At 40.9% G+C, this 57671-nt stretch carries 53 protein-coding genes (1 of these 53 running past the window's edge); 27 read left to right on the forward strand and 26 right to left on the reverse strand.

All coding sequences use genetic code 11. The features are described from left to right. Positions 1–594 precede the first annotated feature (594 nt). Entirely contained in the window at positions 595–2544 is a 1950-nt protein-coding gene (locus PSE83_RS09465) for a bifunctional 2',3'-cyclic-nucleotide 2'-phosphodiesterase/3'-nucleotidase (RefSeq protein ID WP_004905590.1), read from the forward strand. Between the two features lie 166 nt (positions 2545–2710). Here the strand turns inward: PSE83_RS09465 and PSE83_RS09470 are convergent, their stop codons facing one another. From PSE83_RS09470 to PSE83_RS09480, 3 genes are all read right to left on the reverse strand, one after another. Continuing rightward, the gene (locus tag PSE83_RS09470) at positions 2711–3010 is read right to left on the reverse strand and encodes a hypothetical protein (protein WP_004905588.1); all 300 of its coding nucleotides are present in this window, start codon (positions 3008–3010) and stop codon (positions 2711–2713) included. A gap of 431 nt (positions 3011–3441) precedes the next feature. Next, positions 3442–4041, reverse strand: a complete 600-nt coding sequence (locus PSE83_RS09475; RefSeq protein ID WP_004905586.1) for a nitroreductase family protein — start codon at positions 4039–4041, stop codon at positions 3442–3444. 353 nt (positions 4042–4394) lie between these two features. Then, entirely contained in the window at positions 4395–5255 is an 861-nt protein-coding gene (locus tag PSE83_RS09480; protein ID WP_004905584.1) for a MetQ/NlpA family ABC transporter substrate-binding protein, read from the reverse strand. 240 nt (positions 5256–5495) lie between these two features. Here PSE83_RS09480 and PSE83_RS09485 point away from each other — a divergent pair, with 240 nt between their 5' ends. Both PSE83_RS09485 and PSE83_RS09490 read left to right on the forward strand, forming a co-directional pair. Then, positions 5496–6530, forward strand: a complete 1035-nt coding sequence (locus tag PSE83_RS09485; protein WP_153673722.1) for an isopenicillin N synthase family dioxygenase — start codon at positions 5496–5498, stop codon at positions 6528–6530. Positions 6531–6578: 48 nt separating this feature from the next. Further along, positions 6579–7862 carry a cystathionine gamma-synthase family protein gene (locus PSE83_RS09490; protein WP_272660827.1) on the forward strand — a complete coding sequence of 428 codons (1284 nt, stop codon included), beginning with the start codon at positions 6579–6581 and terminating at the stop codon, positions 7860–7862. A gap of 45 nt (positions 7863–7907) precedes the next feature. On the opposite strand, the gene PSE83_RS09495 is transcribed toward PSE83_RS09490, so the two are convergent. Both PSE83_RS09495 and sbcD read right to left on the reverse strand, forming a co-directional pair. Further along, entirely contained in the window at positions 7908–11591 is a 3684-nt protein-coding gene (locus tag PSE83_RS09495) for an AAA family ATPase (RefSeq protein ID WP_272660828.1), read from the reverse strand. A 1-nt stretch (position 11592) separates the two neighbouring features. Next, a complete protein-coding gene (gene sbcD, locus PSE83_RS09500) occupies positions 11593–12807 on the reverse strand; it encodes an exonuclease subunit SbcD (RefSeq protein WP_272660829.1) in 1215 nt (404 codons plus the stop codon). Positions 12808–13057: 250 nt separating this feature from the next. On the opposite strand from sbcD, the gene phoB reads away from it, so the two are divergent. The 5 genes from phoB (at position 13058) to nadS (ending at position 17853) form a co-directional block, all read left to right on the forward strand. Then, positions 13058–13747, forward strand: a complete 690-nt coding sequence (gene phoB, locus PSE83_RS09505; protein WP_036958559.1) for a phosphate regulon transcriptional regulator PhoB — start codon at positions 13058–13060, stop codon at positions 13745–13747. 23 nt (positions 13748–13770) lie between these two features. Continuing rightward, positions 13771–15081, forward strand: coding sequence for a phosphate regulon sensor histidine kinase PhoR (gene phoR / locus PSE83_RS09510; protein WP_004905567.1), 1311 nt, complete (start codon positions 13771–13773; stop codon positions 15079–15081). A gap of 489 nt (positions 15082–15570) precedes the next feature. Further along, positions 15571–16896: a branched-chain amino acid transport system II carrier protein gene (gene brnQ / locus PSE83_RS09515; protein ID WP_004905565.1), complete on the forward strand. Its 1326-nt coding sequence runs from the start codon at positions 15571–15573 to the stop codon at positions 16894–16896. A 162-nt stretch (positions 16897–17058) separates the two neighbouring features. Beyond that, positions 17059–17382 carry a hypothetical protein gene (locus tag PSE83_RS09520; protein WP_050763780.1) on the forward strand — a complete coding sequence of 108 codons (324 nt, stop codon included), beginning with the start codon at positions 17059–17061 and terminating at the stop codon, positions 17380–17382. A 168-nt stretch (positions 17383–17550) separates the two neighbouring features. Continuing rightward, complete coding sequence (gene nadS / locus PSE83_RS09525; protein WP_004905562.1) at positions 17551–17853, forward strand: NadS family protein; 303 nt, start codon at positions 17551–17553, stop codon at positions 17851–17853. Positions 17854–17894: 41 nt separating this feature from the next. Here the strand turns inward: nadS and ggt are convergent, their stop codons facing one another. The 3 genes from ggt to PSE83_RS09540 form a co-directional block, all read right to left on the reverse strand. Then, positions 17895–19661, reverse strand: a complete 1767-nt coding sequence (ggt, locus tag PSE83_RS09530) for a gamma-glutamyltransferase (protein WP_272660830.1) — start codon at positions 19659–19661, stop codon at positions 17895–17897. 239 nt (positions 19662–19900) lie between these two features. Beyond that, on the reverse strand, positions 19901–20503 hold the full coding sequence (locus tag PSE83_RS09535; RefSeq protein ID WP_004905550.1) for a peroxiredoxin C: 603 nt from the start codon (positions 20501–20503) through the stop codon (positions 19901–19903). Positions 20504–20720: 217 nt separating this feature from the next. Continuing rightward, positions 20721–21332, reverse strand: coding sequence for an acyl carrier protein phosphodiesterase (locus PSE83_RS09540; RefSeq protein WP_036958558.1), 612 nt, complete (start codon positions 21330–21332; stop codon positions 20721–20723). Positions 21333–21707: 375 nt separating this feature from the next. On the opposite strand from PSE83_RS09540, the gene queA reads away from it, so the two are divergent. The 11 genes from queA (at position 21708) to pgpA (ending at position 31892) form a co-directional block, all read left to right on the forward strand. After that, entirely contained in the window at positions 21708–22778 is a 1071-nt protein-coding gene (gene queA, locus PSE83_RS09545; protein WP_004905546.1) for a tRNA preQ1(34) S-adenosylmethionine ribosyltransferase-isomerase QueA, read from the forward strand. A gap of 91 nt (positions 22779–22869) precedes the next feature. After that, positions 22870–23997: a tRNA guanosine(34) transglycosylase Tgt gene (gene tgt, locus PSE83_RS09550; RefSeq protein WP_004905543.1), complete on the forward strand. Its 1128-nt coding sequence runs from the start codon at positions 22870–22872 to the stop codon at positions 23995–23997. 94 nt (positions 23998–24091) lie between these two features. Then, positions 24092–24424: a preprotein translocase subunit YajC gene (gene yajC, locus PSE83_RS09555; RefSeq protein WP_004905542.1), complete on the forward strand. Its 333-nt coding sequence runs from the start codon at positions 24092–24094 to the stop codon at positions 24422–24424. 26 nt (positions 24425–24450) lie between these two features. Next, complete coding sequence (gene secD, locus PSE83_RS09560) at positions 24451–26298, forward strand: protein translocase subunit SecD (protein ID WP_071585895.1); 1848 nt, start codon at positions 24451–24453, stop codon at positions 26296–26298. A 10-nt stretch (positions 26299–26308) separates the two neighbouring features. Beyond that, positions 26309–27277, forward strand: a complete 969-nt coding sequence (gene secF / locus PSE83_RS09565) for a protein translocase subunit SecF (RefSeq protein WP_004905538.1) — start codon at positions 26309–26311, stop codon at positions 27275–27277. A 213-nt stretch (positions 27278–27490) separates the two neighbouring features. Then, the gene (gene nrdR / locus PSE83_RS09570) at positions 27491–27940 is read left to right on the forward strand and encodes a transcriptional regulator NrdR (RefSeq protein WP_004914623.1); all 450 of its coding nucleotides are present in this window, start codon (positions 27491–27493) and stop codon (positions 27938–27940) included. A gap of 5 nt (positions 27941–27945) precedes the next feature. Then, positions 27946–29061, forward strand: a complete 1116-nt coding sequence (gene ribD, locus PSE83_RS09575; RefSeq protein WP_004905533.1) for a bifunctional diaminohydroxyphosphoribosylaminopyrimidine deaminase/5-amino-6-(5-phosphoribosylamino)uracil reductase RibD — start codon at positions 27946–27948, stop codon at positions 29059–29061. 90 nt (positions 29062–29151) lie between these two features. Continuing rightward, positions 29152–29625, forward strand: coding sequence for a 6,7-dimethyl-8-ribityllumazine synthase (gene ribH / locus PSE83_RS09580; protein WP_004905531.1), 474 nt, complete (start codon positions 29152–29154; stop codon positions 29623–29625). 103 nt (positions 29626–29728) lie between these two features. Then, entirely contained in the window at positions 29729–30145 is a 417-nt protein-coding gene (nusB, locus tag PSE83_RS09585; RefSeq protein ID WP_036958557.1) for a transcription antitermination factor NusB, read from the forward strand. A 243-nt stretch (positions 30146–30388) separates the two neighbouring features. Further along, positions 30389–31372 carry a thiamine-phosphate kinase gene (gene thiL / locus PSE83_RS09590; RefSeq protein WP_004905525.1) on the forward strand — a complete coding sequence of 328 codons (984 nt, stop codon included), beginning with the start codon at positions 30389–30391 and terminating at the stop codon, positions 31370–31372. 1 nt (position 31373) lies between these two features. Then, a complete protein-coding gene (gene pgpA / locus PSE83_RS09595; protein ID WP_004905523.1) occupies positions 31374–31892 on the forward strand; it encodes a phosphatidylglycerophosphatase A in 519 nt (172 codons plus the stop codon). A 329-nt stretch (positions 31893–32221) separates the two neighbouring features. Here pgpA and PSE83_RS09600 read toward each other — a convergent pair whose 3' ends face one another. The 5 genes from PSE83_RS09600 to fixA all read right to left on the reverse strand — a co-directional run bounded on the left by PSE83_RS09600 (position 32222) and on the right by fixA (position 36973). Next, positions 32222–33547 (reverse strand): MFS transporter, encoded by a 1326-nt coding sequence (locus PSE83_RS09600; RefSeq protein ID WP_004905520.1) that lies wholly within the window; start codon positions 33545–33547, stop codon positions 32222–32224. A gap of 77 nt (positions 33548–33624) precedes the next feature. Continuing rightward, positions 33625–33912, reverse strand: coding sequence for a ferredoxin-like protein FixX (fixX, locus tag PSE83_RS09605; RefSeq protein ID WP_004905518.1), 288 nt, complete (start codon positions 33910–33912; stop codon positions 33625–33627). After that, positions 33909–35195 (reverse strand): FAD-dependent oxidoreductase FixC, encoded by a 1287-nt coding sequence (fixC, locus tag PSE83_RS09610; protein ID WP_004905513.1) that lies wholly within the window; start codon positions 35193–35195, stop codon positions 33909–33911. Before fixC ends, fixX begins: the two co-directional genes overlap by 4 nt. 54 nt (positions 35196–35249) lie before the next feature. Further along, complete coding sequence (locus PSE83_RS09615; RefSeq protein ID WP_004905511.1) at positions 35250–36191, reverse strand: FAD-binding protein; 942 nt, start codon at positions 36189–36191, stop codon at positions 35250–35252. Between the two features lie 11 nt (positions 36192–36202). After that, positions 36203–36973 (reverse strand): putative electron transfer flavoprotein FixA, encoded by a 771-nt coding sequence (gene fixA, locus PSE83_RS09620; RefSeq protein WP_004905507.1) that lies wholly within the window; start codon positions 36971–36973, stop codon positions 36203–36205. A 533-nt stretch (positions 36974–37506) separates the two neighbouring features. Here fixA and caiT point away from each other — a divergent pair. The 6 genes from caiT (at position 37507) to caiE (ending at position 44606) form a co-directional block, all read left to right on the forward strand. Further along, positions 37507–39024 (forward strand): L-carnitine/gamma-butyrobetaine antiporter, encoded by a 1518-nt coding sequence (caiT, locus tag PSE83_RS09625; protein ID WP_004905502.1) that lies wholly within the window; start codon positions 37507–37509, stop codon positions 39022–39024. Between the two features lie 34 nt (positions 39025–39058). Beyond that, positions 39059–40201 (forward strand): crotonobetainyl-CoA dehydrogenase, encoded by a 1143-nt coding sequence (gene caiA, locus PSE83_RS09630; RefSeq protein WP_004905499.1) that lies wholly within the window; start codon positions 39059–39061, stop codon positions 40199–40201. A gap of 63 nt (positions 40202–40264) precedes the next feature. Further along, entirely contained in the window at positions 40265–41485 is a 1221-nt protein-coding gene (caiB, locus tag PSE83_RS09635) for an L-carnitine CoA-transferase (RefSeq protein ID WP_036958556.1), read from the forward strand. Between the two features lie 71 nt (positions 41486–41556). Then, positions 41557–43116 carry a crotonobetaine/carnitine-CoA ligase gene (caiC, locus tag PSE83_RS09640; RefSeq protein WP_172766816.1) on the forward strand — a complete coding sequence of 520 codons (1560 nt, stop codon included), beginning with the start codon at positions 41557–41559 and terminating at the stop codon, positions 43114–43116. Positions 43117–43204: 88 nt separating this feature from the next. Further along, positions 43205–43990, forward strand: a complete 786-nt coding sequence (caiD, locus tag PSE83_RS09645; protein WP_004905487.1) for a crotonobetainyl-CoA hydratase — start codon at positions 43205–43207, stop codon at positions 43988–43990. A 22-nt stretch (positions 43991–44012) separates the two neighbouring features. After that, the gene (caiE, locus tag PSE83_RS09650) at positions 44013–44606 is read left to right on the forward strand and encodes a carnitine operon protein CaiE (RefSeq protein ID WP_004905486.1); all 594 of its coding nucleotides are present in this window, start codon (positions 44013–44015) and stop codon (positions 44604–44606) included. A gap of 78 nt (positions 44607–44684) precedes the next feature. Here caiE and caiF read toward each other — a convergent pair whose 3' ends face one another. The 4 genes from caiF to xseB all read right to left on the reverse strand — a co-directional run bounded on the left by caiF (position 44685) and on the right by xseB (position 48957). Further along, on the reverse strand, positions 44685–45077 hold the full coding sequence (caiF, locus tag PSE83_RS09655; RefSeq protein WP_004905481.1) for a carnitine metabolism transcriptional regulator CaiF: 393 nt from the start codon (positions 45075–45077) through the stop codon (positions 44685–44687). Positions 45078–45670: 593 nt separating this feature from the next. Continuing rightward, positions 45671–47536: a 1-deoxy-D-xylulose-5-phosphate synthase gene (gene dxs, locus PSE83_RS09660; RefSeq protein ID WP_110592397.1), complete on the reverse strand. Its 1866-nt coding sequence runs from the start codon at positions 47534–47536 to the stop codon at positions 45671–45673. A gap of 248 nt (positions 47537–47784) precedes the next feature. After that, a complete protein-coding gene (gene ispA, locus PSE83_RS09665) occupies positions 47785–48702 on the reverse strand; it encodes a (2E,6E)-farnesyl diphosphate synthase (protein WP_004905476.1) in 918 nt (305 codons plus the stop codon). Between the two features lie 3 nt (positions 48703–48705). Beyond that, positions 48706–48957 (reverse strand): exodeoxyribonuclease VII small subunit, encoded by a 252-nt coding sequence (gene xseB / locus PSE83_RS09670; RefSeq protein ID WP_004914571.1) that lies wholly within the window; start codon positions 48955–48957, stop codon positions 48706–48708. A 220-nt stretch (positions 48958–49177) separates the two neighbouring features. On the opposite strand from xseB, the gene thiI reads away from it, so the two are divergent. Further along, positions 49178–50629: a tRNA uracil 4-sulfurtransferase ThiI gene (gene thiI / locus PSE83_RS09675; protein WP_004905472.1), complete on the forward strand. Its 1452-nt coding sequence runs from the start codon at positions 49178–49180 to the stop codon at positions 50627–50629. A 70-nt stretch (positions 50630–50699) separates the two neighbouring features. Here thiI and PSE83_RS09680 read toward each other — a convergent pair whose 3' ends face one another. The 4 genes from PSE83_RS09680 to panE all read right to left on the reverse strand — a co-directional run bounded on the left by PSE83_RS09680 (position 50700) and on the right by panE (position 53095). Further along, positions 50700–50843, reverse strand: a complete 144-nt coding sequence (locus tag PSE83_RS09680; protein WP_004905468.1) for a Hok/Gef family protein — start codon at positions 50841–50843, stop codon at positions 50700–50702. Positions 50844–51227: 384 nt separating this feature from the next. Next, positions 51228–51371: a Hok/Gef family protein gene (locus PSE83_RS09685; protein ID WP_004905468.1), complete on the reverse strand. Its 144-nt coding sequence runs from the start codon at positions 51369–51371 to the stop codon at positions 51228–51230. Positions 51372–51627: 256 nt separating this feature from the next. Continuing rightward, positions 51628–52221, reverse strand: a complete 594-nt coding sequence (gene yajL / locus PSE83_RS09690; RefSeq protein ID WP_110592394.1) for a protein deglycase YajL — start codon at positions 52219–52221, stop codon at positions 51628–51630. After that, complete coding sequence (panE, locus tag PSE83_RS09695; RefSeq protein WP_004905466.1) at positions 52181–53095, reverse strand: 2-dehydropantoate 2-reductase; 915 nt, start codon at positions 53093–53095, stop codon at positions 52181–52183. Before panE ends, yajL begins: the two co-directional genes overlap by 41 nt. A gap of 187 nt (positions 53096–53282) precedes the next feature. Between panE and PSE83_RS09700 the strand changes: the two genes are divergently transcribed. Then, complete coding sequence (locus tag PSE83_RS09700; RefSeq protein WP_004905465.1) at positions 53283–53774, forward strand: YajQ family cyclic di-GMP-binding protein; 492 nt, start codon at positions 53283–53285, stop codon at positions 53772–53774. A 205-nt stretch (positions 53775–53979) separates the two neighbouring features. On the opposite strand, the gene PSE83_RS09705 is transcribed toward PSE83_RS09700, so the two are convergent. The 5 genes from PSE83_RS09705 to cyoB form a co-directional block, all read right to left on the reverse strand. After that, complete coding sequence (locus PSE83_RS09705) at positions 53980–55341, reverse strand: MFS transporter (protein WP_096864785.1); 1362 nt, start codon at positions 55339–55341, stop codon at positions 53980–53982. 312 nt (positions 55342–55653) lie between these two features. Then, positions 55654–56541, reverse strand: a complete 888-nt coding sequence (gene cyoE / locus PSE83_RS09710; protein WP_004905461.1) for a heme o synthase — start codon at positions 56539–56541, stop codon at positions 55654–55656. A gap of 12 nt (positions 56542–56553) precedes the next feature. Beyond that, positions 56554–56886, reverse strand: coding sequence for a cytochrome o ubiquinol oxidase subunit IV (locus tag PSE83_RS09715; RefSeq protein WP_004905459.1), 333 nt, complete (start codon positions 56884–56886; stop codon positions 56554–56556). Further along, complete coding sequence (locus PSE83_RS09720) at positions 56887–57501, reverse strand: cytochrome o ubiquinol oxidase subunit III (RefSeq protein ID WP_004905456.1); 615 nt, start codon at positions 57499–57501, stop codon at positions 56887–56889. Continuing rightward, positions 57491–57671, reverse strand: partial view of a cytochrome o ubiquinol oxidase subunit I gene (gene cyoB, locus PSE83_RS09725; protein WP_036958554.1) — the 3' portion only. The gene runs 1811 nt beyond the window's last position; 181 of the gene's 1992 nt are visible here — the last part of the coding sequence; its start codon lies beyond the right edge, outside the window; its stop codon occupies positions 57491–57493. Before cyoB ends, PSE83_RS09720 begins: the two co-directional genes overlap by 11 nt.

Below are 57671 nucleotides of genomic sequence, written 5' to 3' on the forward strand. Positions count from 1 at the left end.
TTGCCTCAACTCGAATTATTTAGAAAAAATACTTGGTTTCTAATCAAATGAAAGTTCTTTAGGAAAAATACTTAATTTCTAATCAAATGAAAAATATGTATAAAACTAATGATTAAATAATCATCTTTTATTTCTTAAATTAAATTTAGATTAATTGAAAATAATTTGATGGATATATTTATAGAATAAAAAGGATAAGTAAAAATAAAGGTGCTTTCTTGGCTAAATAAAGCACAGAAATTTAAGTTAAATAAGTTTCTTTAATACTCAGTGATATAAATCACAGTTCTTTTTTTCCTACGAAAAATATTCACAACTCCTCAATGGAATAAGTTGAGTTAATTAAGGTGAATTTGTCATCATTAATTCATTTTTGTGAGCTATATAAAAATCAAGCCCAATAAAAAGATGAAAATCGTGATTTAGTCACAAAAAATGGTTACTGTTTGCAGTGTATTATCATTAAAAATTGACGTCATGCACATAGTGTAAAATTTTAACGCTAACTTTGTTGTTTATTTGTTCAATTTTACAGGGTAGGTACTCAGATTTGAGAGGCAATTTTCTCTCAATAATGGCAACTAAGGGGATTACATGAATAAAGTATTAAAACTTTCAACACTTGCTATGTTAGTCGCATTTAATGCGAACGCAGCAACAGTTGATTTACGCGTAATGGAAACATCGGATGTTCACAGCAACCTCATTGATTTTGACTATTATAGAGACAAGCCGACAGAGCAATTTGGTTACGTTCGTACCGCGACATTAATTAAAGCCGCTAAACAAGAAGCGACAAACTCAGTATTAGTGGACAACGGAGATTTAATCCAAGGTAGCCCATTAGCAGACTATATAGTAGGTGAAGGTTTAAAAGACGGTGAATCTCACCCTGCACATAAACTTTTAAATACTATGGGTTACACCGTAGGTAACTTCGGTAACCATGAGTTTAACTTTGGATTAGAATTCTTACATAAAGCTATTGATGGCGCAAAATTCCCATACATTAACGCTAATATTATTGATGCGAAAACGGGTAAAAACTACTTTAACCCATACATTATTGTAGATACACCGGTTAAAGATAGAGACGGTAAAACGCACACTATCAAGATTGGTTACATTGGTTTTGTTCCCCCACAAATTCTTATTTGGGATAAACCAAATTTAGAAGGCAAAGTTTTAGTTAATGACATTACTGAAACTGCGAAAAAATTTGTACCACAAATGAAAAAAGAAGGTGCGGATTTAGTTGTTGCTATTCCTCACTCTGGTTTTTCTCAAGAGCCATATAAAGCAATGGCTGAAAACTCAGTTTATTACCTCAGTGAAGTCCCAGGTATCGACGCTATTATGTTTGGCCACTCACACGGCGTATTCCCTAGCAAAGATTTCAGCGATATCAAAGGTGTTGATATTGCAAAGGGAACAGTTAATGGTGTACCTGCGGTTATGCCAGGACAGTGGGGTGATCATTTAGGTGTGGTTGATTTAGTGGTCAATAATGATGATGGCGCGTGGAAAGTGGTTGATGCAACAGCTCATGCACGCCCTGTCTATGATAAACCAAATAAGAAAGCCTTGGTTGAGCGTGATGGCGACCTAGCAAAAATTATTGAACAAGAACACCAAGATACTCGTAAGTTTGTCGGAAAACATATCGGTAAAGCATCCGAAAATATGTACAGCTACTTAGCATTGGTTCAAAGCGACCCAACTGTACAAATCGTGAATGATGCTCAAATCGATTACACCAAAAACTTTATTCAAGGTGACCCTGACCTCGCAGATTTACCAGTTCTTGCAGCCGCAGCGCCATTTAAAGCGGGTGGACGTAAAAATTCACCGACTGAATTTATTGAAGTCGAAAAAGGTGATTTAACTTTCCGTAATGCTGCTGACTTATATTTATATCCAAATACATTAGTTGTAGTTAAAGCCACAGGTGCGGATGTCGTCGAGTGGTTAGAATGTTCAGCCGGGATGTTCAATCAAATCAACCCACAATCAACAGCACCACAAAGCTTATTGAATTGGAATGGTTTCAGAACTTATAATTTCGATACAATTAGTGGTGTAAATTACCAAATCGACCTGACTCAGCCAGCGAAATACGATGTTGATTGCCAAACAGTCAACAAAGATGCTAACCGAATCAAAAACGTAACCTACCAAGGTAAACCGATTGATCCAAAAGCAACTTTCTTAGTGGCAACGAATAACTACCGTGGCTACGGCGGTAAATTTGCTGGAACAGGTGATAATAATGTTGCATTTGCATCACCGGATGAAAACCGTTCTATTTTAGCGGCTTATATTGCTAAAGAGTCTAAAGATAAAGGACAAATTGCGACTAAAGCGGCTAATAATTGGTCATTCACTCCAATTAAAACAGACAAAAAACTGGATATTCGCTTTGAAACTGCACCGAGTGAAAAAGCAGCAAAATTCATCAAAGAGAATGCACAGTATCCGATGAAACAAGTCGGTACTGATGATATTGGTTTCGCTATTTATCAAATAGATTTAACCGAGAAGTAATCTGAACACATTGATATCATTCAAGCCTACCTACGGGTGGGCTTTTTAGTGGCTAAATAATGTGTTTAAGAGGTACTTTTTAGAGGGGAAAATAGTGCTCGGAATATTAAGACAATTTTTACATTAAATATTCCGAGCAGTTATGATTAAGGTAAACATTATGGAGCTACTCATAAAAGACATTTAACATAGGTAATTTAGTGTGTTTATCATACTCAACTTTCACATATTCAGATTCTACCTTTTGGCCATTTTTTAAAGACCCAGTTATTGAAACATCTTTACCTTTTCGGTAACACGTAATATTCACTTGCTCTTTATGTTCAACCTTAACTGAACATTGTGGCTCATAGATATAACCTGTAAATGTAATTGTACCTCCTGATGAATTATTACTTGCATAGGTGAAAGAACAACTTGAAATGATTATAGCAACAACAGATGTTAGTAAAGATAAACCTTTCATAGTCCACCCCCCCTTAATAACACTTACACGATGGAACGTGTTTTTGTGCTCTCACTTTTAGTGTAGTTCAAATATCTATAATGCAAAACTAAAAATGAAAATATACTTAGAGTTTAGTAGGGTGATTGGCTAATGAATTGATAAATATCAACTTATGTAGTTGTCAAATTTCGCATGTTCAATTAATAGTCAGACGGTAACACGAGTGTAATAATAATAGTATAATTGTAAATATTTCTTTTTATTTCGATAAACTATTTTGAATAAATATGTTTTATTGAGGGTGCGGATTAATTTAGAATAAGTTATAAGTTAAAACTATGATCATCATTGGTGATGACATTGAATTATTCACCTTGATTATATCAAATAAATAAAATCCTCTCGTAAATATATTACGAGAGGATTATTTAAATTCTTAGTATTCTAGTTTATTTGAAAACTTTGAAACGAACATCGTCGTCCATAAAGTCTTTATCACCAGCGGGTGCATTAATCGAACCAAATACCATTTGAGCGCGTAATATCCAGTTAGCTGGTACATTCCATGTTGTTTGAACGTCATTATCAATCAGTGGATTGTAATGTTGCAAAGATGCACCGATATTTTCTTGTGATAATGCTGTCCAGACTGCAAATTGTGCGATACCACTGGCTTGTTCAGACCAAATTGGGAAATTATCCGCATATAAAGGGAATTGTTCTTGTAAACCTTTTACGATGTTTTCGTCTTCAAAAAACAGAATAGAACCAGCCCCTGCAGCAAAGCTATCAATTTTTTGTTCTGTTGAAGCGAAGGCTTGCTCAGGAACAATTTTACGCAGTGCTTCTTTAGTCATATTCCACAATTTTTTGTGTTCAGCACCAAATAAAATTACCACACGAGACGTTTGCGAGTTAAATGATGATGGTGAATGTTTAACTGCTTCTTTAATTAGTTTCGTGACGTGTTCTTCTGATACTGGTAAAGCATCGCCGAGGTTATAAATAGTACGACGATTTTTAATCATTTCGATAAATGCGTTAGACATTTTAGTCTCCTAGCTTTTCATTAGCGCACGGCATTTTATTGAATAAATCTTAGAAGCCGTAGTGTGTTTCAATGGTTATTACTATAACTTGGCGAATGAAAAATCATAGAAAAAAAATTTAACGATAAGGTTCAAATTTTTGCACTAAGTTAAGTTTTGCTTTTAATTTGTTTAAAATCAATATATTAAATATATTTCTGGTGAGGTTTTATGATGGGAGATGACATTAATAGGCACAAATGAATAATATACATATAAAATAATTGAGCATAGAAAAAGAGAGAATAGATGGGTCATTAAAGAGCCTAGCAAGAGGCGTAATCCTGCTAGGCAAGAATGATAACTAGTTTTACTTAATTGAGTTCACTAACATTTTTGGTTATTTCGATTTTAGTTCCACCAAAATTATCAATGATGTACTTTCTTACCGCTTCAGTGTGGTACAGTTCTGCTAATTTGGCAAATTTAGGGTTATCCTTGTTATCTGTTTTAACAACTAATAAATTGATATTATTAATAATAGTCTCATCATTCTCTTCCCTAAATAACGAGTCAGTTAAAACGTTTAACCCGCCTTCTTGTGCAGCGGTATTACCTATGACTGCAATATCAACATCAGGCAATGCTCTTGGGCCATGAGCATATTTTATTTGCCTAAAAACTAAGTCCTTAGGGTTCGAGACAATATCATTAGTAGACCCTGTGGCTTGGTTAAAATTAGGTTTTAATGCAATTAACCCCGACTTTTCAAGTAATTTAAGTGCACGTATATGGTTGGCGGCATCATTGGGAATGGCAACGATAGATTGCTTAGGTAAATCAGCTAATTTTTTATGTTTTACCGAATATATGCCCATTGGCTCAAAGTAGGTGGTTGAGATCGCCGTTAATTGGTTATTATGATTTTTATTAAAATCTTTTAAAAACCCCCAAGATTGAAATGCATTAACATCAACATCTCCGTCAATGGTAGCGACGTTGAGTGTTATTCCATCGTCAATAATTTTGACATCAATATCGAGGTTGGCTTGTTTAGCTTCCGGTGATTGGGCAATAAATTTCCATATATCCGCATCACTACCGTGGCTGCCAATAATAATTTTTTGTGAAGTTACTTTTTGTGGTGCTGTAATTTCATTGGTGTCTTCTTCTTGGGAGCAAGCCACTATGGCTGATAACGACAAGGACAATAACACTGCAGGTAGTTTTTTCATTTGATGATCTCTAATTGGTTTTGTTCTCGGTATCTAACCAAATAAAAATAACGCTTTATAAATAATATTTTTTTCATATTTCTTATTTTCAGTTATATAAGATGTGAACTGTTACAAAAAGTTATATCGATATAGTTTTAAATTATTTTTAGTAATATCAGATGTGGTATTTAATCGAGTGATAAATATATCTTGAATTTTATTCATTATTTAAATAAATATTTTAGAAGGTCGATTAATATGTCTATAACACAATTACCCATTATTGATTTACAAGAACTCGAAAACCCTGAAACACGAGAGAATTTCTACAAAAAATTACGGGTTATTGCTAGAGAAATTGGTTTTTTTTATCTCGTTGGGCACAATATTCCTGTTGGTACACGTGAGCAACTATTAGCCACAACTAAACAATTTTTTGCCTTACCTCAAAGCGAAAAAGAAAGCATTTCGATGGAGCACTCAAAGCATTTTCGTGGGTATACAGCATCCACGGAAGAGAGCACTCGTAGCCAGCCAGATTACCGTGAACAGATTGATATTGGTGAAGAGTTACCTGCATTGCAAGTTAATCAAGATGACCCTATCTGGTTTAATTTACACGGGCCAAACCAATGGCCGCAATCTTTACCTGAACTTAAATCTCAGGCACTTGCGTGGCAAAGTGAAATGCGAACCATTGCAGTAAAATTAATTAAAGCGTTTTTAGTTGCACTAGAATTACCTGAAAATAGTTTTGATAAAATTATTGCCGAGCCGGCACAACATTTATTAAAACTTATTCATTACCCGGCAAGAGAAAATAATAATGAAGGAGAGCAAGGCGTTGGCGCACATAAAGATGCGGGGATCTTAACCTTATTATGGCAGGACAATAGTGGAGGCCTACAAGTTGAAACAGATGTAGGCTGGATAGATGTTGAACCTTTGGAAAATGCATTTGTGGTAAATATTGGAGAAGTATTTGAATTAGCCACTAATGGCTATTTACGTGCGAATGTTCATCAAGTTGTTAGGCGTAAAAATAGTCATTCTCGTTATTCTATTGCTTATTTTATTACGCCAAATATTTTTGCAGAAGAAGTCCCATTATTAAATTTACCCCATTATTTAGCGCAACAAGCGTTAGGGCCTGATAGCGATCCATTGAATCCATTATTTACCAACCTCGGAAAAAATGTCATTAAAGGGCGCTTGCGCTCCCATTTAACGGTCACACGTCGCTTTTATCCTAAGGAATATGAGCAAATAATAAGTAATAATAATATTATCTGAGCAGTCGAGTCGTTAGAGATATGATGATAAACCATATTGGAGCTAAAAATGTCAGAACAGAGCTATAAAAAGGACTTACAAGGTAAAGAATTATCTCCAGAAACCTTAATGATGAGTTATGGCTATGACCCTAAGCTTTCAGAAGGGTCAATTAAGCCACCTGTTTTTCTGACATCCACATTTGTATTTAAAACCGCTCAGGAAGGGAAAGATTTTTTTAACTTAGTTAGTGGGCGCACACAAACGAGCGAAAACCAGAAACAAGGATTGGTGTATTCACGTTTTAACCACCCAAATAGTGAGATTGTCGAAGACAGACTCGCCCTGTATGAGGGGGCAGAAAGCGCAGCGCTATTTTCTTCTGGTATGTCGGCAATTACAACGTGCTTAATGGCAGTATTGCAACCGGGTGATGTGTTACTCCATTCTCAGCCACTTTATGGTGGAACTGAAACCTTATTTTTAAACACGTTAGCCCGTTTTGGAATAACTTCGGTTCCTTTTCAAAATGGTTATGAGCAAGAATCTATTTTAGACGTTGCTAAACGTATCGAAAAAGGTAAAAAAGTCGCGGCTATCTATATTGAAACGCCGTCTAATCCATTGAATACACTTGTTGATATTGAATTAATTAGCCAAGTGGCAAAGCAGATATCGACGAACCAAAATGGACAAATTCCATTAGTCATTTGCGATAATACGTTGCTAGGGCCTGTATTTCAAAAGCCGTTGTCATTAGGCGCAGATTTAAGTGTGTACTCACTAACTAAATATGTGGGAGGGCATTCAGACCTAGTTGCGGGTGCTGTGGTTGGAAGTCAGGAGTTAGTCAAGAAAGTGAAGGCGCAACGTAATGCCATCGGTACACAGCTTGACCCCCATTCTAGCTGGATGTTAGGGCGGTCATTAGAAACATTACAGTTACGTATGGAAAGGGCAAATGAGAGTGCAAAAATATTGGCTGAATATCTTCATCAGCACCCTAAAGTCAGCAAAGTGCATTTTCCTGCTTTTTTTCCGGAAGGAAGTGTGGAACATCAAGTTTATCAAAAACAATGCACGGGTGCAGGCTCAACTTTCTCTATCAATGTGGGGAGTAATGAAGCGGATGCATTTCGTTTTCTAGACAACTTAGCTATCTTTAAATTAGCAGTTAGCCTAGGGGGGACGGAGTCGCTCGCCAGCCATCCGGCGTCCACAACCCATTCAGGTGTTGCTCAAAAAGTCCGGGAGCATATTGGTATTAGTGATAATTTAGTGCGCTTATCAATTGGTATTGAAAATGTGAATGACCTTAAATATGCATTGGAACTAGCATTAGAGGCAATTTAATCATCAGGGTGGGGTTTTCCCACCCTGAATAATCACAAAATTGCGTTAACTGATGCGGTATTGTGCGGGAAGTTCGCTAAAACCAAGTCCATTGCCCTTTTTCACTGCAATTTGTACGGGGATGCGCTCTTTCATTGCTTCCACATGGCTAATTACGCCAATAGTTTTGCCGGATGCATTCAAACTTTCTAATGCATCTAGGGCAATATCTAACGTTTCTGCATCTAAAGTACCAAAACCTTCGTCTAAAAAGAGCGATTCCAATTGTGTACGGTGACTCACCATATCGGATAGCGCTAGGGCCAATGCTAAACTAACTAAAAAGCTTTCCCCGCCAGAAAGCGTTTTAATGTCTCTAATGCTATCTGCTTGCCAGCCATCAATAACTTGTAACTCAAGGTTTGCTTGGTGGCTACGCTGTAATAAATAACGACCATGAAGTTTTTCAAGTTGTTGATTGGCTAAAGAAACTAAACAATCCAAAGTTAGGCCTTGTGCATAACGTCGGAATTTATCCCCTTCAGCGGAGCCGATAAGTAAACTGAGATAGCTCCAATCGTCATAACTTAATTGGCTTTTCTCTATTTCTTGCAGTAAATCTTGTTGCTGATGGCGCAGTTGCTTATCTGCACTGAGTTGGTTAATTATCTGGCCTTGCTTTTGGTTTATTTGCTTAATTTCTTCATCAAGTTGAGTGACTACTGTTTGTAATTGTGTTTCAGTAAGCGCCGAAAAATCAGCAATGCGTTGTTGATTCAGTGCTTCAATCGCCTGTAGCCCCTCTTTATAACGTGTTTCACACTGAATACGAGCTTGGTTTATGCGCTGTTTTAGCTCTTCTAATTGTTGCTTTTCTTCGTGGCTTATTAACGCATCAAGAAAGGCTTGTTGATGGCTAAATGGGCTATCTGTAAGTGATTGAGTGAACAGAATATTAGCTTGTTTTTGTGCCAGTTTTGTTTTTTCACTGGCGTCAATGAGCTCTTGATAGCTTCCATTCATTGAGGCGATAGCTTTATCAATCTCATTGAGTTGTTTACTTAATTGTTCCTGAGTTTGGAAAAGCATGGTTTGTTTATCATTCAATTTCTGAATGAATTGGCTGATAGCTAAACCAGAAAGCAGTGTTTTCCGTTGCGCTATTTTTTGCTCTAAATCTAGCTCAATTTGTTTAAGACGATTTCTTTCTTGTTCAATTTGTTGAGTGAGAATACGGAGTTGTGCTGACTCAACTTTTAATGTGGCAGTATTGACTTCAATTTGTTGGCTAAGTGTTTGCGCCGCCATTTTTTGGTTATTAAAGCGCTCACTTCGCTGAGTAACTTCGCGAAACCATTCATCAAACTTATCTTTATCTGGCGCGCTTAAGTTAAATGGATTTAGGGTGGATTGCCATTGCTCTATTTGTATCTGTTTACGCTGTTGGAGCTGATTATGTTCTTTTTGGAGCTCATCAAGTTGTTGCGTTTGGTTTTTTAAACGCTCTTCGACTAATAACAGTTCTGATTGCAGCTGTGTAAAGCTAGCTTGTTGTTCATGTAAATGATGTTTGGCTTGCTGATATTCACGTTCTAGAGCCGCCATATCCGCCACTATTCTCTGTTGCGTAGCTAATTGATCCGTTAATTGATTAACTAAGATGGTGACGGCTTGCTCATTTTGGGCTAACTCAGGAGTGAGTGCTTGCTCACATGTCTTTTGCCACTGTTGGTTAAAAGCATCGAATTGTTCATTGGTTTGCTGTTGTTGCTGTAAGTTTTCGTTCTGACGTTGTTTTTGTGTGTGAAGTTGTGATTCTAACTGAGCTTGTTGCTGTTTTAATTGGTCGAGTTTATCTGTTAGTTCAATGAGTTGTTGCTGCGTTTCACTGAGATGGATTGATTGATAATCGTTAACTGCAGGGTGCTCTGTTGCACCACATAATGGGCAGGGGTTACCTGCTATGAGTTGCTGGCGCTCATGCTCTAGGCTGACAATTTTTTGTTCTAATTGTAATTTATCATTGGTTAGTTTGACGCGTGGGGCTAACTCATTAATACGTGTCAGGGCAATGCTCAACTCTTTTTGCGTTGCAGTGATACTTTGTGCTAATTCAGCATCTTTTTGAATTTCTTTCTGTTTTTGTGTTTGAGTATTAAGGCATTGAGATAATATTAGGGGTAATAACTTGGCATGCTGTAATCGAGCTTGTAGCTGTTCAATGTGTTGATTGATGGTGTTAACATCATGTTTTTCTTGATTTTGTTTGTAGGTTTCTTCTTGTTTTTTGAATGCGACGGTGCTGCGCTCTAACTCGAGACGTTTTTGGGCTAATTTTTCAGTTTGCACCTGTTGTTGCCGCTGTAACTGTGCGACGCCATTTGAAAGTATTTGTTGTTTATTGTGTAAACTTGCCAGTTTGTCGGCTAATTCGAAAATAAAATGACCTTGTTGTTGCCAACTACCTATTTGGGAACTCAGTTCAGCGTCTTTTGGGTGCGCTTCTAGGAATAGGTTGTGTTTCTTTAACTCAATGTGAGCATTTTGGATCTGACTCTGTGTCTCATTAACTAAGTGTTGTTTTTGCTGAAGAGTTGTGTGTTGTTGTTCAATTTGCTGCGTAATTTCAGACTGTTGCTGTTTCAATTGTGCAATTTGGTTATCCAGAGGCCTGACAGTTTCATCAATCAATTGATGTTGTTGTTTAGCAAAATCAAGGTGTTGTTGATACTCGGATTGTGATTTCAACAACTTCTCTTGCAGTGGGGCACGTTCAGCTTGCTGAGTTTGCAAGCTAAGTTGCAAACGTTGTTGTTTATTCGTGTATTCAGTGAGTCGCTGTTGCTGGCGTTCAACTTCCTGCCATAACGGGCGAAGGGATTCCGCAGGAGCGCTGTCCGCCAACCGTTTCAACTGAGGCTGTGCGGCTTGGAACTCAAGCTCGTTTTTTTTAAGCTCATCATCAAGTGATTGCATGCGCTGGGTGAGCTGGTGATATTGTTGCCACCAATTAACCCCTTGTTGGTGGCGAGCCCGCTGTTGCTTGGTTTGAGTCTCTTGTTCAAGTAAATGGTTTTGTTGTGCCAATAACTCTTGATGTTCTGCTTCAGTGAGTAAATTAATACTTTGCGCTTTCGCTTTTAGCAAATCTAAGTCAATTTTAGCTTGCTTGTGTTGATTAAAAACATAAATTGAAATTTGGCTATAAATTTCTGTGCCTGTAATTTCTTCAAGTAAATCAGCGCGTTCTTTTTCTGAAGCATTTAAAAATGCAGCGAAATCACCTTGAGAGAGTAAGATTGATTTGGTAAAACGGCCAAAATCTAGCCCTGTAATTTTGGCAATATTATCACGCACCTCCGTAATTTTGACGGCTAATATTTTACCGTCAGAAACCTGAGCCAACTCAGCTTTTGCATCTTGTAGGTTACCATCGGCTTTGTTGCCTGCACGGCGTTGACTCCAAAAGGCGCGATAAGCTACGCCCTTGACCTCAAATTCGACTTCAGCAAGGCATTCCCCAGTATGGCGGGTCATCAATTCATTTTTACTTTTTGAAATTGGGCCTAATCGTGGTGTTTGATGATAAAGCGCGAGGCAAATTGCATCCAATAAAGTGGTTTTTCCTGCACCTGTGGCACCTGTAATGGCAAATAGCCCATTGCTAGCAAATGGCTCTTCAGTGAAATCAATTTTCCATTCACCTCTAAGGGAGTTAATATTTTTTAAACGTAAACTTAAAATCTTCATATTAACTTTCCTTGCTCATTTGTAATGCGTCATAAGATTGTTGAAATAACTGCACTAGGCGCTGTTCACGCTCAGGATCTTCTAATGACTCTTGGGCAAGGCGACGTAAAAAAACGTCTTCTACGGTGAGTTCACTCAATGTTTCATTGGCCAAGGTTTGGTTTTGTCCCTGTATTTGCTTGCGTGCACGGCGTAGTATCACGATTTCGACAGGGAGGTCTTGTGTCAACGCTTCAATACGTTGTTGGATATCAGCGAGGTAATCTTGTGAAGCGACTTCAATATCAAGCCAAACCGGTTTATCACCTTGGTAATCTTTCCATATCTCTAATTGCTGTTCTATTTGGCTTAAGGATCCTTTAATGCTTTGTAATGGCTGAATAATGGGGATTTCCAAGGGGGTAATTTGAGTTAATTCACTTCCAGTGAATTCAATAAGGCAGACACTTTTTTGTTGCGCTGTTTCGTCAAAACTTAATGCAATAGGTGAACCGCAGTAGCGAATATTTTCTTGTCCTCCAATCACTTGGGGGCGATGAATATGGCCAAGGGCAATATAGTCAGCAGGGGGAAAGGCCCCAGAAGGAAACGCATCTAACGTACCAATATAAATGTCTCTCACAGAGTCAGTTAAGGCTGCGCCGACAACGGTTAAATGGCCAGTTGCAATAATTGGAATATCCAACCCTAAAGCGGCTCGTTGTTCTAGTGCGAGTTGGTAGCTGGCTTGGTAATGTTCATGAATAGCGCTTTGTAGTGAGCGTTGTTTCTCTTCAATATCTTGCCCTGCGATACTCAGTTGAATATCCCGAGGACGTAAAAAAGGAATGGCACAAACTAAGCCGATAGGTTGCGCTTGTTTATTCACTAATGTAATAACATGCGGCTCACTTCCAGATGTAATGACTTGTGTATTCAAGTAACGAAGTAGAGCGCTTGACTCATTGAGTACAGAAACAGAGTCGTGATTACCGCTTAAAATAACCAGTTGGCAACCTGTTTTTTGTAAGTCGACAATAAATTTGTTGTACAGCTCACGTGCATAGCTCGGTGGTGAACCTGTATCAAATATATCACCTGCAACGATGACGGCATCAACATGGTGTAGTTCTACTTGCTCAACTAGCCAATTTAAGAAATGTTGGTGCTCAGGCGCACGGCTTTTGGTAAAAAAATACTGACCAAGGTGCCAGTCTGAGGTATGAATAATGCGCATGAGTTATCAATTCCTATCATCAATAATGAGCATGAACGTTCGATAATGAGAGTATACCTGATCCATATAATGGGTGAGGGGTGTTTGTGACTTTATTACCATGTTGCGGAAATATTTCACTTAAATGACATTTAACCGTTAAAATAAAGATTAATATGCGTTTTACCCATTGATATTCATAATTCTGTCATAAAAGTGACGCATAATGCTTTCACATTTTAAATGTCTTCTTAATTTTACAGGAACAATCATGGCAAGACGCATTCTAGTTGTTGAAGATGAAGCGCCCATCCGAGAAATGGTTTGTTTTGTATTAGAACAGAATGGTTTTCAGCCTATTGAAGCTGATGATTATGACAGTGCGATTGCACAACTCGTTGACCCGCTACCCGACCTCGTCCTACTGGATTGGATGATCCCAGGGGGCTCCGGTATTCAAGTAATTAAGCATATGAAGCGTGATAGCGCAACACGTGACGTTCCTGTCATGATGTTAACTGCACGAGGAGAAGAAGAAGACCGCGTAAAAGGTTTGGAAGTTGGCGCGGATGACTATCTTATCAAGCCATTTTCACCTAAGGAATTAATTGCTCGGGTAAAGGCAATTTTACGTCGTATTTCACCAATGGCGACGGAAGATATTATTGAAATGAATGGGTTAACATTAGACCCTACCTCTCATCGTGTGACCAGCAATGACATTCCTATTGATATGGGGCCAACTGAATATAAATTACTACATTTTTTCATGACTCACCCTGAACGCGTATATAGTAGAGAACAGTTACTAAATTATGTCTGGGGAGCCAATGTGTATGTTGAGGATAGAACCGTTGACGTGCATATTCGGCGGTTAAGAAAGGCACTAGAGACGGAAGGTCATGATAAAATGGTACAAACTGTACGTGGTACAGGTTATCGTTTTTCTATCCGTTATTAAAACCCACAAAGGGAGAGGCATGCGTGCTTGAACGTTTATCGATTAAGCAGCTGATTTGGGGGCTGTTTTTATTTATCTTACCCGCCCTTATTTTATCGGTTTTTATTGGCCACCTAGCGTGGCTATTAGTGATATCGCTACTTGCTGCACTGATATGGCATGGGTATAACCTGCTCAAGCTTTCTTACTGGTTATGGCTAGATAAAAGTATGTTGCCCCCTGAAGGGCGAGGTGGGTGGGAACCCATTTTTTATGGTATCTACCAGATGCAGCAACGTAATCGAAAACGCCGCCGTGAATTAGGCCAGTTAATTAAACGATTTCGTAGTGGTGCAGAATCACTACCTGATGCAGTGGTAATGATGACAACCGAAGGGAATATCTTCTGGTGTAATCGCCATGCGCAGGCTTTACTCGGCTTTCGTTGGCCTGAAGATAATGGTCAACATATTTTTAATTTATTACGTTATCCTGATTTTAGCCGTTACTTCACCATCAAACGTTATGACCAAGCGCTGACTATCGAGCTCAATAGTGGTGAAATCGTTGAGTTTCGTATCTTGCCATATACCGAAGGGCAGTTATTGATGGTTGCGCGAGATGTGACAGAAAAACGTCGTTTGGAAAAGGCGCGTAGGGACTTTTTTGCGAATGTGAGCCATGAATTACGGACTCCCCTCACTGTCATTCAAGGTTACCTAGAGGTTATGGATGACCAAGAAAACGTGACTGCGGTCAATAAAAAAGCACTGCATGTTATGCAAGAGCAAACGCACCGCATGGATAACTTAGTTAAGCAGCTTTTGCAGCTATCACGCATCGAAATTGCCCCTCAAATTAACCTTGATGAGCAAGTGAATATCCCTGTCATTCTCAAAATGATTGAGCAAGAAGCGCTTAGTTTAAGCCAAGGGCGTCATCAATTTGAATTTCATGTTGATGAAAAATTGCGTGTTCATGGTAATGAAGAGCAATTACGTAGTGCAGTGGCGAACTTAGTCTATAACGCGATCAGCCATACGCCTGAAGGCACCAAAATTTGGGTTGATTGGCAGAGAAGCGGGCAAGGGGCGCGTTTTAGTGTGAGAGATAACGGGCAAGGGATACCCGCAGAGCATATCCCTCGTTTAACCGAACGTTTTTATCGAGTAGATAAAGCACGTTCCCGCCAAGGCGGTGGAGGTACTGGCCTTGGGTTAGCTATTGTTAAACATGCATTACAACATCATAGTAGTCAGTTGGTGGTGACGAGCCAGTTAGGTAAAGGGAGTGAATTTTCATTTACGTTACCAACAGTACTAATTGTTGATGATAAAAAACTTAAAAATGGGTAAATAATTCCACTTTGTTAATATAATCAAATATTAATAAAGTGGATTATTTCTATTCACCAGTCCATATAGGTATTCAATTCAATATTCATATATTTAATGCTGATAATTGCTGTCACATTAATTATATGTTCTGTTAAATAATCAATTATAATCACTAGAAAAAGATGAGTTGTTCATTTTTCGAACAAAGCATATAACGAGTATTGGGATTTTGCTGAAAGTAATCACTAGTTCTGAAAATTAGTTTAGTTATTTATTCTTGTTTTTAGGTTTGCTATTGCCTTTTTGCCCTATAAAAGTTCTACTTGTTGTCAGTTATTGGCGAATTTTTCTGTTTTTTGACTTTTCATTTCGTGTGATACAAGCAAATATACTTTTTTATATTGTTAACAGTATGTTTATCAGAATTCTATCTCGCTATATATATTTCAAAGGGTTGCTAAGTGTAAACCCATAATTTTCTATTTTGTCACTTAAAAATAACATAATATGGCTCATCGTTTATCATCAAGAGATATCATCGCATTAGGCTTTATGACTTTTGCGTTATTCGTCGGGGCAGGAAACATTATCTTTCCCCCTATGGTTGGTTTGCAGGCAGGGGAACAAGTTTGGACTGCCGCACTAGGGTTTTTGGTTACTGGTGTGGGTTTACCTGTTTTAACGGTTATTGCGCTGGCTAAAGTGGGTGGGGGTATTGAAGCACTCAGTACGCCTGTTGGCAAAACTGCAGGGCTACTATTGGCGGTTGTTGCTTATTTGTCGGTAGGGCCTCTATTCGCAACGCCAAGAACGGCAACTGTATCTTATAAAGTCGGTATCGCACCATTATTCGGTGGTGAGTCCGATATGCTATTACTGATCTACAGCGTGGTTTACTTCGTTCTAGTTATTGGTATTTCATTGTATCCAGGAAAACTGCTCGATAGCGTTGGGCACATTTTAGCGCCTGTAAAAATGCTAGCTTTGGCTATTTTGGGTATTGCGGCTGTCATGTGGCCTGCGGGTGACCCGATTCCGTCAACAATAGAATATCGTGAGATGGCTTTCTCGAACGGCTTTATCAATGGTTATCTGACAATGGATACCCTCGGTGCGATGGTATTTGGTATCGTTATTGTTAATGCGGCGCGTTCAAGGGGTATCGAAAACTCTTCATTATTAACTCGTTATACTATGTGGGCAGGGTTAATTGCAGGGGTATTATTGACGCTGGTCTATTTGTCATTGTTTAAGCTTGGTGAGAATAGTGGTTCGTTAATTCCAAACCCTGCTGATGGCGCTGACATTTTACATACCTACGTCCAATATACTTTTGGTAATTACGGTAGCTTCTTCCTCGCGGTATTAATATTTGTTGCTTGTATGGTAACTGCCGTCGGCTTAACTTGTGCTTGTGCAGAGTTCTTCAGCCGGTATGTACCGATTTCTTACCGTAAACTGGTATTGATCCTAGGTGTGTTCTCCATGGTGATCTCAAACTTAGGTTTGAGTAAGTTAATCGCCTTCTCATTACCCGTGCTAGTTTCAATTTATCCACCTTGTATTGTCTTAATTTTATTAAGCTTTACTTTGAAGTGGTGGAAAAACCCAACAATAGTGATTGCGCCGACAATGTTAGTCAGCTTTGTGGTCGGTCTAATTGGCGCCGTAAAAGCGTCAGATCATCTGAAAGGTTATATTCCTGAATGGATGACAGCAATGCCACTGTATAAGCAAGATTTAGTCTGGGTATTACCAACTGTTGTTGTGATGGTCGTGGCAATTTTATGCGATAAGTTTGTGGCACCCGCTGCGCAGCATAAACAAGTATAGTAATTTCAATTATTGAATCGAAGGGCCGCTAATGTTAGCGGCCTTTTTTTGTGTAACCAGAGCGGTTACATAACTCGTTTTGAATGGGGCTAATGATATTTTTTTGTTGAAGTTAGTACGGAGTACTAGTAGATTGGATAGGAAATGCGCAAGGAGGTGCAAATGAATTATTTAGAGTTTGTTGAAACTAGAATTTTTAGTCAGCAACGTAAACTAATTATGGAAGATAATGAATTTCAATTATTTCAGGCCTTCTTATTAGAAAACTATGAGTATGGTGACGTAATAAGCCGCTCTGGAGGATGTAGAAAAATACGTTGGAGAGCCTTAAATAAAGGAAAACGTGATGGTGTTAGGGTTATCTATTATAACAGAACCATGAGCGGTAGGTTGTATTTGCTTACGATTTATACTAAGAACGCAAAGGAAGATTTGAATGAACAAGAAAAAGCGATTTTACGAGCAATCATTCAAAAGCTTGCTTAATGGTTAAATATACTCGTAATCTTTCAAGTTGCAGCGGTGTTGATTACGCTCAGATAGCCGAGTCACATAGTTTATCTATGCTTTCCGTCTATCTTCCTTTATCACCTAACTGCCGCTCGAATTATTTAAAATATAGAATTGAATGAGTTATGTAATAAGGATAATGGTATGGGAAAAAAGCTTTTTGACGATTTAGTGAGTAGCTTAGAAGAGATGGTTGCTATCGAGAAAGGTGAATTAGTTCCTGCTAGTGAAAATATTCATCGCTTCGAACTACCAGATGTTAAAGCTATTCGTAAACACTCTGGTATGAAACAACAAGAGTTTGCAGAAGCGATAGGTTCTAGTGTTGATTTGGTCCGTAGCTGGGAACAACAACGTCGGTTTCCATCAGGAATAGCCCTCAAATTGTTGTATCTTTTAGAAAAGAAACCAAGCCTGATTAATGAGTTGAGGGCCATTCATATTTAATCCAACCCCATCAGTGAAGGGGTTGGATCCTTCGACAGCGATTAATCAACCCCAACTGCACTACCTGCTGGACGGCGTACATCGTTAGAGCCATAAATGAAGCCTTCACGAACTTTCCCCGAAACAGCGGAATCATTACCTGAAGATTTGGCACTAACACCAGCGCCTTCAGGGATCGCGACCATAATCAGCTCGGCGGCACCCCATGGTGTTTGTTCAACCATCTGGTAACCCATTTTATCGAGGAGCGCTAAGGTGTCTTTAGAAACGCCTCTTTGCTCATAATAAACCTCATCAGGGAGCCACTGGTGGTGAATACGCGGTGCATTAACGGCTTCTTGTGGCGGCATACCATGGTCGATAATATTTAAAGCGGTTTGCAGCGTAATTGAAATAATCCGTGAGCCTCCCGGTGAACCGAGAACTAAAAATACCTTGCCATTTTTCGTCACGATAGTCGGGCTCATGGATGATAATGGGCGTTTACCCGGTGCAATAGCGTTGCGTTCTCCTTGTACTAAGCCATATAAATTCTTCTCGCCGACTTTCGTGGTGAAATCATCCATTTCATCGTTTAAGAAGAACCCTGTCCCCGGAGGGATAACAACAGAACCGAATCGGCCATTAATCGTATAAGTCGTTGAAACCGCATTTCCTTTTTCATCTACTACAGAGTAATGTGTTGTCTCTGGTTTTTCGTGTGGCCCTATTCCCGGTTGAACTTGGGTTGATGGCGTTGCTTGGTTGGGTTTGATTTCTTTGCGTAACTCTTCTGCATAAGCTTTACTGAGTAATTTTTCGGTTGGATTATCGACAAATTCAGGGTCACCAAGGAAGGTGTTTCTATCCATGTAGGCATGGCGCATTGCTTCTGTAAGAGTATGAATATAGTCCGCAGAGTTAAAGCCCATTTCCTTGAGGTCATACCCTTCTAAGATATTAAGCGTTTGGCAGATAGTTACCCCGCCTGAACTAGGTGGTGGAGCAGAGATAAATTGATACCCTCTATAGGTACAACTGACAGGCGCTGTATCTGTAATTGTAAAATCCGCAAAATCTTTTGCTGTTAAGATACCACCATTTTTTTTCGATGCTTCTTCAACAATTTTGGGGATTTCACCTTCATAAAAAGCGGATGGGCCATTCTGGGCAATTTTTTCTAAGGTATTGGCTAAATCTGTTTGGACTAGTAAGTCTCCCGGTTGGAAGGCACTACCATCAGGCTTTAAGAAGATACGAGCCACTTCAGGGTCTTGTTTAAAACGTTCTGTCGTGGTGTCGAGAACATCGGTATCTGCACGGGTTAGAGTAAAGCCTTCTCTGGCTAATTTTATGGCAGGAGCCATCACCTGTTGGCGGCTCATTGTCCCGTATTTTTCTAAAGCATAGTCTAGGCCTTTAACGGTACCGGGTACACCTGACGCAAGATAGCCATAGAGGCTGGCATCTTTAATCAATTTACCGTCTTTATCTAAATACATATCTGCGCTAGCGGCAGCAGGGGCAGTTTCTCGAAAGTTAATGAATAAGTCTTTCCCATTGGCTAGGTGGATAGTCATAAAGCCGCCACCGCCAATATTACCGCAGCAAGGGTTAACCACGGCTTGTGCATACCCTACCGCAACAGCTGCATCAATGGCATTACCGCCTGATTTTAGAATATCAGCCCCAATTTGTGATGCTAAATGTTGGGAAGAAACGACCATGCCTTTTTTCGCTTCAACCGCAGGTTCGGAGGCGGCATATAGTTGACTGGAAACAAGTAAGGAAAGAAGTAGAACCGCAGGGCGTAATGATGTTTTTATCATTCGTATCTCCCAGTTAAGGTTAGGTGAGGTGTTTTATCGCACAAATATTTAATATGAATAATTTGTTAATTATTTGTGCTTTTAATGTATAGCACACAATAATACAAAACATTGAGTATTTGAGTTAAGAATTGTTAACTGAGTGGAATAATTGCTAGTAGGAAGAGAAAAGATAGACTAGGTTCACAAAAAGTAAAAAGCGGGCCTAATGCCCGCTTTTCTAAAACTCGCGTAACGAATTACAGTTTTGCAGAGTTTTTAGTCAGGTAGTCAGCAACGCCTTTTGGAGAAGCATTCATACCTTCTTGGCCTTTTTCCCACTGAGCTGGGCAAACATCACCGTGCTCTTCGTGGAATTGCAGTGCGTCAACCATACGCAGCATTTCGTCAATGTTACGGCCTAATGGCAGGTCATTAACGACTTGGTGACGGACAACGCCGTTTTTGTCAACGAGGAAAGAACCACGCAGTGCAACGCCTGCATCTGGGTGTTCGATACCGTAAGCTTTGATGATTTCGCGTTTGATATCAGCAACCATTGGGTATTTAACTTCACCAATACCGCCGTTATCTACTGGTGTTTTACGCCATGCGTTATGAACAAACTCAGAGTCAAAAGAAACACCAACAACTTCTACGCCACGTTTTTTGAATTCTTCGTAGCGGTGGTCGAATGCGATCAGCTCTGAAGGACAAACAAAAGTAAAGTCCATTGGCCAGAAAAAGATCACAGCTGGACGGCCGTTTAGGTGGGTTTTCAGGTTGAAGTTATCAACGATTTCACCATTACCTAAAACAGCTGCAGCAGTAAAGTCAGGGGCTTGACGTGTTACCAGAACCATAATTTACTCCTATGAGTTTGAATTAAAGTTTTTTGTCCTGTCTATTTAATCACTGATAAATAGTGTGGACATAGACTGCCAAAAGAATAGAAAAATATCTTTTGATAATAAAGACATTTAAACCGATTATTGTGATAGGTTTTGGCTATCAATCATACTGGTTTATTAAATTAATATCAATAAGATAGTTTTATTCCATTAAAGTGCAAGCTTTAATTTATTCCTTTGTGTTAATTGTGACATTTTGTACAAAAAAATGTTGCAGCGCATTAGCCATCATTTCTGGATAAAATTGAAAGAAAATATTTTCTAACGCATCATACTGTAATAAAAAATCGTCAAATGAACCACTTAGCGCTCCAAGCTTGGGGCGCCTTCTCGCCATACCATTCAGTGATTTACCAATATAATTTTTATCCGCATAGCGTATTAGCCACTGCTGAGGCCAAAGGTATTCATTTAACTCCTGAAATTTTTCAGGAGTATGACAAAGTTGAGGCTCAATTATTGTTCGGCAGTCACGTACAAAGCCCGCTAGCGATATTGATGGCTCAATAGTCGACCAGTGCAGCGACAAAAAATGATCCCAGACTAAATCCAAGGTTATGGGCGCAACACGGCGATATTCATCACGAAACAACAACTTAGCTTCTTTGACTAAAGGGTGGGTATCCGTAATGCGGTCGACGGCTCGATGCATAAAGATACCAGAGACAACTTCAGATGAATAAAGGCCCGTAGGGTTTCCGCGGACGTAGTCAGCCATGATGTTGCCGAGTAAGGAGCTGTCAGCGAGGTGGGCGAGGTGGAGGTGCGCTAGGTAATTCATCCTCCTATGATATACCCGATGCCTTTCAAATTATAGCCGTGTTAGCTGCACAAACCGACCCTAGTCACATACTGATGTATGCTCCTAGGGATCAATTTGCTTGCTGCCTTGCTCTAATTCGAAATTCATGGGGTATATTTATTTAGTAGAAAAAGAAAAAGAAAAAGAAAAAAGACGGAAGTTAATGTGTCATAAAAGTTGAGTAAAATTGAAATAATTCATTCTTTGAATGGACAAATAGCGTACAGAATTTTTTGCTAACAAAATATTTGTTAAATAATGGTGTTTTTCTGTACTATTTTACGCTTATTTCTTGCGCCAAAGTCAGCGCGGCACTAGACTAGTCGCCTGTTTTTTTAGATTGATGTCAATACAATGCGTGTTTCTGATTTTACTTTTGAATTACCTGAAGAACTGATTGCCCACTATCCGCAGGCTGAACGTAGTGCTTGCCGTTTATTAAGCCTCGATGGCGGTTCAGGGCAGCTCACGCATGGTGTTTTTACCGATATTCTAGAAAAATTGGAGCACGGTGACTTGCTAGTGTTCAATAACACTCGCGTGATCCCTGCACGGTTATTTGGGCGCAAAGTTAGCGGTGGTAAAATTGAAGTTCTGATTGAGCGTATGCTGGATGAACACCGCGTATTAGCCCATGTTAGGGCATCAAAAGCGCCAAAAGAAGGGGCTGAATTACTGTTAGGTGAAGATGAAAGCGTGAAGGCGACCATGGTCGCGCGTCATGGTGCATTGTTTGAACTGCGCTTTGATGATGAACGTGATGTATTAAGCATTCTAAACCAAATTGGTCATATGCCTCTGCCGCCTTATATTGATCGCCCTGATGAAGAGTCAGATAAAGAACTTTATCAAACCGTGTATAGTGAAAAACCAGGGGCTGTCGCAGCACCAACGGCAGGTTTACACTTTGATGAGCCGTTACTTGAAGCATTGCGCCAAAAAGGCGTAGAAATGGCGTTTGTGACATTACATGTGGGAGCCGGTACCTTTCAACCAGTACGTGTTGATACTATCGAAGATCACATTATGCATTCTGAATATGCAGAAGTGCCACAAGAGGTCGTGGATGCCGTTTTAGCCTGTAAAGCTCGAGGTAATCGCGTTATCGCTGTTGGAACAACGTCGGTTCGGTCACTAGAAAGTGCCGCAAAAGCAAGCCAAGACGCTTTAATTGCTCCATTTTTTGATGATACCCAAATCTTTATTTACCCTGGGTATGAATATCAGGTGATAGATGCACTAATCACCAACTTCCACTTACCTGAATCTACATTAATTATGTTGGTTTCTGCGTTTGCTGGATATAAAAACACCATGAATGCATACGAAGAAGCCGTTAAACAAAAATACCGTTTCTTTAGTTATGGTGATGCTATGTTTATTACCCCCAATACAAACGCTCGATTTGAGAAAATTGGTGAGTAATCAGTTTTATAAGCGGTGGCATCGGCTGCTTGCTTAGCAAATTAATATTATCGATAGCAACAGACTGTTTTTCTGCTGCTAGGAGGCAAATGTGAAATATGAATTACAAACGACTGACGGCAATGCACGCCGTGGTCGCTTAGTCTTTGAGCGCGGCGTGGTGGAAACCCCTGCATTTATGCCAGTAGGAACCTACGGTACAGTTAAGGGGATGACCCCTGAAGAAGTGAAAGAAACTGGCGCTCAAATCTTATTAGGGAATACTTTCCACCTGTGGTTACGTCCGGGTCAAGAAATCATGAAGTTACATGGTGACCTCCATGACTTTATGCAATGGCAAGGGCCAATTTTAACCGATTCAGGTGGCTTTCAGGTCTTTAGTCTTGGTGCGATGCGCAAAATTAAAGAAGAAGGTGTGCATTTTCGCAACCCTATCAACGGTGAAAAAGTTTTCCTAAGTCCTGAAAAGTCGATGGAAATTCAGTATGACCTCGGCTCAGATATTGTCATGATTTTTGACGAGTGCACGCCGTATCCAGCAGATTGGGACTATGCAAAGACATCAATGGAAATGTCGTTGCGTTGGGCTGCACGTAGCCGCCAACGCTTTGACGAACTAAACAATAAAAATGCTTTGTTCGGTATTATTCAAGGTAGTGTTTACGAAGATTTACGTGATATTTCAGTTAAGGGACTGGTGGAAATCGGCTTTGATGGGTACGCTGTAGGCGGCTTAGCCGTAGGCGAACCGAAAGAAGATATGCACCGAATTTTAGAACATGTCTGCCCGCAAATTCCAGCTGACAAACCTCGTTATTTAATGGGAGTTGGCAAACCTGAAGATTTAGTTGAAGGGGTTCGCCGTGGTATCGATATGTTCGATTGTGTGATGCCAACACGAAATGCACGAAATGGGCATTTATTTGTGACAAATGGCGTGGTAAAAATTCGTAATGCTAAGTATAAATCAGACACATCAACACTGGATGCTGATTGTGACTGTTATACTTGTCGTCATTATAGCCGTGCTTATCTGCATCACCTTGATAGATGTAATGAAATCCTTGGTGCAAGGCTCAATACCATCCATAATTTACGTTATTACCAGCGTTTGATGGCCGGTATTCGCCAAGCCATTGAAAATGGGAATTTTGAAGAGTTTGCTAAAGATTTTTACCAAAAGATTGGTAAACCCGAACCTTCATTAAATATCGAGTGAATTTAAGTGCGAAATGCCACTAATCTGTGTAGCATATCAAACTTAGCTTTTTTGTATGTAAAATTGCTTTCAATAAAACAATGAGGAAAGTTGAATGAGTTTTTTTATTTCTGAAGCAGCGGCGTCAGCAGGTGCACCAGCGCAAGGTAGTCCATACACCATGGTTATCATGCTTGTTGTTTTCGCGCTGATCTTCTATTTCATGATTTTGCGTCCACAGCAAAAACGTGCGAAAGAACACCGTAAATTGATGGAATCTATCACTAAAGGTGATGAAGTTTTAACAACTGGCGGTTTAATCGGGCGTGTAACTAAAGTGTCTGAAACCGGTTATGTGGTTCTTGAGTTGAGTGAGAACACAGAAGTAACCATCAAACGTGATTTCGTTGCTGCTGTTTTACCTAAAGGCACAATGAAAGCAATTTAATTCTGATTCTCCCGAAGGGAACTGCCGTGCTAAACCGTTATCCTTTGTGGAAGTATCTGATGTTGATCTTTGCGATCCTCATCGGTTTGCTTTATGCACTTCCAAACCTATATGGTGAGGATCCGGCTGTTCAGATCACTGGCGTGCGGGGAACCGCCGCCAATGAACAAACGCTGATCCAAGTCCAAAAATCGTTAAAAGACGATAAAATTGAGAGTAAATCTATCTCTCTAGAAAATGGGGCAATTTTAGCCCGATTCAACAACTCTGATGTTCAGTTACGTGCGCGTGAAGTGATCATGAATGCACTGGGTGACCAGTATGTTGTTGCATTAAACCTTGCACCTGCAACGCCTAAGTGGCTCGAAGCGATCGGTGGTGAACCGATGAAGCTTGGTCTTGATCTGCGTGGTGGGGTTCACTTCCTGATGGAAGTTGATATGGACACTGCATTAGGTAAATTGCAGGAACAAAACATGGATGGTTTGCGTAATGACCTGCGTCAAGAAGGCATTGCGTACTCTTCTATTCGTAAAGGCAATGATTACAGCGTGGAAGTTCGCTTCCGTAACGCGGACGATCGTAGCCAAGCTGAAAAAGCATTGTCTCGTAAATACCCAGACTTAGTCTTTAGTGATGGCAGCGATAACACCATGATTGCTGTTATGACCGACGAGCGTTTACGTGAAGCACGTAACTATGCAGTTTCTCAGAACATTACTATTATTCGCAACCGTGTAAACCAATTAGGTGTTGCGGAGCCACTCGTTCAACGCCAAGGTGCTGACCGAATTGTGGTTGAATTACCCGGTATCCAAGATACTGCTCGCGCAAAAGAAATTTTAGGTGCGACTGCGACATTAGAATTCCGTTTGGTGAATACTTCAGTCGATTCTTCCGCAGCAGAAAGTGGCCGTGTACCAGGTGATTCAGAAGTTAAATATGACCGTGAAGGCATGCCTTACGTTTTATATAAGCGTGTGATCTTAACGGGTGACCATATTACGGATTCAACCTCTGAAGCGGATGAAAATGGCCAACCACAAGTGAGTATCAGTCTTGATAGTGCTGGTGGTTCTATCATGTCTGACTTTACACGTGATAACCAAGACAAGCTGATGGCAACGCTGTTTGTTGAATACAAAGACAGTGGTAAAAAAGATGCAACTGGCCGTTCAATTTTGGTGAAAGATGAAAAGGTCATCAATGCGGCACGTATTTCTGCGCGTTTTGGTAGCAAATTCCGTATTACGGGTATTACTAACGGTACTGAAGCTCGCCAGCTTTCATTACTGTTACGTGCTGGTGCGTTGATTGCGCCAATCCAAATTGTTGAAGAACGTACCATTGGTCCAACACTGGGTATGCAAAATATCGAGCAAGGGCTAAAAGCGTGTATCGCAGGTCTGTTAGCTTCTATCCTGTTTATGATTATTTATTATCGTAAATTTGGTCTGATTGCGAGTAGTGCGCTGTTAGCAAACTTGGTGTTAATTGTTGGTGTTATGTCCTTATTACCGGGGGCAACGCTGACCATGCCAGGTATTGCGGGTATTGTATTAACCCTTGCAGTTGCAGTCGATGCTAACGTTCTTATTAACGAACGGATTAAAGAAGAGCTCAAGAACGGTCGATCTGTTCAGCAAGCGATTCATGAAGGGTATAAAGGCGCCTTCTCAAGTATTACAGACGCAAACTTAACGACACTTATCACTGCGATTATTCTATATGCAGTGGGTACTGGGTCTATTAAAGGCTTTGCGATTACGACAGCGATTGGTGTCGCAACCTCTATGTTTACAGCTATCGTCGGTACACGTGCTATCGTGAACCTGCTTTACGGCGGTAAACGTATTAACAAGCTGTCAATTTAAGGAGCACGTTGTGGCACAGGATTATACTGTTGAACAATTGAACTATGGTCGTAAAGTTTATGACTTTATGCGCTGGGACAACGTTGCCTTTAGCATTTCTATCGTATTACTGATTGCTTCTTTTGTGATTATCGGCGTCAAGGGTTTTAACTGGGGCTTAGATTTCACAGGTGGTACGGTAATTGAAATCAACTTAAGTCAGCCAGCTGATTTGGATAAAATTCGTGATAGCTTGTCTAACTCGAACCATAAAGATCCACTAATCCAAAACTTTGGTAGCAGCCGCGACATCATGATCCGTATCCCGCCTATTGAAGGCACCGCGGGTCAAGAAGTCGGCAAAGAAATTATCACGATTATCAACCAAAGTGTGGATGATAAAGCAACCGTAAAACGCATTGAATTCGTGGGGCCAAGTGTTGGGGCTGAATTGGCGCAAACAGGGGCTTTGGCTCTGTTAACTGCGTTGATTTGTATCCTAATCTATGTTGGGTTCCGTTTTGAATGGCGCTTGGCTGCGGGTGCCGTGCTATCTCTTGCGCATGACGTGGTGATTACTTTAGGTATTCTGTCTTTGTTCCATATTGAGATAGATATGACTATCGTGGCGTCATTGATGTCGGTTATCGGTTACTCGCTGAACGACAGTATCGTTGTATCAGACCGTATCCGTGAAAACTTCCGTAAAATTCGTCGTGGGACACCGTACGAAATCATGAACGTCTCTTTGACGCAAACATTGAGCCGTACCATTATGACATCAGCAACCACATTATTAGTGGTTCTGATGCTATACCTGTTCGGTGGCGCAATGTTGGAAGGCTTCTCATTGGTTATGTTAATCGGTGTAACTATCGGTACTATCTCATCTATTTACGTGGCTTCTGCACTAGCACTGAAGATGGGTATGAAGCGTGAACACTTGATGCAAGCGAAAGTCGAAAAAGAAGGTGCAGACCAAGAGTCGTTACTGCCTTAGTTCTTAAAATAGTTCGTGTGTGAGTAGGCAGCAAGTGAACGACATCCCTAGGAACCATAGTAAACTATGTGACTAGGGTATCGGAGTGCAGCTAATACTCTCACAACGCGAAATATGAAGAGCAACGAGAACACCCTAGGAGGCATCTTCTAGGGTGTTTTTTCTCGCATAGTAGGGTAAACTATCTCCCCCTAAATAGATTCAGGAAACGCTATGCACTGCCCATTCTGCTCAGCTGTAGATACGAAAGTTATTGACTCGCGTCTGGTCGGTGAAGGGTCCCAAGTCCGTAGACGCCGCCAATGCTTACTGTGCCATGAACGCTTCACAACCTTTGAAGTGGCTGAACTTGTCATGCCTAGAGTCATTAAAAGCGACGATATTCGTGAGCCTTTTGATGAAGAAAAGCTTAATCGTGGTATGCAAAAGGCATTAGAAAAACGGCCTGTAAGTTCTGATGATATTGAACAAGCTATTATTTCTATTAAATCCCAGCTTAGGGCTACCGGGGAGCGCGAAGTTCCGTCGAAATTAATTGGCAGTTTGGTCATGGATGAGCTGAAAAAGCTCGATAAAGTTGCCTATATCCGTTTTGCTTCTGTTTACCGCAGCTTTGAAGATGTGCGTGAATTTGGCGAAGAAATCGCTAAATTACAGGATTAACGCCAATGATTGAACAAGACAACATGTATATGGCTCGTGCTTTTGAGTTGGCACGAAAAGGGCGTTTTACCACATCACCTAATCCAAATGTCGGGTGTGTGATTGTGCGTGATGGTACTATTGTCGGTGAAGGGTATCATCAAAAAGCGGGGGAACCCCACGCAGAAGTCCATGCACTAAGGATGGCAGGAGATAAAGCGCAAGGGGCAACGGCTTATGTCACCCTTGAGCCTTGCAGTCATCACGGTCGTACCCCACCTTGTGCAGAGGCGCTGATCAAAGCGGGTGTAAGCCGCGTTGTTGCTGCCATGCAAGACCCAAACCCTCAAGTTGCGGGCCGTGGCCTGTATATGTTGTCGCAAGCAGGGATTGAAACGCGCAGTAATGTTTTATTAAACGATGCTGAAGCGGCAAACCGCGGCTTTTTAAAACGTATGCGTACCGGGTTTCCTTATATCCAGTTGAAACTTGCCGCTTCACTCGATGGCAAAACCGCCCTTGAATCAGGGGAAAGTAAATGGATTACCAGCTCGGCAGCTCGCAAAGATGTACAAGCTCTTCGAGCCGAGGCTAGCGCTATCTTAAGTACGAGCAGCACGGTTGTTGCTGATGACCCTTCTTTAACGGTACGTTGGAACGAGCTCCCATCAGACATCCAACAAGTTTATCCAGAAAACCAAGTGCGCCAGCCCATTCGTATTGTGTTGGATAACCACAATCGTGTGACTTCTGGTCATAAAGTCACTCAATTAGATGGTGAATGCTGGTTAGTGCGTTCAAACCCAGATGAAAATGCAGTATGGCAAGGGCAAGTTGAGCAACTCGCTGTTCCTGCTGATGAAAACGGCACCGATCTCGTTATTTTGATGATGCAATTGGCTAAACGTAATGTGAATAGCATTTGGGTTGAGGCAGGGGCAAAACTTGCAGGCTCATTGCTTAAGTTAGGTTTAGTGGATGAGCTGATTGTCTATATTGCGCCTAAATTATTAGGAAATAGCGCTCGAGGCCTGGTGGACTTCCCACCGCTTAATGCCCTTATTGATGCGCCAAAATTTGAATTTACAGAAGTGAAGCAAGTCGGGCCAGACCTACGCGTCAGGCTTCGTCCCGTATGGTAAGTGGTTTTTTTGAAAATCATACGTACGATACACGAAAGAATGTGATAAAATCCGCGCCCCGCGGGTTATAATTAATATTAGAGGAAGGCTATGAACGTAATTAAAGGTGTTGTTGCTGCTCCACAAGCGCGTGTTGCTATCGCTATCGCTCGTTTTAACAACTTTATTAATGATAGTCTGCTGGAAGGTGCTGTTGATGCGTTAGAGCGCATTGGTCAGGTTTCAAATGACAACATCACCATTGTGTGGGTTCCAGGCGCTTATGAGCTACCGTTGACCACAAAAGCATTAGTTGAAACTAATAAATATGATGCAGTAATTGCATTAGGTACCGTTATTCGTGGTGGTACAGCTCACTTTGAATATGTTGCAGGTGAATGTAGTTCCGGCCTATCTCATGTCGCGATGAACAGTGAAGTGCCAGTGACTTTTGGTGTGTTAACCACTGAAAATATCGAACAAGCCATTGAACGTGCGGGTACTAAAGCAGGTAATAAAGGTGCTGAAGCTGCACTGACAGCACTTGAAATGATTAATGTAATTAAGGCCATCAAAGGCAAATAATACACAATTAGCTCTATGTTGCCGTTTTTTCGCCACAATGGTGTAGATAACGCAATGCAACAAGTGTTTTTTGTGTACAGTTTTTAAATTTAAGGGGAATCTTGTGAAACCTGCTGCTCGTCGCCGCGCTCGTGAGTGTGCTGTACAGGCCATTTATTCATGGCAATTATCTGGCAATCCAATTGCTGAAGTGGAATATGAGTTTATTGCTGAACAGGACATGTCAGACGTTGACGTAAACTATTTTCGTGAACTGTTATCAGGTGTTGCGACCAACGCGACAAAACTTGATCAACTGATGGCGCCTTATTTATCTCGTCAGCTAGAAGAGTTAGGGCAGGTAGAAAAAGCGATTTTACGTGTCTCCATGTTTGAATTAAGTTTCCGTGAAGACGTACCTTATAAAGTTGCAATCAACGAAGGTATTGAATTAGCGAAAGTTTTTGGCGCAGAAGATAGCCATAAATTTGTTAACGGTGTATTAGACAAAGCGGCACCTGCAGTTCGTCGTAAAAAATAATAATATCAGGGTTCCCTCCTGTAGCACTACAGTAATAAATAGGTAGGCTGGGTTCCAGTCTACCTTTGTGTTTATATGCTCGCGATATTTCAATGACAGGTGAGCGAAGAATAATTGTAGCCAATTAGATACGCTGTTTAGGTTAGCAATTGTGTGCTATTTACCTATTATTGAATTATTAGGGTGTAAATTATTTGCTTCGTCTCAAACGAAAATAGATATAGCGAAAACGGAAAATCTACCATGTCATATGGCGAATTTGACCTCATCGCGCGTTATTTTAACCGTCAAACCACTAACCGACGTGATGTTAATATCGGTATTGGCGATGATTGTGCGTTGATGACCATTCCAGAAAAACAGCAACTTGCAGTAAGTACTGACACTCTCGTTTCTGGTATCCATTTCCTACCTACCATTTCACCGGCTGATCTTGCTTATAAATCATTAGCATCTAATTTAAGTGACCTTGCAGCGATGGGCGCAGACCCTGCATGGGTTTCCTTAGCCATTACATTGCCTTGTGTTGATTGCGATTGGTTGCAATCTTTCAGTGATAGCTTGTTTGAACAGCTTAATTATTATGGAATGCAATTGATTGGTGGTGACACAACTCGTGGGCCAATGAGTTTAACGTATACGGTTCATGGTTTAGTACCAAATGGTAAGGCGATGTCTCGCGCAGGAGCGCGTAATGGCGATTGGATTTATGTCACTGGTACTCTCGGTGATAGCGCGGCAGGCTTAGCTATTTTGCAAGACAAACTGAATGTTGAAAATGTAGAGCATCAAGAATGGCTAATTGCGCGCCATTTACGTCCACAGCCACGGATTTTACAAGGCCAAGCGTTGAGAAACCTGGCTTCTTCTGCAATTGATATTTCGGATGGTTTAGTTTCCGATCTTAACCATATCTTGAAAGCGAGTGGTTGTGGTGCACGGATTAATTTAGATGCATTGCCTCAATCAGAAGCGTTGAAACAAAGTTGTAGTATTGAGCAAGGGCGTTTATGGTCTTTGAGTGGTGGTGAAGATTACGAACTCTGTTTTACTGTTCCTGAAATTAATCGTGGAGCGTTAGAGATGGCATTAGCGCATACGGGGTCAGGCTTTACGTGTATCGGGCAAATTAAGCCGCAGTCTGAAGGAATTAGCTACTTTTGCAATAACCAAGAAGTTGATGTAAACCTAAAAGGTTTCGATCATTTTGTTTCGGAAGGTGCATAGAATGGCAAGTCGCCAAGAAAAAGCAGAAGCAAAAAAACGGCTGAATATGCGTAACCCTTGGCACTTATTGGCCACAGGATTTGGGAGTGGCCTTTCGCCTATTGTGCCTGGCACAATGGGCTCTCTTGCTGCGATACCTTTCTGGTTATTAATGGCAAACATGCCAATTTGGAGTGTGTGGGTACTCATTATCGTGGGTTTTTGGATTGGTTGCCTAATTTGCCAACGCACTTCCGACGACATGAAAATTCATGACCATGGCAGTATTGTTTGGGATGAATTTATTGGGATGTGGATTACGCTAATGGCGATCCCAGTTGTTGATTATGAGTGGGTCATTACCGCCTTCTTTATTTTCCGTATTTACGACATGTGGAAGCCATGGCCAATACGGTTTTTTGACCGAAAAGTCAGCGGCGGTTTTGGTATTATGATTGACGATATCATTGCGGCGATTTTTTCTTATGTCACTATTTGGTTGTTGGTTTGGTATGACATTATGCCATTCTCAACCAACTAAATACGCGTCATATTTTGCGCTGTGGCGTTGTTGGCTGCGTTCGGTTACCCGAATCACATACTTGTGTATGCTCATCGGGATAACCTCGATTGCCGCCTAGCCACAACCCAAACTATTTAGCGTATTGGTATTTATCGTATTTCAAACTAAATACGCGTCATATTTCAAATTGTAGGGGTGTTGGCTTCACTTATTCGCTCTAGTCACATACTTGTTTATGCTCCTAGGGTCCTATTCGCTTGCCGCCTACCTACAATCTGAACTATTTAGCGTATAAATACGTGTATATTTGATGTGATTGCTTATCGTGGTGACTTCTTTTACTTCTTTTACTTCTTTTTGCGCCGAATACCCATCACTGAGGTTTGTGCTAAGGTTAAACCTTTGGTTTCTGGTGCAAATAGGATAGAAACAATTAGCCCGAGCAAAGAAACACCTGCCCCCATTAACACCACCGAACTGACCCCATATTTAGTGATAAACAGCGGTAATGCCCACGTTGAAAAAATGGTTCCAATACGGCTGATTGACATAATCACCCCAACGGCGGATGCGCGAATATCTGTTGGAAACAGTTCGTTAGGGTAAAGCCATTGTAAAATACCCGGGCCGCCTGAAAAGAATGCGTAAATACCAAACATAATAATTACAAGGCAAATACCGAGGTTTGAGAATAAACCAAGTATGGCAAGAGCAAGGGTCATAATCGCAAAGCTACCAATCAATAGTGGTCGCCGGCCCATTTTATTTAACCAATACATCGCGGGTAAGCAGCCTAACATAAAGAATAAGCTGATAACCACGTTACCCAGTGCAGCATTTTTTCCTTGATCCCACCCGAGCTGACCAACAATTTGTGGGCCAAAGGTGTAAATTGCAAACATCGGGATCACTTGGCAGGTCCAAATAATGGCAGTGAATAGAACAAAAGAAAAATGGCGCTTAGTGAATAATTGGATGAAATGTGTTTTTTGTTGTTCTTCGGCTTCGAATACCACAGGCTGACCAAACAGCTTTTCCATCATTTTTTCGCATTCTTTAACGCGCCCTTTGCGGATCAGCCAAAGAGGTGATTCAGGTAAATCAAAACGACCAATCAAAATGATAATACAAGGGATCACTGAGCTACCAAGCATCCAGCGCCAGCCATCTTCCACGTCATACAACATATAACCGACGAGATTGGCACAGGTTGCACCCACATACCACATTGCCGCAATAAACCCGACAGCAAATGCGCGCTGTTTGGTATTGGAAAACTCAGTGATCATTGACGTTGCAATTGGGTAGTCCGCACCTATTACTATCCCGATTAAGAACCGCATGATAAGCAGCTCCATCGGTGTTGAGACAAACATGGTCGCCACTGAAATAGCACCAATGGCAACAATATCAATTAAAAACATTTTACGACGACCGACTTGGTCGCAAATATAGCCGAATAGAGAAGTACCGATGAATAGACCCGCTAATGTTGCAGCGCCTAATAAGCCAATCCATTCACTACTTAAGCTTAATACGGGTGTGAGTTGTTCTAAGGCAACGCCGATCAGGACTAATACATAACCATCCAGAAAAGGCCCTCCACTGCCCCAAAGCATAATCCGCCGATGAACGGAGGAAAATTGGATATCATCAAAACTTTTTGGTTTCATTATGCATCCCAGTGTCAGCGTAAATAAACGCTTGAAAACTCTCGAAGTTATTAGCTCCGAGAGTTATGCTAAATAAATCAGCCGTAACGAAATTCAATACCGAAAGTGCCGCGTGGGTATTCCCATTTTTCTAATGCACTACCTAAGCCAAGAATGCGGCAGGTTCCACATTCAAGACAACCGGCATAATCGAAACGTACTGAGCCGTCCTCTTGTTTTTTATATAATCCCGCTGGGCAAGCTTTAGTTAATGTTTCGAGCACATTCATATCTGGATGCTCTTTTATCACAATATGCGGGTTTTCTTCATCGACATTAAATTTATTAATGCCGAGTTTGACATCAACGTTGACTGGATTACTCATATTGCTCTGACTCCTTTAATTCCATCTTTGAGCAAATTCATAAAGCCCACTTTCTTCGCGTGTTGTAACATGGTCTTACGTAAAGGCACAGGCGCTTCATCTGAGATAGTGAAGAGTTTTTTGGCAATACCAACCGCCATTTCTGGGTAAGCAGAAAACATACGAGGGTTATCCAAAAACTCAGGCATTTTTTGGTACATTTTCATGTCCCGCAGTGGGCCTTCGTTGAGCAGTGTGAGGTATTGATTTAAATTTTGTTTGCTGAAATCGTCGGTTTTCATTGCGCTAAGTACGGCTTTTGCTGCCGCTTCACCGGAGGCAACAGCTAAGTCCATACCACGAATAGTAAAACCTAAATTCATACACATACCAGCCGCATCACCAGCAATTAATACCCCATCACGTACTAATTCTGACTGCATTTTTAAACCTGCTTCAGGAACAACGTGAGCGGCATATTCGACCATTTTTCCGCCTTCAATCAACGGCGCAACGGCGGGGTGTTGTTTAAAGTCTTCAAGCATTTGCGGAACAGATTTCTTAGCATCTTTGATGTGGTGTAAGCCACAGACTAAACCTAAAGAAATAGTATCTTCATTGGTATAAAGGAAGCCTCCGCCCATCAATCCATCGGTCGGTGAGCCTGCAAATAGCCAAGCAACGCCCTCGTTCTCATTTAAATTAAAGCGGTTGCACAACACATCTTTTGGTAGTTCAATTAATTCTTTAACCCCAACGGCAACATGTTCTGCATTGACGCGTTTTGTCATACCAAGTTGTTCTGCCAATAGTGAATTGACACCATCTGCTAAAATGACCACTTTAGCTTCAAGTACATCACCATCAGCTTCCACACCGACGACCTTGCCATCGCTTTCAACTAACTTATCAACTCGAATCCCTGTAATACACTGCGCACCTGCATTTTCGGCTTGTTCAACCAGCCATGGGTCCAGTTTTCCCCTAAGTACAGACCAAGAGGTTTCATCTGGGGTTTGTGCTGCAGCATTTTGAAAATCAACAGTGACAGCACCGGTTTCGGTCATAAATGACAATTTTTCGCGTGTGATCATGCGCTCAATAGGCGCTTCTTGGGTAAAGCCAGGAATAATTCGTTCTAAGCTATGGGCATACATTCGCCCACCTGTTACGTTTTTACCGCCCGCGTAGTTTCCTCTTTCGATTAGGAGAACTTGCGCACCTTCACGGGCAAGCACCAATGCAGCCACAGAGCCGGCTAGGCCTGCACCTACAATGATTGCATCAAAAATATCATCGGACATAGTTTCTCCAAAGGTCACTAAAACAGTGAGGAAAATGCCTCACTGTTATTGAGTTTATTTCGCCAGTTGTTGCGTTAAAGCAGGTAAGATTTTGAACAGATCGCCTACTATCCCGTAGTCAGCAAATTGGAAAATAGGGGCATTTTTATCTTTGTTGATAGCGACGATAGTTTGTGCGCCATTCGCACCGACCATATGTTGAATTTGCCCTGAAATGCCGACAGCGAGGTAAAGCTCTGGTTTGAGCATTAAGTTGGAAATACCCACATAGCGCTCATGTTCCATCCATTTTTCATTTTCTGCGACTGGGCGGGAACAAGCGATTTCAGCACCTATTGTGTCGGCAAGCGTTTTAGCAATAGCGATGTTTTCTTGACTACCAATACCCCGTCCTACACTGACAACTAAGCGTGCTTTATCTAGTTCAACTGAGCTACCTGCTTTTTTCTGAATCGAGGTACGTACAATAGATTGTTTTGGTTCGACCCATTGTGTAGCTTGAGCCGTGCCGTTACGTGATGCATCACTTGGGGCTGCTTCAAATGTACCAGAGGTAAGTGTTGCAATTGAAAATGCGCTATCTAGAGTCTCTTGACCGAAGGCGAGACCACCGTAAACCATATGTTTAATTGCAGGTTTTCCAGATTCGATTGTAACTGCTGTTGCATCGTTAGAGACGACTGCTTGTAGTCTAGCCCCTAAGCGTGCTGCTAGTAATTTACCTCTACGGGTATTCGGTAACAGTAATAAACCTTTATCACCATGCTGTTTGATGGTTGAAACGATAGTGTCTGCATAATCTTCAATAATACGGTCGTCGGGTTTACCTGCTAATTGAAAAACTTGGGTCGCACCAAGTTGAAAAGCTTGTGAGCTTTGCGCTTCATCTAGGGCGAAAACATTGACTTGCTCACCAAGGGTGAGAGCACCGCCGATAAGTTCAGGCAAACGGGAAGTCATGTCACTAAATACCCAAACGGTTGATAATTTGCTCATAACTCCTCCGATTAAATGATTTTTCTTAAATGTTCTGCAAATTGCGCAATTTGATCATCTCCATCACCTTCAATAATGATTCGCTGGCGAACTTTCTGTTTTGGTGCGGCGATAGATTGAGACGATAATGCGGCAACGTTATCTAAGCCAATATCTGCCATCGTCCAAGCTTGGACGGGTTTTTTAGCAGCACCTAAGATGGCTTTCATGGATGGAATAACGGGAACGTTAATATCGGAGGTAACAGCGATAATGGCTGGTAATGGAAGGGATAAGGTTTCAATTTCGTCTTCCAGTTCACGCTCTACAATCACCGTATCGGCTGTGATAGAAACAATGTTTTTCACACCATTAATGGCAGGAACTTGCAGGGTTTCACCTAATAAAATACTCACTTGTTGTGCATTGAGATCTGCGGAACCATCACCGCAAATAATTAAATCAAAGCCCACTTTCTGTGCCGCGGCACCAAGGGTAATCGCAGTTTGATGGGGCAGTGCATGCTCAAGTTGGTCATCAATAACAACAACCAGCTCATCTGGGCCACGTGATAGCACATCTTTACGTGCTTTCATATTAGTTAGTGCTTTACCACCAATACTTAACGCAATTACTTTGCTGTCTGCTTGCTGCGCTTTTATTTGGTTGGCAGTTTCAATTGCATTTAAATCATATTGACTGATTTTGGTATCGGCACGTGAAAAATCTAAAGAACCATCTGAGCTATTTACAATAATATCTTGTTCATCAGGAACAGATTTATAGCATGTAATAATATTCATTACATCTCCTAAAATAATATTAATAAATATGATCCGTTTCGGTTTCGGATTATATAATTATCATGATCTGGATATTTAAAAATAAAACCTAAGTCACCAATATTGAAAACGTTAAATTAAAGAGGATTTAAATGCTCATACTGATACCCTACTCACCAATATTATAAAAATCACCTAGTTATCAATGAAATGTTCAATATTGCTACCTGAATCACCAATACTGAAGGTATTTAATAACATTAACGTTACACAATATTTTATCTCTATGTATTTATTGATGTTTAAAGTTATTTTAAATGGAAAAAACAATAACAATTATTTATCACGAATAATATTGTGACCTTAATAACAGAATTGTTAATGGGGACTAGACATGATTTGGATAGGATTTGAATTAATACTTAATTAGGTTTATTGGGATTTAATAATAAATATAAGTTTTAAATAAATGTAAGTATGAGGTTATGTATTAGGTATTGAGAATAATATCTATTTTAAAACTTATGTATTAAATAATAAATTGGGATCGAACTATGAGCAAAGAAAATAAAAAAGGTGGAATAGAACCTAAGGTTTTTTTTCCGCCGTTGATCATTGTTGGACTATTGTGTTGGTTAACTGTCCGTGACCTTGATGCTTCAAATGAAGTTATCAACCAAGTTTTCAGCTATGTCACCAATGTGTGGGGCTGGGCATTTGAGTGGTATATGGTCGTGATGTTTGGTGGCTGGTTTTGGTTGATTTTAGGACCATACGCTAAAAAACGTCTAGGGGAAGAGAAGCCTGAATTTAGCCGAGCAAGCTGGATTTTTATGATGTTCGCATCTTGTACTTCAGCCGCTGTGCTGTTTTGGGGGTCGATTGAAATCTATTATTACGTTTCTGCACCGCCTTTTGGCTTTGAACCTTATTCAAATGAGGCTAAAAATATTGGGCTTGCATACAGCCTGTTTCACTGGGGACCACTCCCATGGGCGACCTATAGCTTCTTATCTGTCGCATTCGGTTATTTCTTCTTTGTTCGCAAAATGGATGTTATTCGTCCAAGTAGTACGCTAGTTCCTCTGGTAGGGGAAAAACGGGTAAACGGGTGGTTTGGTACGCTTGTTGATAACTTCTATCTCGTTGCGTTGATATTAGCAATGGGAACTAGTCTAGGATTAGCAACACCGTTAGTTACTGAATGTATTCAATATTTATTTGGTATTCCTCATACCTTACAACTTGATGCCATCATCATTTTCTGTTGGATCATCCTAAATGCAATTTGTGTGGCTTTCGGCCTGCAAAAAGGGGTGAAAATTGCGAGTGACGTCCGTAGCTACCTGAGTTTCTTGATGTTGGGATGGGTATTTATTGTTGGTGGCGCTAGCTTCATTGTGAACTATTTCACTGATTCTATCGGTGTCCTAATGATGTATATGCCTCGCATGCTGTTTTATACCGATGCGGTAGGTAAAAGTGGCTTCCCACAAGGCTGGACAGTGTTTTACTGGGCATGGTGGGTTATCTATGCCATTCAAATGTGTATCTTCCTCGCACGTATTTCTAAAGGCCGTACCGTCCGTGAGTTGTGTATCGGGATGGTGGCAGGCTTAACGGCGGGAACAACGTTAATTTGGACTATTTTAGGGAGTAACACACTCCAACTTGTTGACCAAAATATTATTAATGTTCCCAAACTAATTGAAGAATTCGGCGTTGCGCGCGCCATCATTGAAACATGGGCTGCCTTACCTTTGAGCACTGTAACAATTTGGGGCTTCTTCATCCTCTGCTTTATCGCCACTGTGACACTCATTAATGCCTGTTCCTACACCCTCGCTATGTCGACTTGTCGCGCAGTGAAAGATGGTGATGAGCCGCCATTGTTAGTGCGCATCGGTTGGTCTGTCTTAGTCGGTGTTATCGGCATTGTTTTGCTGGCGTTAGGCGGATTAAAACCCATTCAAACAGCGATAATTGCCGGAGGATGCCCACTTTTTTTCGTCAACATCATGGTAACGCTCTCCTTTATTAAAGATGCCAAAGTGCATTGGAAAAATGACTAATTTACTCAGAAACAACATTTAAGAGGTTATTGATATGGATTTTAGATTGAATGATGAGCAGGAGCTGTTTGTCGCAGGGATCCGTGAACTGATGGCCAGTGAAAACTGGGAAAGCTATTTCGCTGAATGTGACCGCGACAGTAAGTATCCTGAACGCTTTGTAAAAGCGTTAGCGGATATGGAAATCGATAACCTGCTGATCCCAGAAGAACATGGCGGCTTAGATGCAGGGTTTATCACCGTTGCTGCGGTATGGATGGAGCTGGGTCGCCTGGGTGCACCAACCTATGTGCTGTACCAACTACCGGGCGGTTTTAATACAGTGCTAAGAGAAGGAACTCAAGAGCAGATTGATAAAATCATGGCGTTCCGCGGTACGGGTAAACAAATGTGGAACTCGGCGATCACTGAACCAGGGGCGGGCTCTGACGTAGGTAGCCTACAAACCACTTACCAACGCCGTAATGGCAAAGTGTATTTGAACGGTAGCAAATGTTTTATCACCAGTAGTGCTTACACCCCATACATTGTGGTGATGAGCCGTGATGCGGATTCACCAGATAAACCTGTTTTCACCGAATGGTTCTTAGATATGAGCAAACCAGGAATCAAGGTGAACAAACTTGAAAAACTGGGTTTACGCATGGATAGCTGTTGTGAAATCACTTTTGATAATGTCGAACTTGATGAAAAAGACATGTTTGGCCGCGAAGGTAATGGTTTTAACCGTGTAAAAGAAGAGTTCGACCATGAACGTTTCTTAGTGGCCTTAACTAACTATGGTACTGCGATGTGTGCGTTCGAAGATGCGGCTCGTTATGCTAACCAGCGTGTTCAATTTGGTGAAGCCATTGGCCGTTTTCAGTTAATTCAAGAAAAATTTGCACATATGGCGATCAAGCTCAATTCAATGCGCAACATGTTATATGAAACTGCATGGAAGAGTGACAACGGATTGATCACCTCTGGAGATGCAGCAATGTGTAAATACTTCTGTGCAAATGCGGCATTTGAAGTCGTGGACTCTGCGATGCAAGTACTCGGTGGTGTAGGAATTGCAGGTGAGCACCGGATCGCCCGTTTTTGGCGTGATCTGCGTGTGGATCGCGTATCAGGCGGTTCAGATGAAATGCAAATACTGACATTAGGCCGTAGCGTACTAAAACAATACCGCTAATAACTGAACGTAATGGGATGGCTTTCACGAGAAGGCCAACCCTGCTTCACAGGAGATAAGAGCATGGCAGAGCATCTACCTATGCCAGAATTTGGCCCTCTAGCTGGGGTTAGAGTGGTATTTTCAGGAATTGAAATTGCTGGCCCATTTGCAGGGCAAATGTTTGCAGAATGGGGCGCTGAAGTGATCTGGATAGAAAATGTCGCTTGGGCAGACACTATTCGCGTTCAACCCAACTACCCTCAGCTGTCACGACGTAATTTACGTGCATTATCATTGAATATTTTTAAGGATGAAGGGCGTGACGCATTTTTGAAACTGATGGAAACCACGGATATCTTCATTGAAGCGAGTAAAGGCCCCGCATTTGCTCGCCGTGGTATCACGGATGAAGTACTTTGGGAACATAACCCTAAACTAGTTATTGCACACTTATCCGGTTTTGGGCAGTACGGTGACCCGCAATATACCAACCTCGCAGCTTATAACACTATTGCTCAAGCTTTCAGTGGCTATCTGATTCAAAACGGTGATAAAGACCAGCCAATGCCTGCTTTCCCGTATACCGCAGATTATTTTTCTGGCATGACTGCCACAACGGCGGCACTGGCGGCACTGTATAAAGCACGTGAAACCGGAAAAGGTGAAAGCATTGACGTTGCCATGTATGAAGTGATGTTGCGTATGGGGCAATACTTCATGATGGACTACTTTAATGGCGGCGAAATCTGTCCACGTATGACAAAAGGAAAAGACCCCTATTACGCAGGTTGTGGTCTCTATAGCTGTAAAGATGGTTATATCGTGATGGAAATTGTCGGCATCACGCAAATTCAGGAAATTTTCAAAGATATTGGGTTAGCGCATCTGTTAGGTACACCAGAAATACCGGAAGGCACACAGCTAATTCACCGTGTGGAATGCCCTTATGGGCCTTTAGTGGAAGAAAAACTCGATGAATGGCTAGGTTCACGTTCGATTGATGAAGTGCTAGCAAGACTCGCGGAATTGAATATTGCTAGCGCCAAAGTCCTTACGATTCCTGAGCTAGAAACCAATCCTCAATACATTGCACGCGAATCTATTACCAGTTGGCAAACAATGGAAGGAAAAACCTGCCGTGGTCCTAATGTCATGCCTAAATTCAAAAATAACCCCGGACAAATCTGGCGAGGCATGCCATCACACGGTATGGACACGACAGATATCTTAAAAAATATTGGATACAGCGAAACTGATATTCGGGGGTTAGTCAATAAAGGGCTAGCCAAAATAGTTGATTAATTGAATGGGTACTCAGGGCAATGATGACTATTGAGCTGAGTATTCATCAGGGAAATGATGGGTAACAATTAATGGATGTAATCGGTAAACAAAATTTGCGTCAAATGTGGGATGACTTAGCAGTCACCCACGGTAACAGTCAGGCGCTTATCTTTGAATCCTGCGATGGAAAGGTTAGCGAGTTCAGTTACTTAGAAATGAACCAGCAAATTAATCGCACCGCCAATCTCTTTTTAGCTTATGGCATTCAAAAAGGCGATAAAGTGGCTTTACATTTAGATAATTGCCCTGAATTTTTCTTTTGCTGGTTTGGCTTGGCTAAAATTGGGGCGATTATAGTCCCAATTAATGCGCGTTATAAATACAGTGAAAGTGCCTGGATCATGCAAAACTGCCAACCCAAAATGGTGGTAACTTGCTCCTCTTTCTTAGATATTTATCAACAAGTATTCGCTGATGAAGCGACCAGCTTAGAACATATTTTTTTGATTACAGAAACGCAAATTGAACCCGTAGAGCATATTTCTGACTTTTGGCTTGAGCAGTCACAACAACATACTCAGTTGACTCAGGTGGTTGAATTGCATGTCGAGGATACGGCCGAAATTTTATTTACTTCTGGGACCACCTCGAAACCTAAAGGGGTGATTATTACTCACTATAACCTCCGCTTTGCGGGTTATTACTCTTCTTGGCAAAACAGCTTACGCTCCGATGATATTTATTTAACGGTCATGCCTGCTTTTCATATTGATTGCCAATGTACGGCTTCTATGGCTGCATTTTCTGCCGGTGCTACGTTTGTTTTATTAGAGAAATACAGCGCACGCCGTTTTTGGCAACAAGTGGTGAAATACAAAGCGACTGTCGTCGAACTTATCCCAATGATGATCCGCACATTATTAAGCCAGCCGCTGGCGGATAACGAAAAAGATCATTGTTTACGAGAAGCCATGTTTTACCTCAATTTAAGTGAAGAAGAACGCGACCAGTTTATGGCCCGTTTTGGGGTGAAGCGGTTTTTAACTTCGTATGGTATGACGGAGACGATAGTTGGTTTGATTGGTGATAGGCCTGGCGATATGCGTCGTTGGCCATCTATTGGTCGCCCTGGTTTTTGTTATCAAGCTCAAATTCGGGATAGAAATAACCAACCTGTCGGAACAGGGGTTATTGGTGAGCTTTGTGTAAAAGGTGAACGTGGTAAAACCCTCTTTAAAGAGTATTACAACAGCCCTGAAGCGACAGCAAAAACCTTTGACGAAGCGGGATGGATGCATACGGGTGACTTTGCTTACCAAGACAAAGACGGCTTTTTCTATTTTGTCGATAGAAGCAGCAATATGATCAAACGCGGTGGAGAAAATGTTTCTTGCAGTGAAATCGAAAATATTATCGCCTCACACCCTGCCATTGTGGATGTGGCGGTGATCGGTGTTGCGGATGATATTCGAGATGAAGCGATTAAAGCCTTTATTGTGCTTGAAGAGGGTGAAACCTTAACTCAGGAAGAATTTTTTGCTTTTTGTGAAAAACAAATGGCGAAATTTAAGGTGCCAACGTGTGTTGAGGTACGTAAAGATTTACCGCGTAACTGTTCTGGAAAAGTATTGAAAAAATATCTGCAATAATCGACAAACTTGATTAATTTTGCATACATTTTCGGGCTGCACATGTGCAACCTGAAGCGTCACTGCACGACGAAGAAAGGATTATATTATGAGCGAATCATTAAAAATCACTCGAAATGGCGCTATTTTAGAAATCATACTCGATAGACCTAAAGCAAATGCAATAGATGCAAAAACTAGTTTCAAAATGGGAGAAGTTTTCCTTAATTTTCGCGATGACCCTTCGCTACGTGTCGCCATTATTACCGGGGCAGGAGAGAGATTTTTCTCTGCGGGTTGGGATTTAAAATCTGCGGCGGAAGGTGAAGCACCTGATGCTGATTTTGGTCCAGGAGGCTTTGCCGGTTTGACTGAAATTTTTAATTTAAACAAACCTGTTATTGCTGCGGTGAATGGATATGCGTTTGGCGGTGGTTTTGAACTGGCTTTAGCGGCAGATATGATTATTTGTTCTGAAAATGCCAGTTTCGCATTACCTGAAGCCCAACTCGGGATTGTTCCAGATAGCGGTGGTGTTTTACGTTTACCTAAAATTTTACCTGCGCCAATCGTGAATGAAATGGTGATGACCGGCAGGCGAATGGATGCGCAGGAAGCATTACGTTGGGGAATTGCTAACGATGTAGTTCCTATTGAGATCCTGATGGATAAAGCCCGTGAACTTGCAGAACAAATCACCCAAAGTGCGCCACTTGCTGTCGCTGCACTGAAAGAAATTTTCCGCGCTACAGGTGAACTTACAGTTGAAGAGGGGTATAAACTTATGCGTAGCGGCGTGCTGAAAAACTACCCTGCGGTTTTACACTCAGAAGATGCAACAGAAGGCCCGCTGGCGTTTTCCGAAAAACGTTCACCGAGTTGGAAAGGGCGCTAGTACGCTAGCAGTGAGGTGAATCTTGAGTTTTTACGCTTTTGAAGGGGTGATCCCAGTTGTTCATCCCACCGCATATGTACATCCATCAGCGGTAGTGATTGGTGATGTGATTATCGGTGAAGGAGTGTTTGTCGGGCCTAACGCCTCTTTGCGAGGGGACTATGGTCGTTTGATCATAGAAAAAGGTGCGAATATTCAGGACTGTTGCATTATGCATGGCTATAGTGATGTTGAAACGATTGTCCATGAGTGCGGACACATAGGTCACGGTGCTATTTTGCACGGATGTATTATTGGTCGTGATGCTTTAGTCGGTATGAATAGTGTGATCATGGACGGTGCTGTCATTGGCGAACAAAGCATTGTTGCTGCGATGAGTTTTGTTAAAGCTGGGTTTCAAGGAGAATACCGTCAGATGTTAGTCGGAAGTCCAGCCCGTTTTTTACGCTTAGTGACTGATGAAGAACTGCATTGGAAGCAGTTAAATACTAAGGAATATCAAGACCTAGCGTGCCGGTATCAGCAACACTTACAGGAAACCCAGCCACTAATAGAGCTTGAAGCTAATCGACCCCAATTATTTGGTACAACGGATGTAAAACCTAAGGGGCAATGATTCACAAAAAGGCCGTAAAATAAAAAACGCAGATAGTGAAGTCTGCGTTTTTTATTGATGTGAAGCTAAGAAATAGGTTTAACGACGTTGTGCTTTTGATAGCATCCATTGCCATTTTTGCTCTCGATTTAATTCACTTGGTGGCATAGAGGCTGCTTTTATAGGAGAATCGATAGTGACTTTTTCAGCTTGATGACTTCTTAAACGTGCATAAAGCTGGTTATCAATTTTCTTAACTTTAATAAGCCGCTGGCATTGGCAGCCTCGTCCCGATAATTTATTTGGGATCATTTTTACTTCACACTGAATTTCAGCAACATCAGATAAAATATAAGAAACAATATTGACTGCATTAGGATGCGGGATATCAAAGTTGTTAGATATCTCTCTAGCTGTAGTCCAGCGGCCTTGTTTCATTACCCAGTTTGCAATAGATAAATACAAGGGTTCATTAATATATTGTCCACACATAAGCGCTCCCAAATCTATTTATTAAAATCGACTAAATAAAAATAAACCATATGAAAATTGTAGTTGGAATAGCGTTTATTTGTTTCCTGGTTTGTTAATTAAGAAAACAAAATAATTACTTATTAATTTCTGGTTAAAATTGTTAAAATAATATATTCGTTATAAAAATAAATTATCATTTCTTACATATAAAAAATAATATTTTATAATGATATGTGACGAATATAATTCAGAGACTAAATTACGCTGTCATACAGTGACAAAGTTCATATTAATAGATTTTAAAATAATTTGCATGCCTTTATTGTGAAAATTTACATTCAAGATAAAAGCTTTGTTTGTATTCTTATTTCAGGTAAATAGCTGAATATCGTTGTAGATAAACTGATTATATTTGGTTTTATATTTTATTTTAATGATCTTGAAATATAATAAAAATGTGACATAGGTGATTTTTTTAAATGAACATTAGTGAGTCAGTAATAATAGGGAACTAAACACTTTTTTAGCGTATTAAGAAAAGGAATAAGAGTGATTGGCTTTGTGATTGAATAGGGCATTGTATTGTTAATGCAATGCCCTGAAGATAAAAACTATTTGGCTAAGTAGTTATTAATAGAATTAACAATACCTGTGGAATCTAAGCCCAGTTCAGCAATAAGTTCCTCTTGGGTACCCTGAGAAATAAAATAGTCAGGTAAACCAAGGTTTAAGGTTGGAATGATTTTTTTCTCATGCATTAGGAACTCATTCACACCGCTACCAGCACCACCCATGATGGCATTTTCTTCGAGAGTGACAAGTACATTATGGGTATTGGCCATTTCAAGGACCAGAGCTTCGTCTAAAGGCTTCACAAAACGCATATCTACAACAGTTGCATTGAGTTGTTCAGCAGCAACTAATGCGTGGCTTAATAATGTGCCAAAACATAAGATAGCGACTTTTTCGCCTTGGCGACGAACAATACCTTTACCAATAGGCAGTGGCGATAACGGCTGTAATTCAGCGCCTGTTCCTGTACCTCGAGGGTAACGAACCGCACATGGGCCATCTTGGTAATGGTAGCCAGTATGCAGCATTTGGCGGCACTCATTTTCATCACTTGGAGCCATAATAACCATGGTTGGTATACAGCGCAGGAATGAAATATCAAATGAACCTTGGTGAGTTTGTCCATCAGCACCAACAATGCCTGCCCGGTCAATTGCAAACATGACAGGTACCTTTTGGATAGCCACATCATGAATGACTTGGTCATAACCGCGTTGCAAGAAAGTGGAATAGATAGCAACGATAGGCTTATAGCCACCAATGGCGAGGCCTGCCGCAAAGGTGACAGCATGTTGCTCCGCGATCGCGACATCGAAGTATTGCTCTGGGAATTCTTTAGAAAACCGAACCATACCAGACCCTTCACGCATCGCAGGGGTGATAGCCATCAGCTTGCTATCGTCTTTGGCCTCTTCACACAGCCAATCCCCAAAGATTTTAGAGAATGTTGGCCCCGTCTCTTTGCTTTTAGGTAAAGTGAAGGTACTTGGGTCAAATTTAGGAACAGCATGCCAGCTAATAGGGTCTTTTTCTGCTGGCTCATAACCCCGACCTTTCTTGGTCATGATATGTAAAAATTGCGGGCCTTTTAAATCACGCATATTTTTTAACGTTTGAACTAAGGCAACAACATCATGGCCGTCAACAGGGCCAATATAGTTAAAACCTAATTCTTCAAACATGGTCCCCGGTACGACCATGCCTTTAATGTGTTCTTCTGTCTTTTTCAGTAGCTCTTTAATAGGCGGCATGTTAGAAAAAACTTTTTTTCCACCTTCACGCAATGTTGTGTAGAGCTTTCCAGAAAGCAAGTGAGCTAAGTGGTTGTTTAGTGCGCCAACATTTTCTGAAATAGACATTTCGTTATCATTTAAGATAACCAACATGTCAGGTGCAGCATCCCCAGCATGGTTCATCGCCTCAAATGCCATTCCTGCGGTAATGGCGCCATCACCAATCACACAAACCGTTTTACGGTTTTGTTTTTCTTTTTCTGCGGCAATGGCCATGCCTAAACCGGCACTAATGGATGTTGAGGAATGGCCAACGCTTAAAATGTCATATTCACTTTCTTCACGCCATGGAAAGGGATGTAAACCATTTTTTTGACGAATGGTATCAATACGGTCACGGCGCCCAGTTAATATTTTATGTGGGTAGGCTTGGTGGCCGACATCCCACACAAGGTTATCAAACGGTGTTTTATAGACATAATGTAGTGCGACGGTGAGCTCAACAGCGCCAAGACCAGAAGCAAAGTGACCGCTAGAGCGACCCACGCTACTCAGTAAAAATTGTCTGAGTTCATCACAAAGCTTGGGCAAACTCTCTTTAGGCAACAGACGAAGCTCATCTGGTGTCTCTGCCAAGGCTAGCGTTGGATATTTAGCGATATCAATACTCATTAGTTGCTCACTTATAATTAATAAAAAACCCAACTTACTTAGCCATAACAAAATGACTATTTTCAGTATTTAGCGGCATAAAGCCTCTATGTGCTGTTGGGTTGCCTTCGTTTATCGTGCCTATAACTCGAGTGATTAAGAAGTCATCCATCTATTTTGTTGTGTTATAGGAATGATTCGAAGATACATTAGGGTAATAAATTGCCGTAATTATCGATCTTCTTGTAGCCAAAAGGCAAAGCATATTGTCAGCTTTTACGTTCAATAATGAAATTAGCTAAAGCGCTTAACATTTCTATATTATATCCATGGGACTGGAGTGTCTCTAAAGCATCTATTGCATCATGATATAGCTCACGTGCTTTTTTCTGCGCCGCTTCAAGCCCTAATAGCGATGGATAGGTACTTTTTTCATGTTCGGCATCAGTTCCTTGGCGTTTACCCGTGACTTCACTATCACCGATAACATCTAGAATATCGTCCTGTACTTGAAAGGCAAGACCGATGGATTGTGCATATTTATCTAAAACAGGTAACAATTGTTGACCTTTTTCACCTGCCGCAAAAGCACCAAGACGGATTGCAGCACGAATCAATGCCCCTGTTTTATGTTGATGAATGCGCTCGAGAGATTCAAGGTCAACTTGCTTCCCTTCTGCATCTAAATCAAGTGCTTGTCCGCCACACATACCTGCTAAGCCACTTGCGTATGATAACTCTGCAATCATCGCTATGCGGTCTTTGTCTGTTACATCTGGCATTGGTGCAGATGACAGCAATTGGAAAGCCAATGTTTGCAATGCATCTCCAGCAAGCACCGCATTGCCTTCACCGTATTTAATATGGCAAGTCGGTTGGCCACGACGTAAATCATCATCATCCATTGCAGGTAAATCATCATGGATTAATGAATAAGCATGAATACATTCGACTGCAGCAGCAGGGGCATCAAGGTTTTCTTGGCTAACACCAAACATCGAGCCGATGGCATAAGTTAAAAATGGACGTAAGCGTTTTCCACCTAATAATGTGCCATAGCGCATAGCTTGCGCTAGAGGGAGGTTTGCAAACGGCAGCGCATTTAAGGCATCTAATAGGTATTGATTGACTCTGTCGTAAGCTTGCTTTTGTTGCTGCGTAAAGCTATCTAAATGTTGTTCAGACATAATTTATTCTGTATCAGGTGAAAAATCGGCTAGAGGTTTATTTTCGTCATCGCTTAGCAAAATTTGTACACGTTGCTCTGCTTGCTGTAATACTTTTTGACCTTGTTTAGCAATTTGAACACCACGTTCAAACTCATTAAGGGCATCTTCTAAGGGAAGTTCACCGGATTCTAGGCGAGCGACGATCTGTTCTAGCTCTTGAAGTGAGTTTTCAAAACTAACAGTCGGAACTTGCTGAGTTTTTTCTTTAGCCATAGTCTTTAGCCACTAATGTGAAATCAGTTAATTCGAGGGATTTTAAATATTCAGCAGACTAACGCAGTCTTGCTACGGTTACAATTTATTATTGGGGTTTTTAGATTCAACCCGCAAGATAGTGTTATAATACGCCTCTTTATTGACAATTGGTAACGTGTCATGTGTCTCTGTTAAGGCACATTCGTTTGCCCCCAACCACCATGAACATGCAGCTATTATGAAGTTTATCATTAAGTTATTCCCAGAAATTACCATTAAAAGCCAAACTGTTAGGCTACGTTTCATTAAAATTTTGACCAGTAATATCCGTAACGTGCTTAAACCACTTGGCGAAGAGATTTCGGTTGTCCGTAATTGGGATAACATTGAAGTGCGTGTGAAGGGGGAAACAAAACACGATGAAATTTGTGACATGCTAGGGCGTATCCCAGGTATTCACCATATTCTCGAAGTGGAAGAAAAACCGTTTACTAGTCTGCATCATATTTACGAAATGACACACGAAGCCTATGGCGAGTCATTAGAAAATAAAACATTTTGTGTGCGGGTGAAACGTCGTGGTAAACATGAGTTTTCATCCATCGATGCTGAACGCTATATCGGTGGTGGGTTAAACCAGCACATTGCATCTGCAAAAGTTAAGCTTAAAGACCCTGACACCACGATTCACTTAGAAATCGAAGATGATAAACTTATCTTAGTTAAAGCACGTATTGAAGGCATTGGTGGTTTCCCTATAGGGACCCAAGAGGATGTGTTGTCACTCATTTCCGGTGGTTTTGATTCAGGTGTCTCGAGCTATATGTTGATGCGCCGTGGCTGTCGTGTTCACTACTGCTTCTTTAATTTAGGCGGAGCTGCGCATGAAATTGGTGTGAAGCAAATTGCACATTATCTGTGGAACCGTTTTGGTAGCTCCCATAAAGTCCGTTTTATTGCTGTAAATTTTGAGCCAGTTGTGGCTGAAATTTTAGAAAAAGTGGATGATGGCCAAATGGGCGTTGTGCTCAAACGTATGATGGTAAGAGCAGCATCGAAAGTTGCTGAGCGTTATGGTGTGCAGGCGATTGTCACAGGTGAAGCTCTGGGGCAGGTATCAAGCCAGACTTTAACAAACTTGCGTTTAATTGATAATGCTTCTGATACCCTCGTATTAAGGCCGCTAATTTCCCATGATAAAGAACATATTATTAAGTTAGCTCGCCAAATTGGTACTGAAGATTTCGCAAAAACCATGCCTGAATATTGTGGTGTAATCTCAAAAAGCCCAACAGTTAAAGCGGTGAAAGCGCGGATTGAAGCGGAAGAGGCCAATTTTGATTTTAGTATTTTAGAGTCTGTTGTTGAGCAAGCTCAAAATATAGATATTCGACAAATTGCACAAGAAAGTCTTGAAAAAGTTCCTGAAATTGAAATGGTGAGTGAGCTTTCAATTGAAAATGAAGTGATTTTAGATATTCGTTCAATTGATGAATTCGAAGACAAACCACTGAATGTAGATGGAATGGAAATTAAGCACATTCCATTCTATAAGTTGAGTACGCAATTTGGTGACTTACCAAAAGATAAAACCTATTTATTATATTGTGACCGTGGGGTAATGAGCCGCTTGCAAGCGCTATACCTAAAAGAACAAGGTTATGAAAATATAAAGGTTTATCGCCCATAACTTAAAACAGGGTGCTTGTATCACCAACTCACAATCAGAGAGAAATGTGGGGGAAATTTCCCCCACAAGACTAGTTATCGCAGGATAACGTAGCTTGAACCAGCGTGTTTCCGCTGCTGATACTGAAAGAGCATAGCCTTTCTTGCATCAATAATGAAAAACACAATACCGTCAGACACACGGTAACTAGCCCCAGAAGGGCAATTTTGGCCATTCCTCTTGACTCCTTTTCTAAAAGGAGACAGAATCCAATTGTGTGAGTTGGAGACTGCCTCGGATTAAGATTAACATCTAAATTCGGGGCTTTCGTCTTTTTGGCTCTCACTAATGCTTGAACCAAATGATCCAAGCACCCGCGGCAATCATAGCAAAAAATCACTCTAAACAAATGTTTTTATCGTTCATTATTGAAAATAAAATATTTAAATTCAGTTGGTTATAATGGTTTCGATATCATTGATATTAATATGATTACTGATGCAACTGAAATAGAAATGACAAAGTGAGCTGAATAAAAATAAGTAGAGAATAAAAACAGGGTGCTTGTATCACCAACTCACAATCAGAGAGAAATGTGGGGGAAATTTCCCCCACAAGACTAGTTATCGCAGGATAACGTAGCTTGAACCAGCGTGTTTCCGCTGCTGATGCTAAAAGAGCATAGCCTTTCTTGCATCAATAACGAAAAACACAATACCGTCAGACACACGGTAACTAGCCCCAGAAGGGCAATTTTGGCCATTCCTCTTGACTCCTTTTCTAAAAGGAGACAGAATCAAATTGTTGTGTGTTTGAGACTGCCTCGGATTAAGATTAACATCTAAATTCGGGGCTTTCGTCTTTTTGGCTCTCACAAATGCTTGAACCAAAATGATCCAAGCACCCGCGGCAATCATAGCAAAAAAGTACTCTAAACACAGATTTTTTTACTATTTAATTTTTATTATTCAATAAGTTAAGTTGTATTTCTAATTCGTTTTTTATAATGAGTTTTATATTTAATCTTCTAAATAATCGTTAATACCATTAGGTAAAACGAGTTGAGCGGCAACTTGGGCCGCAGTCTTTCGGCCTACCAATAATTCAATTAACTTTAATGCAAAGTCAAAAGAAGTGGCGGGCCCTTGGCTAGTTAATAGATTGACACGTTCATCAAAGTAAACTCGGCGATCGACCCATTTATGAGCTGCGATTTTATCTTTCATTGATGGAAAACAGGTCATATTACCTAGTGGAAACAATTGGTGATATTCAAGTACAAGCGCTGGTGCTGCACAAATAGCTGCTACGATTTTACCATCAAGATGCATACGGCGAACTTTTTCAACCACCAGTGGGCTATCGCGGAACGTTTCTGCTCCCGCCATACCACCAGGCAGCACAATGGCATCAAAAGGTTCATCAGCGACTTTAATCAACGGAGTATCGGCAATAATTTTTAGGCCTCGTGAGGCTGTAATGGTTAAAGAGCCATCTTCAGTCACACTCGCTAAGGTCACATCGATACCTGCTCTAACTAATAAATCAGCAGTAATAGTAAATTCAATTTCTTCACTCCCATGAGCGATGCAAACTAGAGCGGAAGTCGTCATATTGTTGTTCTCTATTTTTGACTAAATGATAAAGGCGATCGTTTTCAGGTGTACTGATCCCATGAGCTCGTGCTTGTTTGATTAAAAAGCCAGTGATGTAATCAATCTCTGTACGGCGATTATTTCGCATATCTTGTAACATAGAGGAATAGTTATCAGCGGTATTATTGATAATGCCGTAAATATACTCAGTCAGTTCTGCTTTATCCGTATGCAGCCCTTCTGCCGCCATAACATGACATATTTCATCAATGATCTGAGATATCTGTATGGAATGTTGGATTAATTCACCATTTTTACAGGTATGTTCGACGGTAAGGGGGTTAATGACACAGTTCACAATCAATTTACGCCAGCAAGTGGTTAAAATATTATTATGCCAAGCCACATCAGGTAAGGCTTCATGCAAGATATCTGCTATTGGGTAGTAAGCTTGTGCTTGGGAATTGATAGCGCCGATATGTGTGATGCCATTTGCGACATGAAATACTTGGTTATTTTCTTGCCAAGCTGCATGGGTTGTGACGCCCGCTAAGATAGGATGACGTAAAGGCGCCAGCTCTTCAATCGTCCCCATACCATTATGCAGTAATAGAATAGGCGTATTTTCTGGGATAGTATTAATCAAAGGTAATAAAGCGTCAGAAACTTGCCATGCTTTTAAACAAACAATGATCAACTCACTGGTTTGCAAGTGGTTAATATTATTACAGGGAATCAGCTCTCGGAAACTACGCCCATCAGGTTCATTAACATCGACGAATAAATCAGACTGTGCAACACGTAGCCAACCTTGTATGTCATGCCCTTGTATTGCAAGTGAAGCAAGCCACAGTTTACCTATCGCACCACAACCAATTAGAGTTATTTTCATTGTTTCCCCTTTGAAAATGGGACTTTAACGTCTTATAAGGTAAGGCGGAAGTGATCTCTTATCATTATAACCTTTTACGATACGAAGTTGTAGTTAACGAAGTATCACAGACCCTGATAACTTGAAGTGATGTGAATAAAAACGTTATCATGCGCACAGTCTAAAAATTATCAGTGAGGTTCTAGCTATGCCATCATTTGACATTGTATCTGAAGTGGAAATGAATGAAGTACGTAATGCGGTGGAAAATGCGCAGCGTGAGTTAACCAGCCGTTGGGATTTTAAAAATGTCGAAGCTAGTTTTGAGCTAAATGACAAAAATGAATCAGTTAAAATCACTAGCGAGTCTGATTTCCAAGTACTCCAGTTAGTTGATATCTTAAGAGAAAAAATGGCAAAACGCGGTATTGATGGTGCTGTATTGAATGTGCCAGAAGATATTGTTCATAGTGGAAAAACCTATAGCGTTGAAGTTACGTTCAAGCAAGGTATTGATGCTGCAACTGCTAAAAAAATCGTTAAATTAATTAAAGACAGTAAACTGAAAGTTCAAGCACAAGTTCAAGGTGACCAAGTACGTGTGACGGGCAAAGCCCGTGATGATTTACAATCGGTTATGGCATTAGTACGTGGCGGGAACTTAGGCCAACCTTTTCAATTTAATAACTTCCGCGATTAGTTATTTTTCAAGCATTCATTTAAAGCCCGCGATAGCGGGCTCAGACTGCTGACAAACATATTATGTTTGGCGGCAAGTCTAATAGGTTTTGAAAATAAACTAGGAAAATCAATTTATTGATTTTCGGCTGATAACACAAAGCGGGAAAAACCACGCTTTTATCCTGCTTTGTCAACAACCTCAGCCCGCGATAGCGGGCTAATTTTTACTGATTTATTAATGCTTCAAGTTGTTCTCGATTGATGATTTTTCTATCAACTTTAACATAAGCACTAAATTCCTCGTCAACGACAAGCGCTTCCATCACCCCTTCTTGAGCTTGTAATTTTTTCTCAAGGGCTCTTGTATCTCCAATATGGTTGGGTAATTCAATACGAATACTGCTGACATAAGGAGGCTGCTGCATTGTCAGGCTAATGATAAACCAGATAATGGTCAAAATTAAACCACCAATAAAAACGGTACTAGCTCCTTCAAAACTGTATAACCACCCACCAACAATACCCCCGATGGCAACGCCTAAAAACTGGCTAGTGGAGTAAACGCCCATGGCAGTTCCTTTATAGCCCGCAGGTGCCTCTTTGCTTATGAGTGACGGTAAAATGGCTTCCATGATATTGAAAGCGATAAAAAACAGTTGAATACCTAAGAAAATCACCCATAAGTGACTACCAGAAAACCATAAGGTAATTTCGGACAATGCTAAAACGGCAATACAGAATAAGAAGACTTGTTTCATTTTGCGGTATTTTTCCGCATAAATAATGAACGGAAGTACGGTGACAAAAGCAATTAACATCGTGACTAAATAGGCTTTCCAATGGTCTTTCGCTAAAAAGCCAGAGTCAGTCATGATAAGAGGCAGAGCAACAAAACTGGACATCAGTAGGGTGTGTAAGCTGAGGATCCCTATATTTAATTTGAGTAATTGAGGGTGCATTAAAACCGCTTTTAAATTACCTTGTACAAATGCAGACTCACGATTTAAGACATGAGTATTAGTATTAGGAACAACAAAAACAGTCACTGCAATAGCACCAACTGCAAGTAGCGCTATCCCCCAAAATAAGCCACTTAAACCAACCCAATTAGCGATAATTGGGCCAAGTACGAGGGCGATAGCAAAAGTTAAACCGAAACTAATACCTAAAAATGCCATGGCTTTAGTGCGATTTTGCTCTCGAGTTAGGTCAGAAAGTAATGCCATGACGGCAGCAGAAATTGCTCCGGCGCCTTGTAAAGCCCGACCAATAATAATTCCCCAAATAGAATCGCTTAATGCTGCAACGATACTTCCGATAATAAAAATAACTAACCCAATAATAATTAAAGGTTTCCTACCAATCTTATCTGACATTAAACCAAAAGGGATTTGAAAAACGGCTTGGCTAAGGCCATAGATACCAATAGCGACACCCACTAAGAACTCGCTAGCACCTTGTAAATGCATCCCATAGCTGGTCAAAATAGGTAATACCATAAACATTCCAAGCATTCGCAAGGAGAAAACGGAGCCTAATCCCCAAGTGGATCTAAGCTCTGCGGATGTCATTTTGTTATCATTCATTTTTATTCTTCATATTTCGTGCTGTAGCGGTGTTGACTTCTCTCAGCTAGTTGGGTCACACATTAATAAATACAACAAGTTGAATAAATATGTATATGTTGTGGCAATATGTTTTTAATCTCAACCTATTAGCATTTTTAATAGTGCATTTGATATCTAGCTTATCAATAGCAAGCGGCTATTTAACCATAAAATAGATTCATAAGGATAGGCAGAATAAGTAAAAGTGAGTTGTAAAAGCAGTTAGAGACAAATAAAAACGGCGGGGAAGGCCCGCCGTTTAGACATCGTTATCATCAGTAAACAGATAAGTTATCTGACGAGAGCTATAACAGTATCGCTTGAAACTATAGGGTCAACTGACATCATTACGCTCAATGAAGTAATCGCTACGATTGAGAAAATGAACAGTTTTCTTGCCCAGACCCGGTCGTCATTTTCGGTTTTGAAGCCCGAAATTGCCATACCTAGCCACCATAAGCTGACTGCTGCACCTACGATGAGGTACTTATAGCCCGCGTATCCACTGATAGCTAACATTAATGTTGCGACCATAAACGCTAGGATATACAGGAAGATGTGCGTTTTCGCGACGGATATTCCTTTAATAACCGGTAACACAGGAATGTTTGCGGCTTTGTAATCCTTAAAGCGGAAGATAGCAATGGCATAAGAATGAGGCATTTGCCACAAACTGAATATCAATAATAGGATAAGTGCACCCATATCGAATTCATTTGTAACAGCGCAGTAACCGATAACTGGTGGTGCCGCGCCTGAAAGACTGCCAATCAGCGTGCCATAAACGGATTTACGTTTCATATATAGGCTATAAATACCTACATAAACAATGAAACCGATAACTGCAAGCAGCATTGCCAGAGCATTGGCTGCTACAAGTAGTAGCACCATACCAGCAATACCTAATGCAGCAGCGTAAATCAGGCTAACTTTCGGATCAATCAACCCTTTAACTAAAGGGCGATTCTTCGTTCTTTCCATGATACGGTCGATATCACGGTCGATGTAGTTGTTAAAAACACAACCAGAAGCCACGACCAGTGATACACCCAGCAAAGTCGCAACGAACAGTGGGTAATCAATTGACCCTTTTGAAGCCAATAAAAAACCACCGATCACAGAAATCAAGTTTCCGAATATAATTCCTGGTTTGGTCACTTGCAGGTATTGCTTAAACATATCGGCAACTCTTTAGTCGAGCATCATATTGATGTTCAGGTTGTACATAATCCACAGTGAGCCAATGACCACAATGCCAACAATAAGCATGGTGAACAGGAAGGCAACTAAATTCCAACGCTCATCTGATGATGTATTCATATGTAAGAAACAAACCAAATGAACCAGAATTTGCACAACCGCCATGCCTACAACAGTCCAAAGGATTGCTGAAGTTGACGCTGTACCTTCCATCACCATCCAGAAAGGGATCACTGTCAGGATAACTGATAGGATAAAGCCAATCAGGTATGTTTTAACGCTACCGTGGCTTGCTCCAGTGTGAGCATCTTTTGCATGACTCATTTAAATAGCCCCCAGAAGATAAACAACGGTAAATACACAAATCCACACAACGTCTAAGAAGTGCCAGAACAAACTTAGGCAGTTTAAACGTGTTTTGTTGACATCAGTCAGGCCACGGCGAGTGACTTGGATCATCATGATAATAATCCAGATCAGGCCCGCAGTTACGTGTAGACCGTGAGTCGCAACGAGTGCGAAGAAGCCAGATAAGAAACCGCTACGGTCAGGACCAAAGCCTTCTGCAATCAATTCATGGAACTCATAGATTTCCATGATGACGAAGCCAAGACCTAACAGGAACGTTGCAAATAGCCATAAGTTAACAGCAGCTATCTTACCTTTGTGCATCGCTATCATTGCGAAGCCGTAAGTGATACTACTCACTAACAGTAAGAAGGTTTCGCCTAATACGAACTTCAGACTGAAGATATCTTTACCAGCAGGACCGCCAGCAGTTCCATCGGCCAAAACAACATAGGTAGCAAACAAACAAGCAAACAGGATCAAGTCGCTCATAATATAGAGCCAGAAACCGAATACTTTTGTTCCACCTGCATCGTGGTGCCCATGCTCAGCATGGGCGATATTTTGGTTAGTCATTGTATTAGTTGACATCGTTCACACCTGCCTTACGCAATTCTTCAAAGTGCTTATTCTCGATTTCTTCGATTTCAGCCACAGGTACGTAGTAATCAACATCTTCGTCGAAGCTTTTTGCAATCCAAGTTACGATCATTCCACCGAAACCAATGATTGCGAGCCACCAGATGTGCCAGATCATTGCG

Origin of the sequence: Providencia sp. PROV150, from assembly GCF_028481025.1 — a bacterium.
Taxonomy (GTDB): domain Bacteria; phylum Pseudomonadota; class Gammaproteobacteria; order Enterobacterales; family Enterobacteriaceae; genus Providencia; species Providencia hangzhouensis.

Coding starts and splice junctions, on each gene's coding strand:
- PSE83_RS09465 (WP_004905590.1), top strand. CDS start 595: ATGAATAAAGTATTAAAACTTTCAACACTTGCTATGTTAGTCGCATTT.
- PSE83_RS09470 (WP_004905588.1), bottom strand. CDS start 3,010: ATGAAAGGTTTATCTTTACTAACATCTGTTGTTGCTATAATCATTTCA.
- PSE83_RS09475 (WP_004905586.1), bottom strand. CDS start 4,041: ATGTCTAACGCATTTATCGAAATGATTAAAAATCGTCGTACTATTTAT.
- PSE83_RS09480 (WP_004905584.1), bottom strand. CDS start 5,255: ATGAAAAAACTACCTGCAGTGTTATTGTCCTTGTCGTTATCAGCCATA.
- PSE83_RS09485 (WP_153673722.1), top strand. CDS start 5,496: ATGTCTATAACACAATTACCCATTATTGATTTACAAGAACTCGAAAAC.
- PSE83_RS09490 (WP_272660827.1), top strand. CDS start 6,579: ATGTCAGAACAGAGCTATAAAAAGGACTTACAAGGTAAAGAATTATCT.
- PSE83_RS09495 (WP_272660828.1), bottom strand. CDS start 11,591: ATGAAGATTTTAAGTTTACGTTTAAAAAATATTAACTCCCTTAGAGGT.
- sbcD (WP_272660829.1), bottom strand. CDS start 12,807: ATGCGCATTATTCATACCTCAGACTGGCACCTTGGTCAGTATTTTTTT.
- phoB (WP_036958559.1), top strand. CDS start 13,058: ATGGCAAGACGCATTCTAGTTGTTGAAGATGAAGCGCCCATCCGAGAA.
- brnQ (WP_004905565.1), top strand. CDS start 15,571: ATGGCTCATCGTTTATCATCAAGAGATATCATCGCATTAGGCTTTATG.
- PSE83_RS09520 (WP_050763780.1), top strand. CDS start 17,059: ATGAATTATTTAGAGTTTGTTGAAACTAGAATTTTTAGTCAGCAACGT.
- nadS (WP_004905562.1), top strand. CDS start 17,551: ATGGGAAAAAAGCTTTTTGACGATTTAGTGAGTAGCTTAGAAGAGATG.
- ggt (WP_272660830.1), bottom strand. CDS start 19,661: ATGATAAAAACATCATTACGCCCTGCGGTTCTACTTCTTTCCTTACTT.
- PSE83_RS09535 (WP_004905550.1), bottom strand. CDS start 20,503: ATGGTTCTGGTAACACGTCAAGCCCCTGACTTTACTGCTGCAGCTGTT.
- PSE83_RS09540 (WP_036958558.1), bottom strand. CDS start 21,332: ATGAATTACCTAGCGCACCTCCACCTCGCCCACCTCGCTGACAGCTCC.
- queA (WP_004905546.1), top strand. CDS start 21,708: ATGCGTGTTTCTGATTTTACTTTTGAATTACCTGAAGAACTGATTGCC.
- yajC (WP_004905542.1), top strand. CDS start 24,092: ATGAGTTTTTTTATTTCTGAAGCAGCGGCGTCAGCAGGTGCACCAGCG.
- nrdR (WP_004914623.1), top strand. CDS start 27,491: ATGCACTGCCCATTCTGCTCAGCTGTAGATACGAAAGTTATTGACTCG.
- ribD (WP_004905533.1), top strand. CDS start 27,946: ATGATTGAACAAGACAACATGTATATGGCTCGTGCTTTTGAGTTGGCA.
- ribH (WP_004905531.1), top strand. CDS start 29,152: ATGAACGTAATTAAAGGTGTTGTTGCTGCTCCACAAGCGCGTGTTGCT.
- thiL (WP_004905525.1), top strand. CDS start 30,389: ATGTCATATGGCGAATTTGACCTCATCGCGCGTTATTTTAACCGTCAA.
- pgpA (WP_004905523.1), top strand. CDS start 31,374: ATGGCAAGTCGCCAAGAAAAAGCAGAAGCAAAAAAACGGCTGAATATG.
- PSE83_RS09600 (WP_004905520.1), bottom strand. CDS start 33,547: ATGAAACCAAAAAGTTTTGATGATATCCAATTTTCCTCCGTTCATCGG.
- fixX (WP_004905518.1), bottom strand. CDS start 33,912: ATGAGTAATCCAGTCAACGTTGATGTCAAACTCGGCATTAATAAATTT.
- fixC (WP_004905513.1), bottom strand. CDS start 35,195: ATGTCCGATGATATTTTTGATGCAATCATTGTAGGTGCAGGCCTAGCC.
- PSE83_RS09615 (WP_004905511.1), bottom strand. CDS start 36,191: ATGAGCAAATTATCAACCGTTTGGGTATTTAGTGACATGACTTCCCGT.
- fixA (WP_004905507.1), bottom strand. CDS start 36,973: ATGAATATTATTACATGCTATAAATCTGTTCCTGATGAACAAGATATT.
- caiT (WP_004905502.1), top strand. CDS start 37,507: ATGAGCAAAGAAAATAAAAAAGGTGGAATAGAACCTAAGGTTTTTTTT.
- caiA (WP_004905499.1), top strand. CDS start 39,059: ATGGATTTTAGATTGAATGATGAGCAGGAGCTGTTTGTCGCAGGGATC.
- caiB (WP_036958556.1), top strand. CDS start 40,265: ATGGCAGAGCATCTACCTATGCCAGAATTTGGCCCTCTAGCTGGGGTT.
- caiC (WP_172766816.1), top strand. CDS start 41,557: ATGGATGTAATCGGTAAACAAAATTTGCGTCAAATGTGGGATGACTTA.
- caiD (WP_004905487.1), top strand. CDS start 43,205: ATGAGCGAATCATTAAAAATCACTCGAAATGGCGCTATTTTAGAAATC.
- caiF (WP_004905481.1), bottom strand. CDS start 45,077: ATGTGTGGACAATATATTAATGAACCCTTGTATTTATCTATTGCAAAC.
- dxs (WP_110592397.1), bottom strand. CDS start 47,536: ATGAGTATTGATATCGCTAAATATCCAACGCTAGCCTTGGCAGAGACA.
- ispA (WP_004905476.1), bottom strand. CDS start 48,702: ATGTCTGAACAACATTTAGATAGCTTTACGCAGCAACAAAAGCAAGCT.
- xseB (WP_004914571.1), bottom strand. CDS start 48,957: ATGGCTAAAGAAAAAACTCAGCAAGTTCCGACTGTTAGTTTTGAAAAC.
- thiI (WP_004905472.1), top strand. CDS start 49,178: ATGAAGTTTATCATTAAGTTATTCCCAGAAATTACCATTAAAAGCCAA.
- PSE83_RS09680 (WP_004905468.1), bottom strand. CDS start 50,843: ATGGCCAAAATTGCCCTTCTGGGGCTAGTTACCGTGTGTCTGACGGTA.
- PSE83_RS09685 (WP_004905468.1), bottom strand. CDS start 51,371: ATGGCCAAAATTGCCCTTCTGGGGCTAGTTACCGTGTGTCTGACGGTA.
- yajL (WP_110592394.1), bottom strand. CDS start 52,221: ATGACGACTTCCGCTCTAGTTTGCATCGCTCATGGGAGTGAAGAAATT.
- panE (WP_004905466.1), bottom strand. CDS start 53,095: ATGAAAATAACTCTAATTGGTTGTGGTGCGATAGGTAAACTGTGGCTT.
- PSE83_RS09700 (WP_004905465.1), top strand. CDS start 53,283: ATGCCATCATTTGACATTGTATCTGAAGTGGAAATGAATGAAGTACGT.
- PSE83_RS09705 (WP_096864785.1), bottom strand. CDS start 55,341: ATGAATGATAACAAAATGACATCCGCAGAGCTTAGATCCACTTGGGGA.
- cyoE (WP_004905461.1), bottom strand. CDS start 56,541: ATGTTTAAGCAATACCTGCAAGTGACCAAACCAGGAATTATATTCGGA.
- PSE83_RS09715 (WP_004905459.1), bottom strand. CDS start 56,886: ATGAGTCATGCAAAAGATGCTCACACTGGAGCAAGCCACGGTAGCGTT.
- PSE83_RS09720 (WP_004905456.1), bottom strand. CDS start 57,501: ATGTCAACTAATACAATGACTAACCAAAATATCGCCCATGCTGAGCAT.